This is a genomic window from Acidovorax sp. DMC1, from assembly GCF_056314325.1.
This window is the reverse complement of the sequence record NZ_JBQUYO010000004.1, coordinates 1-57,169: the sequence shown is the minus strand read 5'-3', so window position 1 is coordinate 57,169 and position 57,169 is coordinate 1. Positions and strand designations below refer to the sequence as shown.

The 57,169-nt window shown below is 65.7% G+C and carries 48 protein-coding genes and 1 pseudogene (1 of these 49 cut by a window edge); 32 read left to right on the top strand and 17 right to left on the bottom strand.

Features of this window, described 5'->3' with window-relative positions; genetic code table 11:
* The 5 genes and pseudogenes from nadA to ACT531_RS10315 form a co-directional block, all read left to right on the top strand.
* Window positions 1-332, top strand: partial view of a quinolinate synthase NadA gene (gene nadA / locus ACT531_RS10335; protein ID WP_060984398.1) — the 3' end only. The gene continues 799 nt to the left of window position 1, outside the view; 332 of the gene's 1,131 nt are visible here — the last part of the coding sequence; its start codon lies off the left edge, out of view; its stop codon occupies window positions 330-332.
* Window positions 333-407: 75 nt separating this feature from the next.
* Window positions 408-2,246, top strand: coding sequence for a chorismate-binding protein (locus ACT531_RS10330; protein ID WP_476017365.1), 1,839 nt, complete (start codon window positions 408-410; stop codon window positions 2,244-2,246).
* Window positions 2,247-2,620: 374 nt separating this feature from the next.
* On the top strand, window positions 2,621-2,821 hold the full coding sequence (locus ACT531_RS10325) for a hypothetical protein (protein ID WP_476017364.1): 201 nt from the start codon (window positions 2,621-2,623) through the stop codon (window positions 2,819-2,821).
* A 96-nt stretch (window positions 2,822-2,917) separates the two neighbouring features.
* Window positions 2,918-3,667: a hypothetical protein gene (locus ACT531_RS10320; protein ID WP_476017363.1), complete on the top strand. Its 750-nt coding sequence runs from the start codon at window positions 2,918-2,920 to the stop codon at window positions 3,665-3,667.
* A 199-nt stretch (window positions 3,668-3,866) separates the two neighbouring features.
* Window positions 3,867-4,153: pseudogene (locus ACT531_RS10315) on the top strand (SDR family oxidoreductase); the annotation flags it as partial.
* Window positions 4,154-4,174: 21 nt separating this feature from the next.
* Here ACT531_RS10315 and ACT531_RS10310 read toward each other — a convergent pair.
* The 10 genes from ACT531_RS10310 to ACT531_RS10265 all read right to left on the bottom strand — a co-directional run bounded on the left by ACT531_RS10310 (window position 4,175) and on the right by ACT531_RS10265 (window position 12,197).
* A complete protein-coding gene (locus ACT531_RS10310) occupies window positions 4,175-4,534 on the bottom strand; it encodes a 5-carboxymethyl-2-hydroxymuconate Delta-isomerase (protein WP_110960097.1) in 360 nt (119 codons plus the stop codon).
* A 76-nt stretch (window positions 4,535-4,610) separates the two neighbouring features.
* Window positions 4,611-5,831, bottom strand: a complete 1,221-nt coding sequence (gene bioF, locus ACT531_RS10305; protein ID WP_476017362.1) for an 8-amino-7-oxononanoate synthase — start codon at window positions 5,829-5,831, stop codon at window positions 4,611-4,613.
* A complete protein-coding gene (gene bioD / locus ACT531_RS10300) occupies window positions 5,828-6,499 on the bottom strand; it encodes a dethiobiotin synthase (RefSeq protein ID WP_476017361.1) in 672 nt (223 codons plus the stop codon). Before bioD ends, bioF begins: the two co-directional genes overlap by 4 nt.
* Entirely contained in the window at window positions 6,499-7,824 is a 1,326-nt protein-coding gene (gene bioA / locus ACT531_RS10295; protein ID WP_476017360.1) for an adenosylmethionine--8-amino-7-oxononanoate transaminase, read from the bottom strand. Before bioA ends, bioD begins: the two co-directional genes overlap by 1 nt.
* Before the next feature lie 2 nt (window positions 7,825-7,826).
* Entirely contained in the window at window positions 7,827-8,207 is a 381-nt protein-coding gene (panD, locus tag ACT531_RS10290; RefSeq protein ID WP_260668297.1) for an aspartate 1-decarboxylase, read from the bottom strand.
* A gap of 62 nt (window positions 8,208-8,269) precedes the next feature.
* Window positions 8,270-8,644, bottom strand: coding sequence for a 6-pyruvoyl trahydropterin synthase family protein (locus ACT531_RS10285; protein ID WP_015015449.1), 375 nt, complete (start codon window positions 8,642-8,644; stop codon window positions 8,270-8,272).
* Between the two features lie 133 nt (window positions 8,645-8,777).
* Window positions 8,778-9,413, bottom strand: a complete 636-nt coding sequence (gene queE, locus ACT531_RS10280; RefSeq protein ID WP_476017359.1) for a 7-carboxy-7-deazaguanine synthase — start codon at window positions 9,411-9,413, stop codon at window positions 8,778-8,780.
* The gene (gene nadB, locus ACT531_RS10275) at window positions 9,410-10,999 is read right to left on the bottom strand and encodes an L-aspartate oxidase (RefSeq protein WP_476017358.1); all 1,590 of its coding nucleotides are present in this window, start codon (window positions 10,997-10,999) and stop codon (window positions 9,410-9,412) included. Before nadB ends, queE begins: the two co-directional genes overlap by 4 nt.
* Before the next feature lie 63 nt (window positions 11,000-11,062).
* Window positions 11,063-11,926, bottom strand: coding sequence for a segregation and condensation protein A (locus ACT531_RS10270; protein ID WP_476017357.1), 864 nt, complete (start codon window positions 11,924-11,926; stop codon window positions 11,063-11,065).
* A gap of 64 nt (window positions 11,927-11,990) precedes the next feature.
* Window positions 11,991-12,197 (bottom strand): DUF3460 family protein, encoded by a 207-nt coding sequence (locus ACT531_RS10265; protein WP_015015445.1) that lies wholly within the window; start codon window positions 12,195-12,197, stop codon window positions 11,991-11,993.
* A gap of 76 nt (window positions 12,198-12,273) precedes the next feature.
* Between ACT531_RS10265 and ACT531_RS10260 the strand changes: the two genes are divergently transcribed.
* The 3 genes from ACT531_RS10260 (at window position 12,274) to ACT531_RS10250 (ending at window position 16,177) form a co-directional block, all read left to right on the top strand.
* Window positions 12,274-12,786: an outer membrane protein assembly factor BamE gene (locus ACT531_RS10260; protein ID WP_476017356.1), complete on the top strand. Its 513-nt coding sequence runs from the start codon at window positions 12,274-12,276 to the stop codon at window positions 12,784-12,786.
* Between the two features lie 164 nt (window positions 12,787-12,950).
* Window positions 12,951-13,592, top strand: coding sequence for a YitT family protein (locus ACT531_RS10255; RefSeq protein WP_476017355.1), 642 nt, complete (start codon window positions 12,951-12,953; stop codon window positions 13,590-13,592).
* A 251-nt stretch (window positions 13,593-13,843) separates the two neighbouring features.
* On the top strand, window positions 13,844-16,177 hold the full coding sequence (locus ACT531_RS10250; RefSeq protein WP_476017354.1) for an FG-GAP repeat protein: 2,334 nt from the start codon (window positions 13,844-13,846) through the stop codon (window positions 16,175-16,177).
* Between the two features lie 114 nt (window positions 16,178-16,291).
* Here ACT531_RS10250 and metG read toward each other — a convergent pair whose 3' ends face one another.
* Complete coding sequence (gene metG / locus ACT531_RS10245; protein WP_476017353.1) at window positions 16,292-18,385, bottom strand: methionine--tRNA ligase; 2,094 nt, start codon at window positions 18,383-18,385, stop codon at window positions 16,292-16,294.
* 174 nt (window positions 18,386-18,559) lie between these two features.
* Between metG and ACT531_RS10240 the strand changes: the two genes are divergently transcribed.
* Window positions 18,560-19,699, top strand: a complete 1,140-nt coding sequence (locus tag ACT531_RS10240) for an SMP-30/gluconolactonase/LRE family protein (RefSeq protein ID WP_476017352.1) — start codon at window positions 18,560-18,562, stop codon at window positions 19,697-19,699.
* Between the two features lie 19 nt (window positions 19,700-19,718).
* Here ACT531_RS10240 and ACT531_RS10235 read toward each other — a convergent pair whose 3' ends face one another.
* On the bottom strand, window positions 19,719-20,990 hold the full coding sequence (locus tag ACT531_RS10235; RefSeq protein ID WP_476017351.1) for a patatin-like phospholipase family protein: 1,272 nt from the start codon (window positions 20,988-20,990) through the stop codon (window positions 19,719-19,721).
* Window positions 20,991-21,153: 163 nt separating this feature from the next.
* Here ACT531_RS10235 and ACT531_RS10230 point away from each other — a divergent pair, with 163 nt between their 5' ends.
* Window positions 21,154-22,128 (top strand): IS5 family transposase, encoded by a 975-nt coding sequence (locus ACT531_RS10230; RefSeq protein WP_476017570.1) that lies wholly within the window; start codon window positions 21,154-21,156, stop codon window positions 22,126-22,128.
* A 239-nt stretch (window positions 22,129-22,367) separates the two neighbouring features.
* Here ACT531_RS10230 and ACT531_RS10225 read toward each other — a convergent pair whose 3' ends face one another.
* Window positions 22,368-22,940 carry a restriction endonuclease gene (locus ACT531_RS10225; RefSeq protein WP_295937908.1) on the bottom strand — a complete coding sequence of 191 codons (573 nt, stop codon included), beginning with the start codon at window positions 22,938-22,940 and terminating at the stop codon, window positions 22,368-22,370.
* Between the two features lie 122 nt (window positions 22,941-23,062).
* Between ACT531_RS10225 and apbC the strand changes: the two genes are divergently transcribed.
* The 15 genes from apbC (at window position 23,063) to ACT531_RS10150 (ending at window position 41,115) form a co-directional block, all read left to right on the top strand.
* Window positions 23,063-24,154: an iron-sulfur cluster carrier protein ApbC gene (apbC, locus tag ACT531_RS10220; protein ID WP_015015437.1), complete on the top strand. Its 1,092-nt coding sequence runs from the start codon at window positions 23,063-23,065 to the stop codon at window positions 24,152-24,154.
* 34 nt (window positions 24,155-24,188) lie between these two features.
* Window positions 24,189-25,145: a LysR family transcriptional regulator gene (locus ACT531_RS10215; RefSeq protein ID WP_476017350.1), complete on the top strand. Its 957-nt coding sequence runs from the start codon at window positions 24,189-24,191 to the stop codon at window positions 25,143-25,145.
* A gap of 193 nt (window positions 25,146-25,338) precedes the next feature.
* On the top strand, window positions 25,339-27,237 hold the full coding sequence (locus ACT531_RS10210) for an NAD(P)H-dependent oxidoreductase subunit E (RefSeq protein WP_476017349.1): 1,899 nt from the start codon (window positions 25,339-25,341) through the stop codon (window positions 27,235-27,237).
* On the top strand, window positions 27,234-30,119 hold the full coding sequence (gene fdhF / locus ACT531_RS10205; protein WP_476017348.1) for a formate dehydrogenase subunit alpha: 2,886 nt from the start codon (window positions 27,234-27,236) through the stop codon (window positions 30,117-30,119). The genes ACT531_RS10210 and fdhF overlap by 4 nt, the downstream gene beginning before the upstream one ends.
* A 67-nt stretch (window positions 30,120-30,186) precedes the next feature.
* On the top strand, window positions 30,187-30,744 hold the full coding sequence (locus ACT531_RS10200; RefSeq protein ID WP_209818520.1) for a DUF3305 domain-containing protein: 558 nt from the start codon (window positions 30,187-30,189) through the stop codon (window positions 30,742-30,744).
* The gene (locus ACT531_RS10195) at window positions 30,737-31,495 is read left to right on the top strand and encodes a DUF3306 domain-containing protein (RefSeq protein WP_476017347.1); all 759 of its coding nucleotides are present in this window, start codon (window positions 30,737-30,739) and stop codon (window positions 31,493-31,495) included. The genes ACT531_RS10200 and ACT531_RS10195 overlap by 8 nt, the downstream gene beginning before the upstream one ends.
* On the top strand, window positions 31,455-33,524 hold the full coding sequence (locus tag ACT531_RS10190) for a 4Fe-4S binding protein (protein WP_476017569.1): 2,070 nt from the start codon (window positions 31,455-31,457) through the stop codon (window positions 33,522-33,524). Before ACT531_RS10195 ends, ACT531_RS10190 begins: the two co-directional genes overlap by 41 nt.
* On the top strand, window positions 33,521-34,153 hold the full coding sequence (locus ACT531_RS10185; protein ID WP_060986376.1) for a TorD/DmsD family molecular chaperone: 633 nt from the start codon (window positions 33,521-33,523) through the stop codon (window positions 34,151-34,153). The genes ACT531_RS10190 and ACT531_RS10185 overlap by 4 nt, the downstream gene beginning before the upstream one ends.
* A 148-nt stretch (window positions 34,154-34,301) precedes the next feature.
* The gene (locus ACT531_RS10180) at window positions 34,302-34,511 is read left to right on the top strand and encodes a hypothetical protein (protein ID WP_015015429.1); all 210 of its coding nucleotides are present in this window, start codon (window positions 34,302-34,304) and stop codon (window positions 34,509-34,511) included.
* A gap of 14 nt (window positions 34,512-34,525) precedes the next feature.
* Window positions 34,526-37,492 carry a formate dehydrogenase subunit alpha gene (locus ACT531_RS10175; RefSeq protein ID WP_476017346.1) on the top strand — a complete coding sequence of 989 codons (2,967 nt, stop codon included), beginning with the start codon at window positions 34,526-34,528 and terminating at the stop codon, window positions 37,490-37,492.
* A 23-nt stretch (window positions 37,493-37,515) separates the two neighbouring features.
* Window positions 37,516-38,133, top strand: coding sequence for a formate dehydrogenase FDH3 subunit beta (fdh3B, locus tag ACT531_RS10170; RefSeq protein WP_015015427.1), 618 nt, complete (start codon window positions 37,516-37,518; stop codon window positions 38,131-38,133).
* Window positions 38,130-38,372: a hypothetical protein gene (locus ACT531_RS10165; protein ID WP_015015426.1), complete on the top strand. Its 243-nt coding sequence runs from the start codon at window positions 38,130-38,132 to the stop codon at window positions 38,370-38,372. The genes fdh3B and ACT531_RS10165 overlap by 4 nt, the downstream gene beginning before the upstream one ends.
* Before the next feature lie 8 nt (window positions 38,373-38,380).
* Window positions 38,381-39,589 (top strand): formate dehydrogenase subunit gamma, encoded by a 1,209-nt coding sequence (locus ACT531_RS10160; protein ID WP_476017345.1) that lies wholly within the window; start codon window positions 38,381-38,383, stop codon window positions 39,587-39,589.
* 17 nt (window positions 39,590-39,606) lie between these two features.
* Window positions 39,607-39,996, top strand: coding sequence for a hypothetical protein (locus ACT531_RS10155; protein ID WP_015015424.1), 390 nt, complete (start codon window positions 39,607-39,609; stop codon window positions 39,994-39,996).
* A gap of 177 nt (window positions 39,997-40,173) precedes the next feature.
* Window positions 40,174-41,115: a formate dehydrogenase accessory sulfurtransferase FdhD gene (locus tag ACT531_RS10150; RefSeq protein ID WP_476017344.1), complete on the top strand. Its 942-nt coding sequence runs from the start codon at window positions 40,174-40,176 to the stop codon at window positions 41,113-41,115.
* A 94-nt stretch (window positions 41,116-41,209) separates the two neighbouring features.
* Here ACT531_RS10150 and ACT531_RS10145 read toward each other — a convergent pair whose 3' ends face one another.
* Both ACT531_RS10145 and ACT531_RS10140 read right to left on the bottom strand, forming a co-directional pair.
* On the bottom strand, window positions 41,210-41,560 hold the full coding sequence (locus ACT531_RS10145; RefSeq protein WP_476017343.1) for an RNA recognition motif domain-containing protein: 351 nt from the start codon (window positions 41,558-41,560) through the stop codon (window positions 41,210-41,212).
* A 137-nt stretch (window positions 41,561-41,697) separates the two neighbouring features.
* Window positions 41,698-41,937, bottom strand: coding sequence for a hypothetical protein (locus tag ACT531_RS10140; protein WP_210436255.1), 240 nt, complete (start codon window positions 41,935-41,937; stop codon window positions 41,698-41,700).
* 399 nt (window positions 41,938-42,336) lie between these two features.
* Here ACT531_RS10140 and ACT531_RS10135 point away from each other — a divergent pair, with 399 nt between their 5' ends.
* The 3 genes from ACT531_RS10135 (at window position 42,337) to ACT531_RS10125 (ending at window position 48,451) form a co-directional block, all read left to right on the top strand.
* Complete coding sequence (locus ACT531_RS10135; protein WP_476017342.1) at window positions 42,337-44,037, top strand: C13 family peptidase; 1,701 nt, start codon at window positions 42,337-42,339, stop codon at window positions 44,035-44,037.
* 70 nt (window positions 44,038-44,107) lie between these two features.
* Complete coding sequence (locus tag ACT531_RS10130; protein ID WP_476017341.1) at window positions 44,108-46,627, top strand: ABC transporter permease; 2,520 nt, start codon at window positions 44,108-44,110, stop codon at window positions 46,625-46,627.
* A gap of 351 nt (window positions 46,628-46,978) precedes the next feature.
* Window positions 46,979-48,451: a DEAD/DEAH box helicase gene (locus tag ACT531_RS10125; RefSeq protein ID WP_060986511.1), complete on the top strand. Its 1,473-nt coding sequence runs from the start codon at window positions 46,979-46,981 to the stop codon at window positions 48,449-48,451.
* Window positions 48,452-48,542: 91 nt separating this feature from the next.
* On the opposite strand, the gene ACT531_RS10120 is transcribed toward ACT531_RS10125, so the two are convergent.
* The gene (locus tag ACT531_RS10120) at window positions 48,543-49,385 is read right to left on the bottom strand and encodes a symmetrical bis(5'-nucleosyl)-tetraphosphatase (protein WP_476017340.1); all 843 of its coding nucleotides are present in this window, start codon (window positions 49,383-49,385) and stop codon (window positions 48,543-48,545) included.
* A gap of 521 nt (window positions 49,386-49,906) precedes the next feature.
* Here ACT531_RS10120 and ACT531_RS10115 point away from each other — a divergent pair.
* Window positions 49,907-50,209, top strand: a complete 303-nt coding sequence (locus ACT531_RS10115; protein ID WP_060986513.1) for an H-NS histone family protein — start codon at window positions 49,907-49,909, stop codon at window positions 50,207-50,209.
* A gap of 250 nt (window positions 50,210-50,459) precedes the next feature.
* Here the strand turns inward: ACT531_RS10115 and ACT531_RS10110 are convergent, their stop codons facing one another.
* Entirely contained in the window at window positions 50,460-51,335 is an 876-nt protein-coding gene (locus ACT531_RS10110) for a helix-turn-helix domain-containing protein (RefSeq protein WP_476017339.1), read from the bottom strand.
* A gap of 111 nt (window positions 51,336-51,446) precedes the next feature.
* Here ACT531_RS10110 and ACT531_RS10105 point away from each other — a divergent pair, with 111 nt between their 5' ends.
* The 3 genes from ACT531_RS10105 to ACT531_RS10095 form a co-directional block, all read left to right on the top strand.
* A complete protein-coding gene (locus ACT531_RS10105; RefSeq protein WP_476017338.1) occupies window positions 51,447-51,854 on the top strand; it encodes a hypothetical protein in 408 nt (135 codons plus the stop codon).
* Between the two features lie 201 nt (window positions 51,855-52,055).
* Entirely contained in the window at window positions 52,056-54,971 is a 2,916-nt protein-coding gene (locus ACT531_RS10100) for an aconitate hydratase (protein WP_476017337.1), read from the top strand.
* A gap of 162 nt (window positions 54,972-55,133) precedes the next feature.
* A partial coding sequence (locus ACT531_RS10095) for a PAS domain-containing protein (RefSeq protein ID WP_476017336.1) occupies window positions 55,134-57,169 on the top strand: 2,036 nt, incomplete at its 3' end.

Sequence of the window (57,169 nt, the reverse complement as noted above, 5' to 3'; positions counted from 1 at the left end):
CGCGCGAGATGGATGCCACCGAGTTCATCGTGGCCACCGACAACGGCATGATGCACAAGCTGCGCACGCTCAACCCCGGCAAGACGTTTTACGAAGCCCCCACGGCGGGCAACAGCGCCACCTGCAAGAGCTGCGCGCACTGCCCCTGGATGGCAATGAACGGTCTGGCCGATGTGGCCCGCGTGCTGGAGACGGGTGCGAATGCCGTGCATGTGGACCCCGCGCTCATCCCGCGTGCGCGCCAGCCGATTGACCGCATGCTGGCCTTCACGGCGGCGCTCAAGAACGGTCAACCCACCGGCGCACTGGTGCCCCACCTGGGCGCTGCCTGAAAGCGCACGAAGTGTTGATGTTTGCTCATTTTTTGATAGCTATAGGCGCATGATCCGCTAGCGCCTCCGCCTGCTTTGACCCATAGTTGCCGCATTGACTTCACCCAGCCGCTGACTGCGGGCGCCACGCGCCTGCGCCACCGGTTTGAGGCACCGCGCGAGGTGCTGGTGGCCCACGCACTGCACGAGGTACGCAGTGTGCTCGACGCCGTGTTCGCCGCCGCCCAGCAGGGTCGTTGGTGCGTGGGCCATGTGCGTTACGAGGCCGCGCCGGCCTTTGATGCCGCATTGCAGACCCACGCGGCCGACGGCCCGCTGGCCTGGTTTGCGTTGTACGACGCGCCCCAACCCGGGGCCGACGACGCGGCCGACGATGCGGCGGCCGCTGCCCCTGCGCAGGTGGTGTGGAACGACAGCCCCGAGCGCGAGGCGTTTGACGCCGCGCTGGCGCAAATCCAGCAGGCCATCGCAGCGGGTGAGCTGTACCAGGTCAACTACACCGCGCCCTTTCGCGGCACGCTGCAGGGCTCGCCGCAGGCGCTGTTTGCTGCGTTGCTGCGCGCTCAGCCTGGGGGCTATGCCGCCTACCTGCAGGCGGGTGACGAGCAGGTGCTGTCGGTGTCGCCCGAGCTGTTTTTTGACTGGCAGGACGCGCCGGAAGGCGGCACCCTGCTGGCCCGCCCCATGAAGGGAACGGCCCCGCGCGGCGCCACTCCAGAACAGGACGCGCAGCAGGCCGAGCACCTGCGCACGGCGCCCAAGGAGCGTGCCGAGAACGTGATGATCGTGGACCTGCTGCGCAACGACATGTCGCGCATTGCGCTGCCGCACAGTGTGCAGGTGCCTGCGCTGTTTGCCACGCAGGCCTTGCCCACGGTGTGGCAGATGACCTCGGACGTGACCGCACGCACGCGGCCCGGCACCACGCTGACGGATGTGTTTGCGGCGCTGTTCCCTTGTGGCTCCGTCACGGGGGCGCCCAAGGTGCGCGCCATGCAGATGATCCGCGCGCTGGAGCCCGCGCCGCGCGGCGTCTATTGCGGCGCGGTGGGCGTGGTGCGGCCGGGCGGCGCAGCGGGGCCGGACGGCCTGCACCCGGTGGCGGCTACCTTTAACGTGCCCATCCGCACCGTGGTGCTGCGCGGCGTGGGTACTGGTGCGGGCTCGGGTGCGGATGCCTCCCCCGTCGTGGCCGAGGCCACCTGCGGCATTGGCAGCGGCATCACCTCCGGTGCCGAGGCGGGCGCCGAATGGGCCGAGTGGCACCACAAGCGCGCCTTTGTCGAGCGGGCCAGCGCTCCGTTCGAGGTGCTCGAAACCCTGGGCTTGCACCACGGCAAGTTCGTGCACGCTGACCAGCATGTGCGCCGAATGGGCGAGGCGGCCGCGCATTTTGGCTTTGCATTCAACGCCCATGCGGTGCGCCAGGAGCTGCAGATTGCCGCCCTACAACACCGCGATGGCGACTGGCGGGTGCGCCTGCTGCTGGCGGCGGACGGCAGCTCGCGCGCCGAGGCCTTTGCGCTGCAGACCACGGCAGTGCCAGTGCGCCTGCAACTGGCGCCACGCCCCTTTGCGGCCGCACACAGCGAGTTTGTGCGCTACAAGACCACGCGCCGCGCGCACTACGCGGCGTTTGCGCCCACGACCCCCGGCGTGTTCGACACCGTGCTGTGGAACGAGGCGGGCGAGATCACCGAAGGCACCTTTGGCAACATCGCCGCGCTCATCGATGGGCGCTGGGTGACGCCGCCCTTGTCCTGCGGCCTGCTGCCCGGCGTGGGCCGCGCCGTCGCACTGCAGGACGGCCACGTGGTGGAGGCCGTGCTGCGCGTGGCCGACATTCCCCGCGTGCAAGGCTGGGCGTTCATCAACAGCCTGCGCGGCTGGCTGGACGCCACGCTCGACGCGTAGCGAGCCCTTTTCCCTCTATCTCCCTGTTGGCAAGCAGGTGCCCACGGCGCCTGGCGGCCGTGGCCTTGGCCGTTCCAACGCGCATCCGGTGCATCAGGATGTGACGCTGCTGTCCGTTCTGTGGGCGCTTGCCATGGCGCCCGCTCAGCTTGACAGCGTTCACCGCGCGAGGCCTGTTACTGCAGCCCGGCAAATACCTCCTTGCATCCCGCAACCTCCTGTGCGCTTGCTTACACCGCATGGCGCCCAGCCCACAGACCTATAGGACACGGCCTACAAAAAGCGCTGCGGGGCCCCACGAACATGAACCCACACAAGACGCGTTTCAACGCTTTGTGTGCAACCTTTGTTCAACCACTTCGACAGGAGCCACCATGTCTCAAAACAACCCGCAGAACCAGCCCAACACCCCTTCGTCTCAGCGCCAGTCGCCCGCCGGGCAGCAGCAGGCCGAGCATAGCACGGGCGGCAACACCCACCGCCAGCAAGGTGCCCGCAACGACGCCGACACACACGCGCAGGGCCGCGACCAGAAGCAGCAAGGCAGCCGCGATTCGCACAAGAGCCAGCCTTGAGACCGGGCGGGCCACAACAGCATGTGGCCAGCCGCACCCTTCCATTCCTATTCACTCTCAACTTTTGATATTCCCATTGACCGCAAGGAGAACACCATGGGCTACAGAGACAGCGACGACAGCAACTTTTCCCGCCATGGCATGGGCCGCGATGCCGACGACATGCGCTTTACCGAGCGCGGTGACCACCAGGGCTACGGCAGCGAAGACCATCGCGGCAGCAGCCCTGGCGGTTACCGCCAGGAGTTCGAGAACCGCAATGACCGCAGCGACCGCTATGAGCAAGAACGCAATGGCCTCGAACGTTATGGCCAGTACGGCCTGAACCGCAGCCGTGGCGAATCGCAGGGCTACCCGCGCTCGGGGCGCGAAGGTTTTGGCGCGTATGGGCCTCAGGGCCGTTCAGGCTACGACAACGGCCCCGGCCGTCAGCACCAGGCCTGGGGAGCCCCGTACGAGAGCCAGGGCTTTCGCGAAGACGAAGGGCGCTTTGCCTCGCCCTATCGCGATGATGAACGAGGCCAGGGTGGCTATGGCAACGCCTATGGTTTCACCCGCAATGCACCGCCCGCCCAGCAGAGCCGGGGCCACCGCGATCCCGACTACCAGCAGTGGCGCGACGAGCAACTGCGCATGCTGGATGACGACTACGACAGCTGGCGCAAGGAGCGCTACCAGAAGTTCTCGGATGACTTCAGCCAGTGGCGCTCCACACGCACCAGCGGCAGTTCGGGCCAGCAGCAGCCTGTCCAGCAGAACCAGAAAGGCGCGGGCTCCCAGAGCGCATCCAGCACTGCGTCTGGCGGCAACCAGGGCAATACCGGCAAGTCCAAGGATGCCGGCTGACCGTTGCAGTTACTGACGCGGCCGGGTCGGGGCAGTGTGTGCTGCTCCGGCCCGGTCCGGTCGTTGAACTCGCCGCCCGTACCGCCGTGGGCGCACTGGCCTGGAAGCCCAGGCGCCCTTTTTTTGGCTCCGGTTGACCTGGAGCCCCTGTCGGCAGAAAGACATTCCGCCGTGACCGCCTCCGTCCCCTTCGCTCCCGGCCACCAAGGGTGCGATCCATGCCTTTACCCAGGTGCTGGCGCACAACTGGCCGACCGGGGAATCCGCGTGAAAGCGGTGGCGCCGGGGCCGGTGTGGGCACCGCGGATCCCGGCGGAGCGCCCGGCCAAAGAGTTGGAAAAGGTTGGCGTTACCACGCGTCTGGACCGCCCGGCGCAACCCGAGGAGATTTCGCCCGCCTACGTGTTCCTGACGGCCCCGTGTTGTTCCAGCTACAACACGGGCATCGTGCAGCCGATCACCGGCAACGCAGGCGACGGGGCCTGAGGCGGGGGCAGGAGCGCAGCGTCAGAGCCGCTCTTTGGCGTACGAGCCCCGATCCATATCGACGATCTCCACGCTCAATTGCACCATCACGCCCTGGGGCTTGGGGGTGCGCTCGCGCAGCACCGCGGCAATGAGGTCGGACAGCTCCTTCTTGGCCTCGGGCGTGCGGCCTGACAGCAGGCGCAGCTGTGCGTGCACAAAGGCGCGGTTGGCGGGTGCGATGCCGATCTCGAAGCTGTCGGCCACGATGAAGCGCGTCTTCAGATCTGCCTCGTCCTGCACCTGGGGATGTGCGCACAGGGCGGCGTTCAGGGCCGTCAAGGTTTCGGCTTCGGGGTAGTGGGGTAGGTTGGCCGAGTATTCGATGGTCAGGTGGGGCATGGAATCGTCTCGCTGGAAGGATAGGTGAGGGCCTGCACTGGCAGGGCGCCTGGGCTGTGCATGGTACTGCGGCTTGTCAACGACTCACCAACGGTGTCGCCAGCGCATGCAGCGCGGCCAGCAGTTGCGCCACATCGTCGGTGGTGTGCGCGGCGGACAGCGCAATGCGCAGCCGCGCCGTGCCCGCTGGCACGGTGGGCGGGCGGATGGCAGGCACCCACAGTCCTTTGGCGCGCAGGCCTTCCATCACCGCCAGCGCCGCTTCGTTGCTGCCGATGATCAGGGCCTGCACGGGGGTGTGCGACGGCAGCAGGTGCCAGCCCAGCGATGCAGGCAATGTGGACAGTCCTTGGCGCAGTTGCGCGATGAGTCCGTCCAGGTGCGCGCGCCGGTCGTCGGCTTCCTCCATGAGCTGCAGGCTTTGGCGCAGTGCGCTCGCCAGCAGCGGTGGCGCGGCGGTGGCAAAGATGTAGGTGCGCGTTTTTTGCAGCAGCCATTCGATGAGGGCTGCATCGCCGGCCACAAAAGCGCCCGCCACGCCCGCTGCCTTGCCCAGCGTGGCCATGTACAGCACGCGGCGCGAGGCGTGGGGGCCCGTCAGCCCCGCCTGTGCCAGGCTGCCGCGCCCCTGGGGGCCCAGCACGCCAAAGCCGTGGGCATCGTCCAGCAACAACAGCGCGTCGTAGCGCTCACACAGCGCGAGCAGGGCTGGGATGTCGATGCGATCGCCGTCCATGCTGAACACCGCATCGCTGATCACCAGCTTGCGCCTTGCGGGACTGACGGCAAGCTGCGCTTCCAGCGCTGCCAGGTCGGCGTGGGGATAGCGGTGGATGGTGGCGCGCGACAGGCGGGCACCGTCGATCAGGCAGGCGTGGTTGAGTGCATCGGAGAACAGCGCATCGCCGTCGCCCACCAGCGCAGGGATGATGCCGGTGTTGGTGGCATAGCCCGCATAAAAGTACAGCGCGCGGGGCAGCTGCACGTAGGCGGCCAGGTCGTGCTCCAGGGCATCGTTGGCGGCGCTGTGGCCGCTGACCAGGGGCGATCCGCCAGAGCCCACGCCAAAACGCGCAGTGGCCTCGCACGCGGCCTGGGCCAGTGCGGGGTGGCTGGCCAGGCCCAGGTAGTCATTGCTGCAAAAGGCCAGCATGGGCTGGCCGTCCACCCGCAGGCGGGCGCCGCCTGCGGGCTCCACCACACGACGGCGGCGCAGCAGGTGGGCGCGTTCGATGTCGGCCAGCCGCGCAGGGATCTCGTCGAGCCAGGACGCTTGCGGCGCCGTGGGGCTCGTCATTGCCAGTCCTTGGGCAGGTCAAACACCAGGCTGCCGGGTTCGGGCAGTTCCTGGTATGGCACATCGGCCAGCAGTGGTGCATTCAGCCGTGCACGCAGGTAGGCGATGTTGTCTTCCACCGCCTCCATGTCGGGGTCCACGCGGTTGGCCACCCAGCCCGCCAGCGTGAGGCCGCGTGCGCCGATCGCCTCGGCCGTGAGCAGGGCGTGGTTCAGGCAGCCCAGGCGCAGGCCCACCACCAGCACAACCGGCAGCGCCAGGGCTTGGGCGAGGTCGGCGCCGGTCAATGTTTCGGTGAGGGGCACGTGAAAGCCACCTGCACCCTCCACCACCACGGCGTCGGCCTGGGCGGCGAGTGCCTGGTAGCTGCGCACGATGGCAGCGATGTCGATCTGCACACCCGCCCGCGCCGCGGCGATGTGGGGCGAGAGCGGGTCGGGCAGCAGCACGGGGTTGTCCAGCGCTGGCGGCACGGCCAGGGTAGAGGCCGAGCGCAGCGCAATCGCGTCTTCACTGGCCCAGTCGTCCCCCCAGGGCACCAGGCCAGCCGCTACGGGCTTCATGCCCACCACGCGGCGGTGGTGGCGCGCCAGAGCGTGTAGCAGCCCGGCGGACACCAGCGTCTTGCCGACACCGGTGTCGGTGCCGGTCACAAAACATCCCATCATCAACTTTCCTCCTGCAGGGTGGCGTTCAGCGCATCAAGCGCGCCGCTGGCGAGGCACTGGACGGCCTCGTCGTCGAGCGCATAGGGCGGCATGGCGTACAGCGTTTTGTCAATGGGTCGCAGTACCAATCCGCGTGCCATGGCTTGCTGGTGGTAACGGCGCGCAAAGTCGGGCAGGGTAGTGTCTACATCCCAGGCCCAGATCATTCCAAGATGGCGTGCATGCTGCACACGCGGGTGCAGCGTGAGGGGTGCACAGGCCACATCGATGCGCTGCGCCAGCGTCTGGTTGGTTTTCAGTGCATCCAGTTGCTCAAACAATTCGAGCGTGGCCAGCGCTGCGCGGCAGGCCAGCGGGTTGCCGGTGTACGAGTGCGAGTGCAGAAAGCCCCGCGCCACGTCGTCGTCGTAGAACGCGGCGTACACCGCATCGGTGGTGAGCACGGCCGACAGCGGCAGTGTGCCGCCCGTGAGGCCTTTGGACAGGCAAATGAAATCCGGCCGGATTCCGGCCTGCTGGTGGGCGAACATGGTGCCCGTGCGGCCAAAGCCCACGGCGATTTCGTCTACCACCAGGTGCACCTCGTAGCGGCTGCACAGCGCACGTGCCAGGCGCAGGTATTCGGGGTCGTGCATCGCCATGCCGGCCGCGCATTGCACCAGGGGCTCGACGATGAAGGCGGCGGTGGTTGTGTGGTGCTCCTGCAGCCATGCTTCCAGCGCGGCAGCTGCGCGTCGGGCCACGTCCTGTGCGGTCTCCACCGGTGCCGCATCGCGTGCGTCAGGGCTGGGCACGGTGTCGGCCAGGCGCACCAGCGGGGCATAGGCTTCGCGAAAGATCGCAATGTCGGTCACGGCCAGCGCGCCCACGGTTTCGCCGTGGTAGCCACCGGCCAGACCCACAAAGCGGCTCTTGGCGGGGCGACCGGTGTTGCGCCAGTAGTGCGCGCTCATCTTCAGAGCGATCTCGGTGGCGGCTGCGCCGTCGCTGCCATAGAACGCATGGCCCAGGCCGGTGAGGGCGGCCAGGCGCTCGGAGAGTTCCACCACGGGCGCGTGGGTGAAGCCCGCCAGCATCACATGGTCCAGCTGGCCCAGCTGGTCCACCAGCGCGGCCTGGATGTGTGGGTGGCTGTGGCCGAACAGGTTGACCCACCAGGAGCTGATGCCGTCCAGGTAGCGCTTCCCATCGGTGCCATAGAGCCACGGGCCCTGCGCGCGGGCAATCGCCACGGGGGGCTGGGCCTCGTGCCGCTTCATCTGGGTGCACGGGTGCCAGACGGCAGCCAGGCTGCGGGCCGCCAGAGCGTCATGGGTCGGCGCCATCGTTACAGGGCCTGCGTGGGCACTGCGTGGCGCAGTTCCGTCTGGCGGTTGTGGTCGTCCACAAACACCAGTTGCGGCTGATGCGTGGCCACCTGGTCTTCGTGCACCTGGGCAAAGGCCGCAATGATGATGAGATCGCCCACTGCAGCCCGGCGTGCGGCCGAGCCGTTCACCGAGATCATGCCGCTGCCGCGCTGGCCCTTGATGGCATAGGTGACAAAGCGCTCGCCGTTGTTGATGTTCCAGATGTGGATTTGCTCGTTCTCTGCGATGTTGGCGGCGTCCAGCAGGTCTTCGTCGATGGCGCAGGAGCCTTCGTAGTGCAGCTCGCACTGGGTCACGGCCACGCGGTGGATCTTGGATTTGAGCAGAGTGCGGAACATCGGCTTCCTTGAATGAAGTCTGTGGATGGGGGAGTGCCTGCCGGAGGCAGGGCCGTGGCCGGTCAGGGCTGCGTAAAGTCCAGCGCGCAGCTGTCGCCCAGTGCCTCGCGCCACACGCGCACGCGGCTCACGCTGGCGCGCAAGTCGGTGGGCAGTGCCTGGGCGATGAACAGGCACAGGTTTTCCAGCGTCGGCGTGCCCAGGCCGGGCACCTCGTCGAGCATGTGGTGGTCCAGCTGCTCGCGCACCACGGCCAGGCCCTGGCGCAGCAGGCCCAGGTCCAGCACCATGCCGGTGGCGGGGTCGCGCGGGCCGGTCAGGAACACTTCGGCATGGTAGGTGTGGCCGTGCACGCGGCGGCTGCCTTCGGCCTCGATCTCGCGGCGCAGGGTGTGGGCGGCGTCGAAGAAGAAGCTCTGGGAGATGGTGAACAACATACGGTGATTTAGAAGGACTTGGAGAGGCTAACAAAGCTCAGCGAAGCGGCCCTGGCTAGGCGTTCCGCCGCAGGCAGTACGAGTAGTACGACAAGGCGGGACAACGACGCCAGGGGAGTTTTGTTGGCCTCTCTCACCTGATGCCGGTGAGCTTGTGGGTTTGCAGGCTCAACCGCCATGCAGGGTGGGCCAGGCAGGCGTCAATGCAAGCGGCGGTGTTCTGCCGCTGCAGCAGTCCATCCATGGGCTGCAGAAAGCGGTGGGTGAACTGCGTGTCCTGCTCCAGCGCCTGTAGGTCAAAGCCGGGCTGGGGCCAGACGAGTTTCAGCTCCTGCCCGCTGCGCTGCACCCACGGCGCGCCGGCCTTGGGGCTGATGCACAGCCAGTCGATGCCTTCGGGTGCGGCGACAGTGCCGTTGCTTTCGACCGCGATGCGGAATTGCTGCGCGTGCAGCGCGTCGATGAGTTCGCGATCCACCTGCAGCAGGGGCTCGCCACCCGTCAGCACCACCAGGCGGTGGCCTGCGCCCGCAGGCCATTGGGCGGCGATCAATTCGGCCAGTGCGGTGGCCGTCTCGAACTTGCCGCCCAGCGTGCCATCGGTGCCTACAAAGTCGGTGTCGCAGAACTGGCAGCTGGCCTGGGTGCGGTCTTGCTCGCGGCCCGTCCAGAGGTTGCAGCCCGCAAAGCGGCAGAACACCGCGGGCGTGCCCGCCTGGCAGCCTTCGCCTTGCAAGGTGTAGAAAATTTCTTTGACGCTGTAGGTCATCGGGGCACCGGGGGGACGAGGATGGTGGGCGCTGCTGGGGCGGCGACTTCGGGGTAGTCGCGGCTGAAATGCAGGCCCCGGCTTTCGCGGCGCAGCTGGGCGCTTTTCACGATCAGGTCGGCCACCTGCACCAGGTTGCGCAACTCCAGCAAATCGCGCGTGACGTGGAAGTGCGCGTAGAACTCCTGGATCTCGCCCTGCAGCATCGCAATGCGGTGCGCGGCGCGCTCCAGGCGCTTGTTGGTGCGTACGATGCCCACGTAGTCCCACATGAAGCGGCGCAGCTCGTCCCAGTTGTGGGAGATGACGACGGACTCGTCGGCATCGGTCACGCGGCTGTCGTCCCAGGCGGGCACTGTGGGCAGTTCGGTGGCCGGGGCGGCTGCAATCGCCTGCGCGGCGGCGCGTGCGAACACCATGCATTCCAGCAGAGAGTTGCTGGCTAGGCGGTTGGCGCCGTGCAGGCCGGTGCAGGCCACCTCGCCCACGGCATACAGGCCGGGCAGGTCGGTGCGGCCCGCCAGGTCGGTCAGCACGCCGCCGCAGGTGAAGTGGGCCGTGGGCACCACGGGGATGGGCTCTTTGGTGATGTCGATGCCCAGCGATGCGCAGTGCGCGAGGATGTTGGGGAAGTGCTCCTGCAGAAACGCCGGGCTCTGGTGCGAGATGTCGAGGTGCACGCAGTCCAGCCCATGCTTCTTCATCTCGAAGTCGATGGCGCGGGCCACCACGTCGCGGGGAGCCAGCTCGGCACGTGGGTCGTGGTCGAGCATGAAGCGGGTGCCGCCTGCCAAGGGGGGCAGCTTGAGTTGCCCGCCTTCGCCACGCACCGCCTCGCTGATGAGGAAAGACTTTTCGTGCGGGTGGTACAGCCCTGTGGGGTGGAACTGGATGAACTCCATGTTCGCCACGCGGCAGCCCGTGCGCCAGGCGGCGGCAATGCCGTCGCCCGTGGCGGTGTCGGGGTTGGTGGTGTACAGGTACACCTTGCCCGCGCCGCCGGTGGCCAGAATGGTTTGGGGGGCGCGGAAGGTGACGACCTCATCGGTGTCGCTGTCCAGCGCATACAGGCCCAGGCAGCGGTTGCCGCTCAATCCCAGCTTGCGCGTAGTGATCAGGTCCACCAGCGTGTGCTGCTCAAACAGCGTGATGCCGGGCGTGCTGCGCACCACGTCGATCAGCGTGCGCTGCACGGCGGCGCCGGTGGCATCGGTCACGTGTGCAATGCGGCGGGCGCTGTGGCCGCCTTCGCGCGTCAGGTGCAGCTGGTCGCCTTCGAGCGTGAAGGGCACGCCCAGGCCGCGCAGCCAGGCGATGGACTCGGGCGCGTTCTCCACCACAAAGCGGGTGGTGGCCAGGTCGCACAGGCCTGTGCCTGCGACCAGCGTGTCTTCGATGTGCGCGGCAAAGCTGTCGTCGTCGGCCAGCACGGCGGCAATGCCGCCCTGGGCCCAGCCGCTGGAGCCATCCTGCAGCGTGCGCTTGGTGATCACGGCCACGCGGTGGGTGGGCGCCAGGTGCAGCGCGGCGGAGAGGCCTGCGAGGCCGCTGCCTACGATGAGAACGTCGAAGTCGTGGGATGCCATGGCTTGCGGGTATGGAGTAATGCCACGGCCACCGGCCAGGGCGGTGAACAGTGGGAAGCGGCGCTAGGCCGGCGTGTAGGCCAGGCGCACGTAGATGGGCGCAAAAGCTTCGGCCTGCGTGATCTCGATCAGCGTCTCTTTGGCCAGCTCCAGCAGCGCGATGAAGGTCACCACCAGCACGGTGCTGCCTTTTTCGGGCTCGAAGAGTTCTTCAAACTCCACAAAGCGGCGGCCCTGCAGGGTCTTGAGCACCATGCTCATGTACTCGCGCACGCTCAGTTCTTCGCGCGTGATCTTGTGGTGCTGTACAAGCTTGGCGCGCTTGAGGATGTCGCGCCACGCCTCCTGCAGCTCCACCACATGCACATCGGGAAAGCGTGGCTGCAGGCTTTGTTCGATGTAGACCTGCGCCTTCAAAAAGTCGCGGCCGTACTGCGGCAGGTTGGCCAGGCGCATGGCGGCCATCTTCATCTGCTCGTATTCGAGCAGGCGGCGCACCAGCTCGGCACGCGGGTCTTCGGGTTCCTCGCCGCCTTCCTGCTTCTTGGGCGGCAGCAGCATGCGCGACTTGATCTCGATAAGCATGGCAGCCATCAGCAAATACTCGGCCGCCAGCTCCAGGTTGCGGCTGCGGATTTCGTCCACATACGCCAGGTACTGCTTGGTCACCCCCACCATGGGGATGTCGAGGATGTTGAAGTTCTGCTTGCGGATCAGGTACAGCAGCAAGTCCAGCGGGCCTTCAAAGGCTTCGAGGAAGACTTCGAGCGCGTCGGGCGGGATGTACAGGTCCTGCGGCAGCGCAAACAGCGGCTCGCCATACAGGCGCGCCAGGGCCACCTGATCGACCACATCGGGCATGCCGGCCCCATCCAGCGAGGGCGTGCCGGGCGAGTCTGCCGCTTCGGCTGCGTTCGCGGTGGTCATGATCTGCTATTGAATCAGTAGCTGCCAGCGCAATAAACACCTGCGCTTGTGGCTAAAAACATGCTCAATCGGCGTTGGTCTGGTACACGTAGGGCTTCTGGGGCACCTGGGCGTCGCGGTACTCGCCCCAGATCTTGCGGTCCACTTGCTTGTCCCACAGCAGGGCACGGCCGGCTTGCTGCTGCTGGTCCAGCTCGGGACGGCTTGCCTTGAGCTGGTTGATGAACTGGGTGGCGTCGGATTGGTAGTCGGGGCGGCGGAAAATAGACATGGACTGTGAACTCTTTCTTGGAACGCGTCAGGCACAGTGATGCACCGAAGGTCCAAGATTTTACCGGGACGAATTTATGCGCTTGATATATCGCTCGGCCGCCCTGGCGGCTGCCACCTTTTCCCTGCTGGTGCTTGCCGCCTGCGACCCGCAACGCATCAGCGAGCTCAAAGAGGGCGTCTCGACCGAAGCCGACGTGCGCGACCGCTTCGGCGCCCCCGAGAACGTGTGGAACGAGCCCGGTGGTGCACGTACCTTCGAATACAACCGCCAGCCTGCCGGCCAGGTCAACTACATGATCACCATCGGCCCCGACGGCCGCATGACCGCGCTGCGCCAGGTGCTCACACCCGAAACCTTTGCCCGCGTGTCGCCCGGCATGCGCATGGACGAGGTGCGCCGCCTGCTGGGCAAGCCCGCCAAGGTCACGCCCTACGAGTTGAAGAAGGAGACCTGGGCCGACTGGCGCTTCCTGGAGGCACCCAACCAGTCCAAGGTCTTCACGGTGGTCTATGGACCCGACCAGTTTGTGTTGCGCACGCAGACGGGCGCGGACACTGAGGCACCGGAGTTCAAGGGCGGGAAGTAGCGGCATGTTCGCGCACTGGCCCGCTCTGGTTCGCACTGGCGCGTTGCTTGCTTCTCATCTTGCAGACTGACCGCTGGATGCGCGCCGGGCTGCCCCCAAGTGCCCAGCACTCCACCGGCGGAAAGCCTCCGCGCCTTTGCCACGCCCCCCATCGCCGAACGCCCATGTCCGATACCCCGCCCACCGCCAATGACACTGCCCCGCCGCTGTCCGCCCTGCGCCATGGCGCCTTTGAAGATGCCCAGGCCCTGTTCGCAGGCACCTTGTTTGTGGCCATGGCGCTCATGCTGTTCAACCAGGCGGGGTTGCTGGTGGGCGGCACGGCGGGCGTGGCGTTCTTGCTGCATTACGTCAACAGCATTTCGTTTGGCAAGCTGTTCTTTGTGGTCAACCTGCCGTTCTATTGGTTTGCCTGGACGCGCATGGGGCGCGAGTTCACGATCAAGACATTTGTCTGCGTGGGCCTGCTGTCGCTGCTGACCGAGCTGTTCCCGCACGTGATGCATGTGGACTATCTCAACCCGCTGTTCGCATCGCTGCTGGGCGGGCTGTTGCTGGGCACGGGCTGTCTCTTTCTGGCACGCCACCGCTCCAGCCTGGGCGGGGCCACGGTGGTGTCGCTGTACTTGCAAGGCCGCTACGGCATGCGTGCGGGCAAGGTGCAGATGATGATTGACGGCACAGTGGTGCTGCTCGCGCTGTTCGTGGTGCCGGTGGAGCGGGTGGCGTATTCGGTGCTGGCAGTGCTGGTGATGAGCGGGTTCCTGTGGATCAGCCACCGGCCGGGCCGCTACGTGGGCCATTGAGAAAGAGAGCCACCCGCACGGTGGCTGAGCGCCTCGTCCGCTGAACAAGACCCTGGGGTTCTGGGCCCCGCTCAACGCCTTCGGGCCATTCCATTCCCTGCGTCAACCCTGCTTCAGTGGGGTGCGCTTGCGCGTCCTCCCGCCATAGAGTTCCAGGCACCCCGCCTGCATCCGCACGGGGGAGCCGGACCCGTCTGTGCCTCCCGAGGGGTGAAGCGTCCACCCCCCGTTCACAGACCCGGAGACCCCTGATGTATCGAAATTTTTCCGCCACGGCCGAGGCCCTGCGTGCGAGGCTTGCCGGTGCGGCCCGGACGTTGTCCCTGGTCGTGGCTGGCGCCCTGGCAGCTTGTGGCGGTGGCGGAGACTCTGCCGGGCCACCGCCTCCACCCCCACCACCTTCCGTTGTGCAGCATCCGGTAGGGGGCACGGTGACGGGGCTGACGGGCACGCTGGTGCTCGCCAACGGAACCGGTGCGGAAGTGACCATCACGGCCAGCGGCAGTTATGTCACCAACGTTGCGCAGGGGCAGACTTACAACATCGTTGTGCGCACCCAGCCAGTGGGCCAGACCTGCGCGGTGGAAAACGGCACGGGCGTGGTGACGGGCCCTGTCTCCAACATCCGGGTGACCTGCACCACCAACACCTATGCCGTGGGTGGGACCGTCACGGGCCTGGCGGGCGCATTGAGGCTGCGGCTGAACGGCGCTGCAGATCTGCTGCTGACAGAGAACGGCGCTTTCCGGTTTGAATCTCTGGTCTCTCACGGTAGCGCCTACGCGGTCACGGTGGTTGCGCAGCCTGGGGATCAGGCCTGCTCGGTCGAAGCTGGCACCGGAGTCGCCGTGGCGCCGGTCACCCAGGTGAGGGTGCTCTGCAGCACGATCTATACCCCGCCTCCGCCACCGCCCCCACCGCCGCCAGCCCCCCCGGCACCGGGTGGCCTGGGCATTGGCTACGGAACGAAGGCGCTGGTTTTCTCGTGGACTTCGGCACCGGGTGCAACCAGCTATACGGTGTACGAGGACCCGGATGGCGCCGGTCCATTGACACCCGTGCAGATCGGATCCACCACCACCACGGGGCTGACCTATGCCGTACCGGTGCTGCTGCACCTGCGGCTGAATGCCACCTACACCGTGCAGGCCTGCAATGCGGGGGGCTGCAGTGCCCCGTCAACTTCTGTGGCGGCCGACATGGTGCGCGCCGTGGGGTACTTCAAGGCATCGGCGACCACGGTGGAGGGCCGGTTTGGCAACCGTGTGGCCTTGTCCAGCAAAGGCACCACCCTGGCTGTGGGGGCGTATGGAGAGGGGGGTAACACCGGCGCGGTGTATGTCTTCACGAAGAGCGGCGCCACATGGTCGCAGCAGGCACGCATTGCGGCCCCCAACGGCGAGGCCAACGACTATTTTGGCAATGCCGTGGCGCTGTCGGCCGACGGCAACACGCTGGCCATTGGCGCGGATGGCGAGAGCGGCGACCAGAAGGGCACGTTTGCGACCATGCCCGCCACCAACAACCTGGCCAGCAGCTCAGGCGCAGTCTATGTGTATTCGCGCGCTGGTGCGGTCTGGTCGCAGCAGGCATTCATCAAGGCGAACAACGCGGATGCCGACGATCTTTTCGGCTCGTTCGTAGCCCTCTCGAACGACGGCAACACCCTGGCAGTCGGGGCATACAACGAGGATGGCGACCTGACCGGAACACACGGCAATGCCGCCTATGCTGCGTCCGGTGCGGCCTACGTCTTCACCCGCACCGGCACCAACTGGGCGCAGCAAAGCTACCTCAAGGCATCCAATGCGGGTGCGGGAGATTTCTTCGGCATCTACCTCAGCCTGTCTGGCGCGGGAGACACCTTGGCGGTGGGCGCGTTCTTCGAGCGCAGCGCGCTGGCGAGTGATCCGGCGGACGACACCCTGGCCAACGCCGGTGCGGCCTACGTGTTCCAGCGCAATGCAGGGGCGTGGTCGCAGCAGGCCTACCTGAAGGCCCCCAACCCCCAGGCACAGGACCGCTTCGGTGTGTCGGTCATCCTGTCGGGCGACGGCAACACGCTGGCGGTTGGCATGGATGGAGACAGCAGCAACTACACCGGCACCTTCGTCGTGCCGCCGCCCAGCAACACCCTGGCACTCAACTCTGGCGCGGTGTTTGTGTTTATTCGCGTAGGTGGCGTCTGGCAGTCACAGGCGTATTTGAAAGCCTCCAACACCCGTACGCCGCATCGTTTCGGCAACAACCTGGCCATGTCCAGCGACGGAAACACGCTGGTGGTGCCGTCATACCGCGACGACAGCAATGCGCGCGGATTCAATGGGGACCAGGCCAACACCGCGGCCGCAGATGCTGGCGCTGTGCTGGTGTTCCGCCGCAGCGCGGGCAATTGGACGCAACAGGCCTACCTAAAGGCGCCCAACACTGGCACCGGTGACCGGTTTGGTGGCCGTGTGGCGATATCGGGGGACGGCACTACGTTGGCCGTGGGGGCATCTACCGAAGACAGTGGATCGACTGGCATTGGGGGCAACCAGGCGGACGAAAGCAGCACCAACGCGGGCGCGGTGTATCTGTACTGAGCGCTTGCTGAAGGGCAGTCTTCACCGGGCTGCCCCGTTCTCAGTCGGCGCACGGGGGGGCTCAGCGCCTCCCGGTAACCTTGACCGTCGCTGTATTTGCCGGCCCTGCGTGCCTTACCGCACCCTCATGCCCGGCGTGGCGCCCGGCCAGGGGTTGAGCACGTAGATGCCAGGGTTGGCCTTTTCATCGCCATGACTGGCGGCCAGCACCATGCCTTCGCTCACGCCAAACTTCATCTTGCGTGGGGCCAGGTTGGCCACCATCACGGTGTGTTTGCCCACCAGGTCTTCGGGCTTGTAGGCGCTGGCAATGCCGGAGAAGACATTGCGCATGCGGCCTTCGCCCACGTCCAGCGTCAGGCGCAGCAGCTTGGTGGAACCTTCCACCGGCTCGCAGTTCACGATCAGCGCGATGCGCAGGTCGATCTTGGTGAAGTCGTCGATGGTGATCGTGGGGGCGAGTTCTTCACCACCAGGGGTTGCTACGGTTTCAGTAGCTGCTGGCGCTTGCTCTGTTTGCGCTGGGGGCTCAAACAGTGCTTCAAGCTGCTCGGGCGTCACGCGCTGCATCAGGTGCTGGTAGGGAGCTATTTCCGTGGGCAATGGCGATGCATCGCTCCACTCAAATGAGCGGTTCAGCTTGAAAAGTTCTCTAGCAACACGCTCCGAGAGTGCGGGCAGTACAGGGGCAAGAAGCACCGACAGAAGCTTGAATCCATGCAGAACGCGAGAGCAGATGTCTTGAAGCTCTTCGCGCTTTGTCTCGTCCTTAGCCAGGATCCAAGGCTTTGCTGCATCGAATGATGCATTCAAGCTGTCCGCGACGGTCATGATCTCTCTGAGAGCTTTGCTGTACTCACGGCTCTCGTATGCTTCTTTGACCAAAAATGCCGAGCCTTCGGCGCCCTGGGTCAGGGACGACGTATCACCGGTGAACTTCAATTGACCATCAAAATGCTTCGAAATGAAGTTGGCGGCACGTGATGCAATGTTCACGTACTTGCCGATCAGGTCGCTGTTCACCCGCAGCATGAAGTCTTCGGCGTTGAAGTCGATGTCTTCGTTGCGCGCGCTCAGCTTGGCGGCCAGGTAGTAGCGCAGCCACTCGGCGTTCATGCCCAGGCTCAGGTACTTGAGCGGGTCCAGGCCGGTGCCCCGGCTCTTGCTCATCTTCTCGCCGTTGTTCACCGTCAAAAAGCCGTGCACGAACACGTTGTTGGGCGTCTTGCGGCCGCTGAAGTGCAGCATGGCGGGCCAGAACAGGGTGTGGAAGGTGACGATGTCCTTGCCGATGAAGTGGTACTGCTCCATCGCCGGGTCGGCCATGTAGGCGTCGTAGCTCTCGCCGCGCTTTTCCAGCAGGTTCTTCAGCGATGCCAGATAGCCCACGGGCGCGTCCAGCCACACATAGAAGTATTTGCCGGGTGCGTCGGGGATCTCGATGCCGAAGTAGGGCGCGTCGCGGCTGATGTCCCAGTCGCCCAGGCCTTCGCTGGTGGTGCCATCGGGGTTGGTGCGGACGGTGAACCATTCTTTGATCTTGTTGGCCACCTCGGGCTGCAGCTTGCCGTCCTGCGTCCAGTTCTCCAGAAACTCCACGCAGCGCGGGTCTGAGAGCTTGAAGAAGAAATGCTCGGAGTGCTTAAGCTCGGGCTTGGCGCCGGAGAGGGCCGAGAAGGGGTTGATCAGGTCGGTGGGGGCGTACACGGTGCCGCACACCTCGCAGTTGTCGCCGTACTGGTCCTTGGCGTGACACTTGGGGCATTCGCCCTTGATGTAGCGGTCGGGCAGGAACATGTTCTTCTCGGGGTCGAAGAACTGCTCGATGGTGCGCACCTCAATCAGGCTGCCGTCAGCACGGTCGCGCAGGTCGCGGTAGATCTGGCGGGCCAGGTCGTGGTTTTCGGGCGCGTCGGTGCTGTGCCAGTTGTCAAAGCTGATATGAAAGCCGTCCAGGTACTGCTTGCGGCCCGCTGCGATATCGGCCACGAACTGCTGGGGCGTCTTGCCCGCCTTTTCGGCGGCAATCATGATGGGCGCGCCGTGGGTGTCGTCTGCGCCTACAAAATTCACCGCGTTGCCCTGCATGCGCTGAAACCGCACCCAGATGTCGGCCTGGATGTATTCCATGATGTGGCCGATGTGGAAGTTGCCATTGGCGTACGGCAGGGCGGTGGTAACGAAGAGTTTGCGGGCGGAGGTCGTCATGAAAAGCAGCTTTCTCAGGCGGAACCCGCGATTTTAGGCGGTCGGCAGCACGTTGGGCGGCTGCGGGTTCTGATCCGCCAAGGCCGGGTCGCGCAGGTGCCAATCAGGGCGTGCGTTCAGCCCGCCGACAGGGCCACAATGCCCCGCATTCCAACAATCAACAGGAGACAACACATGGCCGGCACATGGGCAAAGCGAGTAGGGTGGGGCGTGGGGGGCGCCGTGGTGGCGGTGGCAGCCTATCTGGCGGCATGGCCCGTGCCCATACAGCCGGTGGCATGGACCGCGCCTGTGGCCCCCGGCTACCAGGGCGTGCATGCGCCCAACCAGCGCCTGGCGCGGCTGAACATCATCGACCTGAAGGGGGAGGTGGGCCCGGAGCACATTGCGTTCGGCAAGGACGGTAAGCTCTACACCACGGTGCTCAGCGGCAACATCCTGCGCATGAACCCCGACGGCTCGGGCCAGGAAGTGTTTGCCAATACCGGCGGGCGGGTGCTGGGGTTTGACTTTGATGCGGCGGGCAATCTGATCGCAGCCGATGCGGTCAAGGGCCTGCTGTCCATCGCACCGGACGGCAAGCTCACCGTGCTGGCCGACAAGGTGGGTAACGACCCCATCCGCTATGCCGACGCGGTGGTGGTGGCCCAGAACGGCAAGATGTACCTGAGCGATGCCTCCACCCGCTTTGCCCCCAAGGACTGGGGCGGTACGTTTGAGGCCAGCGTGCTCGACATCCTGGAGCAGGCCAGCACGGGCCGGGTGATCGAATACGACCCCGCCACGCGCAGCACACGCGTGGTGGCGCGCGGCATCAGCTTTGCCAACGGCGTGGCGCTGAGCCAGGACGAAAAGCACCTGTTCGTCAACGAAACCGGCAAATACCGGGTGTGGAAGATTGCGGTGGATGCGAATGATCTGGACATCGGCCAGGTCAATGGCCGCACCGGCAGCCAGCCCAGCTCCCAGGCCCGCGTGCTGCTCGACAACCTGCCCGGCTACCCCGACAACCTGATGCGCGGGCAGGGCGGCAAGGTGTGGCTGGGTTTTGCCAAGCCACGCGGTGCGGTCATCGACAACATGGCGGGCAAGCCCTGGCTGCGCAGCCTCACCCTGCGCCTGCCGCGTGCGCTGTGGCCCATCCCCCAGCCCTACGGCCATGTGATTGCTTTCACCGACGACGGTAAGGTGGTGGCCGACCTGCAGGACCCGAGCGGCGCCTACCCGGAGACCACGGCCATCACCGAGACGGCCGACCGGCTATATGTGCAGAGCCTGCACGCGCGTGGGCTGGGGTGGCTGCCGAAGCCTTGAGGCCCTCGCACTGCCTGCTTCAGGCGGGTTCCCCATGGTGCCGGGTCTTGACCTCGGCACCGGTATCCGTCCACCCAAAAAACCGGCACACCTCGGCCCGCATGGCCAGAGTGTCGGCCCGGCCCAGGGCCATCAGTTCCTGCGTGTAGCCGGACTCGAACAGCAGGTAGCTGGCCAGCGCCGCGCCACGCACATCGGCCATGTTGGAGGTGACTCCAAGCGCGCCCAGCATGGTGCGAACAGGGCCGGGCAGGTCGCCTACATGGCGCGCCGCCACTGCGTCCAGGCGCTGGGAGGGGGCGATCACCAGCAGCTCAATAGGGCGCAGCGCGCTGTGCAGGCGCTTTTCTTCGGGGATGAGGGACAGGGTCTGGTTGATGCGCTGCACGCGCTCCACGTCCACCGCCAGCGCGTCCAGAAAGATGTTGGACAGCGCATGCCCCGCGATCTGTGCCAGGGTAGGGTAGTTGGGTGTGGGGTTGGCGGCAGCGTCGCCCTTGGGCTCGTGCATGCGGCCTGCGCCGATCACCAGGATTCGCTCGGCCCCCAGGTGGATGGCCGGGGCGATGGGCGCCGACTGGCGCATCGAGCCATCGCCAAAGTATTCGATGTGGTCATCCACCTCGATGCCCTTGGCCGGAAAGATGAAGGGAATGGCCGAGGACGCGAGCAGATGTTCGTGCGTGATGCGGTCGCTGGCGGCCTTGCGCTGCGAACGCACCCAGGGCTTGACGGGCGTGGTCGCTTCAAAAAAGGTGACGTGCTCGCCCGAGCTGTAGCTCGACGCCGTCACGGCCAGCGCGGTGAGATGCCCCTTGCGGATCAGCCGGGGCAGGCGCACCAGCGGCACCATCTTGACCAGCAGCTTCTCTAGCGGCGTGTTGTCCAGCAGCGATTTGGGGCGCATACGCCGCCAGCGCGCCAGCGCCCAGCCCAGCGACACCAGCGTGAGCCAGCGCGCACCGCTGCGCATCACGCTCAGCGAGTCGGCGCCATACACCTGGCTGGCATGGAACTGGCGCCACACGCGGGCAATGCGGCGCACGGCGCGGTCAAAGTGGTCCGCCCCGCAGGCGAGCGCGGCCGCGTTGATGGCCCCCGCCGAGGTGCCGGTGATGATGGGAAAGGGGTTGGGCCCGTGCGCTTCGCCACAGGCCTGGCGCAGGTCGGCAATCGCCTCCAGCACCCCCACCTGGTAGGCGGCACGGGCACCGCCGCCGGTCAGCAGCAGGCCCGTGGCGGGTGCAGAGGGCTCGGTACCAGGGGCTGCGGTGGAGGGTGTGGGGGGCATGGACGCTCGGAGGGTGTGAGGCCTCCAGTGTGGAGGGGCACCCCGGCGCCGTTCATGTGGGAAAACCCGCATGTGCGGGCCACCCCACAGGGGGTTGGGGGCGGCTTAGGGCAATGCTGAAAAAGTCTCCGCTGCTGCTCCAGCCTGGGTAAATTACTGGGCCCTGAAGCAGCAGACCCTTGCTATGGCAGCCGACGCGCAGTTGGGCTTTGAACAACACCGTAAGCCTACGCGGCGCGACGAATTCCTCAAGACTATGGATTCGCTGGTGCCCTGGGCGGCGCTGTGCGAAGAAATCGCACCGCACTACCCCAAGGCCGGCAATGGGCGTCCTCCCATTGGACTGCAGCGCATGCTGCGCATCCACTTCATCCAGCATTGGTTCAATCTCGCCGACCTGGCGTGTGAGGAAGCCCTCTACGACAGTGCCAGTCTGCGTCGCTTCGTCGGCATTGACTTGGGCTGTGAACCCGTGCCCGACGCGACCACGATGCTCAGGTTCCGTCGGCTGCTCAATGCAAACAAGTTGGGCGAAGCTCTGTTCGCACGAGTGGGCAAGGAACTGCAGGCGCGCGGCATCAAGGTCAACACCGGCACCATCGTGGATGCCACCATCATCGGTGCGCCCAGCTCCACCAAGAACATAGACAAGGCCAGAGACCCCGAGATGCACCAGACCCGCAAGGGCCAGCAGTGGTATTTCGGCATGAAGCTGCACATCGGTGTGGACAGCCAAACCGGGCTGGCCCACAGAGCGGTGGTCACGGCGGCCAACGTGTACGACAAACATCCACTGCCTGATTTGCTGCACGGCAACGAGCAGCGCGTTTATGGCGACTCAGCCTATGCCAGCCAGAAGGCACTGATAGCGGGCAAGGCACCCAAGGCCAAGGACTTCACCAACCAGCGCACGCGCCGTGCGGCAGAGGTCGATGAGGTGCAGCGGGCCAAGAACCGCAACAAGTCGCGGGTGCGTGCTCGGCTCGAACATGTCTTTGCCGTGGTCAAGCGGCTATGGGGGTTCACCAAGGTGCGCTATCGCGGGCTGCAGAAGAACGCCACGCGCGCATTCACGGCCCTGGCGCTGGCCAACATTTACCTGTGCCGCAGTCATGTGTTGGGACAGGTGCGCCCGTAAGGGCGGGAATCGGGCCTGAAGGCCCGCGAACTGCCCAAATGGGCGGTGCGAGAGGCCAAAACATCCGAAAAACTGCGTCGTTCAGTGCCGCATGGAAAGTTACGACAGCTTGTTCAGCGTTGCCTTAGAGCGGCTAACAAAACTCAGCGAAGCGGTTCTGGCTAGGCGCTGTGTCGCAGGCAGTACGAGCAGTACGACAAGACACAGCAACGACGCCAGAAGAGTTTTGTTAGCCGCTCTTAACGCTGCTTGAGCAGCAACTGCGCCACCGCGTCACCTTGCAGCACCACGATGCCGTGCTCGCGGGCAAATGCCTGGGCGTTCTCGCTGACCTGGCCCAGGGCGGCCACGTACACGCCCGCTGAAGCATCGGCTGCGGTCATGGCCGTGTGCAGCTCCCGCAGCGGCTCCACCCCGTGGGTGGCCGCTTTCCAGCGTTTGGCGCTGACCAGCGTGGTCTTGCCGCCCTGGCTCAGGCGCATGTCGGCCCCGGAGGCGTTGTTGCCGGTCAGGCGCTCCACGCTGTAGCCCGCGCGCTCCCAGGCGGTGGCCAGGGTGTCGGCAAAGCTGCGCCAGGGCATGCTGCCCACGGCCTCCAGCATTTCCATGACTTTGGCGGGGTTGGGCGCGCGCAGCTGCCGCCAGGCGGCCATGCAGCCCACCACAAAGATGGGGAAGCCCGCCAGCGCGCCCACCACAAAGTACTCCTTGGGCAGCAACGCCCCGGCCGCCAGCGTGATGAGGCCCACCACCACAAAGCTGATCCACCACGGCGAGCGCAGCAGGACGGCAAACAGGGAGTTTTCGGACATCTTGAATTTCACGGGAGGCCTTTTGGGGAAGAGTGCGACGGTGCAATGCGGTGCGCATTGTCCTTCAGCGGCAGGGGGCGGGAGCTTGGGAATAGACTACCGGCCCCACAGGAGTTATTTGAATGTCAGTCACCGAACAGGGCCTTTTGGCCGCACTTTCCAGCGTGCTGGACCCCCACACGGGCAAGGATTTTGTCAGCACCCGCGCCCTGCGCAACCTGCAGATCACCGGTGGCGACGTGGCGTTTGACGTGGAACTGGGCTACCCCGCCAAGAGCCTGGTGCCCGAGCTGCGCCGCCAGCTGGTGGCCGCCGCCAAGGGCGTGGCCGGGGTGGACAACGTGTCGGTCAACATCACCACAAAGGTCATCGCCCACGCCGTGCAGCGCGGCGTGCAGCTCTTGCCCCAGGTCAAGAACATCATCGCCGTGGCGTCGGGCAAGGGTGGCGTGGGCAAGAGCACCACGGCCGCCAACCTGGCTCTGGCCCTGGCCGCCGAGGGCGCCAGCGTGGGTGTGCTGGACGCCGACATCTACGGCCCCAGCCAGCCCATGATGCTGGGCATCAACCGCCGCCCCGAAAGCGACGACGGCAAGACCATGGAGCCGTTGGAGAACTACGGCGTGCAGGTCATGTCCATCGGTTTTCTGGTGGACCAGGACGAAGCCATGATCTGGCGCGGCCCCATGGCCACCCAGGCGCTGGAGCAGCTGCTGCGCCAGACCAACTGGAAAGACCTCGACTACCTCATTATCGACATGCCGCCCGGCACCGGCGACATCCAGCTCACGCTGAGCCAGCGCGTGCCCATGACCGGCGCCGTGATCGTCACGACCCCGCAGGACATCGCCCTGCTCGACGCGAAGAAGGGCATCAAGATGTTCGAAAAGGTGGGCGTGCCCATCCTGGGCATCGTCGAGAACATGGCCGCCCACGTCTGCAGCAACTGTGGCCATGTGGAGCACATCTTTGGCGCTGATGGCGGCAAGAAGATGGCCGCTGACTACGGCATGGACTACCTGGGCGCGCTGCCGTTGAACATGAGCATCCGTCTGCAGGCCGACAGCGGCAAGCCCACCGTGGTGGCCGACCCCGACGGCGAAGTCGCGGCCATCTACAAGAAGGTGGCGCGCGATGTGGCGGTGAAGATCGCGCAGCAGGCCAAGGACTTCTCCAGCAAGTTCCCGACCATTTCGATCAGCAAGAACACCTGATCCTCCCGAGCCGCCTGAGCCGCCCCCACGCGCCATGAACCTGCTCGCGTCCCTGCGCTACCTGGTGGCGCTGCACGAGCACCGGCACTTTGGCCGGGCGGCGCAGGCCTGCCATATCACGCAGCCGGCCCTGTCCAACGCGCTGCGCGCGCTGGAAAAGGAGTTTGGCGTGGTGGTGGTGCGCCGGGGCCGCAGTTTCGAGGGCTTCACGCCCGAGGGCGAGCGCGTGCTGGCCACCGCCCAGCGCATGCTGCACGAGCACCAGGTGCTGCAGCAGGACCTGAGCAGCGACGCCGCCCACCCGCGCGGCACGCTGCGCCTGGGCGCCGTGCCCACTGCCATGCCCATCCTCGCGCGGTTTGCGGCGCAATTGCAGGCGCGGCACCCGGGCATCGTGCCGGTGGCGCTGTCGATGAGCTCGCAGGCCCTGGAGGCGGGGCTGGAAAACATTTCGCTAGACCTGGCGCTGGGCTACACCGAACGCATGCCCGCACGCGGCGGCCCGCTGCGGGCCTGGCCGCAGTATGTGGAGCATTACTTTCTGCTGCGCCGCGCGCCGCAGCCGCCAAAGGGGCCGCCGCGCGGGTTGCAGATTGGCCCGCCCATGGCCTGGGCCGATGCGGCGGCGCTGCCGCTGTGCCTGCTCACCCCCGAGATGCACAACCGCAGCCTGGTCGATGGCGCCTTCCGCGCTGCAGGCGCCATGGTCATGCCCGCCATGGAAACCGATTCGGTGCTGACCCTGGCGCTGAGCGTGGTGGCGGGCAACGTGTGCAGCGTGCTGCCCGGTGCGCTGGTTGATGCCGTGCGCGGCCATGACGGGCTGGAGGCGCTGCCTTTGACCGCTCCAGTGCTTACCACGCCCATCGGATTCATGTCGCACCGGCAGGTGCAGCCCACGCGCGCCCTCGATGCCGCGCTGGCACTGGCGCAGGACGCGGATTGGCTGCAGCACGCCGCAGCGCACAGTGGACTTCTGGTCGCTGATTGATCGCTGACCGCAAGGGTCGCGGTGGCTGATTCACAGGCCGTTGTTAACGCGGCTGTTTCATTTGTTTTTGTGATCGCCCAATGTGCATCGGCAATTTGACGCCGCCAGCACCCCTGGCCCACACTGCGGCGGCCCGGGCACCCTATGCAGGTGCCTGCATACAACCCGATCAATGCCCCCACGCCCCCGGTCCATGCATCTTGCCCCCGAAGCCCCCACCGTCGCCGCCGTGTCCGTCAACGACATGCGCGAACGCATCCGCCGCAAAAGCCGCCTCAAGGGCCGCCAGCCCGAAGACGCGGCCATGGCCGAGGTGGCGCAACTGCTGGGCCCGCGCCCGGCCACCGGCTTTCGGCGTGACCTGCTCATCGAATACCTGCACCGCCTGAACGACCACTTTGGCGTGCTGCACGACCGGCACCTGGTGGCTCTCGCCAAGCAGATGAACCTGCCGATGGCGGAGGTGTACGAGGTGGCGAGCTTCTATCACCACTTTGAGATCGTGCGCGGGCACGATTCCCAGGCCCCACGCCTGGTGCTGCGCGTGTGCGACAGCCTGAGCTGCAGCCTGGCGGGCGCGCGTGAGCTGCTGGCCGCATTGCCCGAGCGCCTGCGTGCCGCCGGGCAGGGTGATGTGCAAGTTCAAGCTGTGCCCTGCGTGGGCCGGTGTGAGCAGGCACCCGTGGCGGTGGTGCACCAGTGCCCGGTGCCCAACGCCACCGTCGATGCCGTGCTGGATACCGCCCGTTTGAAGCCAAATCGGGTGCTAGCCCAGCATCCAAAAGCGCGAGCAGCTATCAATTTTGATATTGCACAGTGGGCGCAAGCCGGTGTTCCTGCGCAGCCCGGTGAAATCAGCCCTGCCCACACCGACCTGGCTACCTACCGCGTCCACGGCGGCTACCAGACGGCTGCCGCGTTGGTCAACAGCGAGATGGATGCCGAGACGGTGCTGGCCGCCATGGAAAATTCAGGCCTGCGCGGCCTGGGCGGCGCGGGCTTCCCGGCGGGGCGCAAGTGGCGCATCGTGCGGGACCAGCCTGCGCCACGACTGATGGCCGTCAACATTGATGAAGGCGAGCCCGGCACCTTCAAGGACCGCACCTACCTCGAACGCGACCCGCACCGCTTTCTGGAAGGCGTGCTCATCGCCGCCCAGGTGGTGGGCACCGAGGCCATCTATATCTACCTGCGCGACGAGTACCACGGCTGCCGCGCATTGCTGCAGCGCGCCCTGGACGATCTGCGTGCCGAGCCGCCGTGCCCGCTGCCCCATATCGAGCTGCGCCGGGGCGCAGGCGCCTACATCTGCGGCGAAGAGTCCGCGATGATCGAGAGCATCGAAGGCAAACGCGGCGAGCCCCGCATGCGCCCGCCCTACATTGCGCAGGTGGGGCTGTTTGAGCGGCCTACGCTAGAGCACAACTTCGAGACGTTGTACTGGGTGCGCGACATCATCGAGCGCGGCCCGCAGTGGTTTGCCAGCTTTGGCCGCAATGGCCGCAAGGGGCTGCGCAGTTTCAGCGTGAGCGGCCGGGTGAAGCACCCGGGCGTCAAGCTCGCGCCTGCGGGCATCACGGTGCAGGAACTCATCGACGAATACTGCGGCGGCATGCTGGACGGCCACGAGTTGTATGCCTACCTGCCCGGCGGCGCGTCGGGCGGCATCCTGCCCGCGAGCCTCAACCAGATTCCGCTGGACTTCGACACGTTGCAGCCCTACGGCTGCTTCATCGGCTCGGCCGCCGTCATCGTGCTCAGCCAGCACGACCGCGCGCGCGATGCCGCGCTGAATGTGATGCGCTTTTTTGAACATGAAAGCTGCGGCCAGTGCACGCCCTGCCGCGTGGGCACGGCCAAGGCAGCCACGCTGATGCAAGCGCCGCAGTGGGACGAAGAGCTGCTGGACGACCTGGCGCAGGTGATGGGCGATGCGTCCATCTGCGGCCTGGGGCAGGCAGCGCCCAACCCCATCCGCTGCATCCACAAATACTTTGCGCATGAGGTGGGCGAGGGGCCCTGGCCGGGCGACCTGCCCAAGCCGCGCAACAGCCCGCTGGCGGAGCAACTGCCCCAAGGAGGCCAGCCATGAGCGCCTTGCACGACACCGGCGGAGTGGCCTTTGAGCTGGACGGCCAGCCCGTTACCGCTCAGCCTGGCGAAACCATTTTGAAAGCCGCGCAGCGCCACGGCGTGGAGATTCCGCACCTGTGCTACACCGATGGCCTGCGCCCCGACGGCAACTGCCGCGCCTGCGTGGTCGAGATCGCGGGCGAGCGCACGCTGGCCCCCAGCTGCTGCCGCGCGCCCACCGAAGGCATGAAAGTGCAGGCGGCCAGCCCCCGCGCCCGCAAAAGCCAGCAGATGGTGGTGGAGATGCTGCTGTCCGACATGCCGGACGTGGGCTATCAATGGAATGATGACCAGTCAGATACTCCTGAATTGATAGCTGGAAGCGCATGTGTATCTAGCGCTACAGGTGAATTGGACTCAAAAGCTGCCCCAGCGGTAGGGCAGCACGGTGAACTGAGCGCCTGGGCTGATCGCTTGGGCGTGACCGTGCGCCCCGCGCTCCAGGCCCTGCGCCGCGAGCAACCCGCTCCTGACCTCAGCCACCCCGCCATGGCCGTGAACCTGGACGCCTGCATCCAGTGCAACCGCTGCGTGCGCGCCTGCCGCGAAGAGCAGGTCAACGACGTGATTGGCTACGCGCTGCGTGGGGCGGACAGCAAGATCGTTTTCGACCTGGACGACCCTATGGCCGAGAGCACCTGTGTGGCCTGTGGCGAATGCGTACAGGCCTGCCCCACGGGCGCACTCAGCCCCAAGACGCACATCGGCCCGCAGGCGGTGGACCGCAAGGTCGATTCGGTCTGCCCGTTCTGCGGCGTGGGCTGCCTTATCACCTACAACGTGCGCGATGAAAAAATCATCAGCGTGGAAGGCCGCGACGGCCCGGCCAACCATGGCCGCCTGTGCGTGAAGGGGCGCTTTGGTTTCGACTACGCCCACCACCCCGACCGCTTGACGGTGCCGCTGATCCGCAAGCCCGGCGTGCCCAAGGAGGTGCGCCCCTACGGTGCCGACTGGCGCGATACCTTCCGCGAAGCGACCTGGGACGAGGCGCTGGACCTTGCCGCTGGCACGCTCAAAAACCTGCGCGACACCCACGGCCCCAAGGCGTTGGCGGGCTTTGGCTCGGCCAAGGGCAGCAACGAAGAGGCCTATCTGTTCCAGAAGCTGGTGCGCACCGGCTTTGGCAGCAACAACGTGGACCACTGCACGCGGCTGTGCCATGCCTCCAGCGTGGCTGCGCTACTCGAAGGCGTGGGCTCGGGCGCAGTGAGCAACCCGGTGAACGACGTGGAACATGCCGAGCTGATCTTTGTGATCGGCTCCAACCCCACGGCCAACCACCCCGTGGCCGCGACCTGGCTGAAGAACGCCGCCCAGCGCGGGGCCAGAATCGTGCTGGCCGACCCGCGCGTGACGGACATCGGCCGCCACGCGTGGCGCACGCTGCAGTTCAAGGCCGACACCGACGTGGCCATGCTCAACGCATTGATCCACACGGTGATCGATGAGGGCCTGGTGGACGAAGCTTTCATCAAGGACCGCGCCAACAACTTCGAGGCGCTCAAGGCCAACGTGATGGGCTGCAGCCCCGAGGCCATGGCGCCCGTGTGCGGCATCCCGGCCGAGACGCTGCGCGAGGTGGCGCGGGCGTTTGCTACGGCGAAGGCATCGATGATCCTCTGGGGCATGGGCGTGAGCCAGCACGTGCACGGCACCGACAATGCGCGCTGCCTGATCGCGCTGTGCGCCGTCACGGGCCAGATCGGCAAGCCCGGCTCGGGCCTGCACCCGCTGCGCGGTCAGAACAACGTGCAGGGCGCAAGCGACGCGGGCCTGATCCCCATGATGTTCCCCAACTACCAGCGCGTGGACAACGCCGGGGCGCATGCGTGGTTTGAAAACTTCTGGGGCACCAAGCTCGATGAAGCGCCGGGCTACACGGTGGTCGAGATCATGCACAAGGCCCTGGCGCCGGACAGCGACCCGCACAAGGTGCGCGGCATGTACATCATGGGCGAGAACCCGGCCATGAGCGACCCGGACCTGAACCATGCGCGCCACGCGCTGGGGAGCCTCTCGCACCTGGTGGTGCAGGACATCTTCCTGACCGAAACCGCGTGGCTGGCCGACGTGGTGTTGCCCGCCAGCGCCTGGCCCGAAAAGACCGGCACCGCCAGCAACACCGACCGCATGGTGCAGATGGGCCGCCGCGCGCTGAACCCGCCGGGTGACGCGCGCCCGGACCTGTGGATCATTCAGCAGATCGCGCAGCGCATGGGACTGGGCTGGAACTACGCGGGTGAAGAGTCCGGCGTGGCCGCCGTGTACGACGAAATGCGCCAGGCCATGCACGCGAGCATCGAGGGCATCACCTGGGACCGGCTGGAACGCGAGTCCAGCGTGACCTACCCCTGCCTCACGCCTGACGACCCCGGCCAGCCCATCGTCTTCATCGACAAATTCCCCACGCCCACGGGTCGCCTGCAACTGGTGCCCGCCAGCGTGATCCCGGCGGCCGAAAAGCCCGACGCCGACTTTCCGCTCGTGCTCATCACCGGCCGCCAACTGGAGCATTGGCACACCGGCAGCATGACGCGGCGCAGCACCGTGCTCGACGCCATCGAGCCCATGGCCACAGCGTCGCTGCATGGCGACGAGCTGGCGCGGCTGGGGGTGGAGCCCGGGTCGCTGGTGGGTATTCGTTCCCGGCGCGGTAGGGTGCAGGTGCGTGTGCGCCGTGACGACGGCATGCCGCGTGGCACGGTGTTCATGCCGTTTGCGTACGTGGAGGCAGCGGCCAATCTGCTGACCAATGCGGCGCTGGACCCGTTTGGCAAGATTCCGGAGTTCAAGTACTGCGCGGTGGCCGTGGAGCGGCTGGAAGTCGCTGCAAGCTGACGGTGCGCAAGGGGGCTTTACGGGCATTGCCGCCGATGGCGCGGCTCCGGGGGTACAGTCAGCGCCCATGACAGAGCGCCCCTACACCGACGTTGCCGTGATCATGCGGTGCGAGCACATCGACAACCGCTGGCAGCCGTGGCGGTGGTCGCTGGCCGAGGTGGTGGTCCACGAGCCCACCTTCGGCAGCGAACCCCGGCCGCTGATCCAGGACGAGCGCGAGCAGCGCTGGTTGTTCCCCGGCTTTCGTGTGGAGCTATTCCGCGACGATGCCGAGGGCTACCACCTCAACCTCACTTCCCCGGCTCCCTGCTGGTTTGTGATGTGGCGGCGCGATGAAGACACGGGCACCGGCGCTATCCCCCTGGCCCGTCCCGTGGCGGTGAGCCTGAGCTATCACGACGCAGGCCGCTGGCTGGACGCTCAGGAAACGGTCGAGCAGGTGCCTGCCGACCCCGAGGTGGTGGAGGCGCTGCGTGCCTTTGTGGCCGAGCATTACCAGCCCGAGCCCAAGCGCCGCAAGCGTCCGGACAGCTTCCGCACCTTGCAGGACCGCTTTGGCAACCCGGCCTCGGTGTCCACCGAGAAGCTCCGTGGCGGGGGCGGAGGAGGCGGCCATGGCTGATGGATTCCTCGGGCGCTGGTCGCGCCGCAAGCAGGATGTGCAGGCGGGCAAGCCTGTGCAGGACCCTCCGCCGCCTGCACGCACCCCTGCACCGCAGATAGCGCCTCCAAGCCCGTCGCCAGCGCCAGCGCCAGTGGCTGCGGCTGCGGCTGCACCAGCTCCCCCCGTCACCCCGGCACCCGATTCGCCACCACCGCCCACGCTGGCGGATGCCGAGGCGCTCACCCCCGCATCGGACTTCAAGCCCTTCGTGTCCCGCGCGGTGTCGCCCGAGGTGCGCAACCTGGCCATGAAGAAGCTGTTTGCCGACCCGCACTTCAATGTGATGGACGGTCTGGACATCTACGTCGGCGACTACACCCAGCCCGACCCGCTGCCCGCAGGCATGCTGCGCAAGATGGCCAGCGCACATGCGCTCGGCTTCTTTGACCACGAGAAAAAGGCATCGGCCGCTGCACCCGGTCTGCCGGGCTATCAGGCGCCGGATGCGGCTGCTGCGGCCCCAATATCCCCGCCGGCCAGTCAGCCTCGGGATGATGCGGAGGCGCAAGGCCCCGCAGACGTGGCACAGTCCCGGGTATGCAACGCTGTTCCTAGCGTTCCTTCCAGCGAGCCTGAGGTGGCCCCGCGCCCTGCCCAGGATGCGGTGGTCACGCCAGCCAGCCATACCCACAATGACCACGACGCTCATTTGCGACTGCAACCAGACGATGCCCCTCAACGCCAAGGCGTTGGGCGAGGCACTGCATGAAGACCTGACCCTTCACTCCACCCTGTGCCGGCGCGACGCAGGGGCGTTCCAAAAGGCCATCCAGTCCGGGCAGGACGTGGTGGTGGCCTGCACCCAGGAGCAGCGCCTGTTTGGCGACCTGGGCCAGCAGACCGAAGGGGCGGTGTCGCCCATCCGGTTTGTGAGCATCCGCGAAACCGGGGGCTGGAGCCGCGATGCCGCCAAGGCCAGCCCCAAGATCGCCGCCCTGCTGGCAGCCGCGCGTCTGCCCGACCCGCCACCCGTGCCTACGGTCACCTACAAGAGCACGGGCCGCTTGCTCATCATCGGCCCGCTGGACCAGGCCGAGCAGGCCGCTGCCCTGGTGTCGGATGTGCTCGATGTGACGCTGTTCACCCAAGGCCCCGGCAATGCCGGCGGCGCCCAGGCGCGGCGCTATCCGGTGCTGGGTGGTCGCATCACGGGCCTCACGGGCTGGTTGGGCGCGTTCGAGCTGCAGTGGTCGGCCGACAACCCCATCGACCTGGACCTGTGCACCCGCTGCAACGCCTGCGTGGCGGCTTGTCCTGAAAATGCCATCGGCCTCGACTACCAGATCGACCTGGCCGCCTGCCAGTCTCACCGCGCCTGCGTGAAGGTGTGTCAGGTCGCTGGGGCTATCGACTTCACTCGCGATGCCACGGCGCAGACCGAGCGTTTTGACCTGGTGCTGGACCTGCGTGCGCCCACCGCCACGCCCACCTTTTTGCAGCATGCGCTGCCGCAGGGTTACCTGCGCTGGGACGGGCGGGACCTGGGCACGCTGCTCAAGCTGCGCGAGCTGGTGGGTGAGTTCGAGAAGCCCAAGTTTTTTGCCTACAAACAAAAGCTATGCGCCCACAGCCGCAACGAAACCGTGGGCTGCAATGCGTGCGTGGACATCTGCTCGGCCGAGGCCATCGCCAGCGACAAGAGCCGTCAGCAAATCAAGGTGAACCCCAACCTGTGTGTGGGCTGCGGTGCCTGCACCACCGTGTGCCCCACGGGCGCGCTGACCTATGCCTACCCCAGCGCAACGGATCAGGGCACCAAGCTCAAGACGCTGCTGTCCACCTACGCGGCTGCCGGTGGCAAGGATGCGGTGGTGCTGCTGCACAGCCAGGAGCGCGGCCAGTCGCTGGTCGAAGAACTCGGCCGTGCCGCCCAACTGAAGCTGGCGCACGGAGTGCCTGCCAATGTGATCCCGGTGGCGCTGTGGCACACAGCCAGCACCGGCGTGGACCTGTGGCTGAGTGCCATCGCCTACGGCGCCTCGCAAGTGGTGGTGCTGAGCACCGACGAAGAAGCCCCGCAGTACCTCGATGGCCTGCAGGCGCAAATGGATGTGGCGCAGGCCATCCTGCGGGGCCTGGGCTACACCGGCACCCATGTGCAGTTGCTGCGCGCCAACCACCCCACCGCGCTGGACGCGGCACTGCAGGCTTTGGGCCAGACGCGCCAGAAGACCCCGGCCGTGGCGGCCCGCTTTGCGGTGGCGCAAGAGAAACGCAGCACGCTGGAGATGGCGCTCGACCATCTGACGGAGCAAGCCCCCATGCCCGTGGCCGAGCGGCCTGTGGCTATTGCGCTGCCCGCGGTGGGCTCCCCTCTGGGCACCATCGAGGTCAACAAGGACCGCTGCACCCTGTGCCTGAGCTGTGTGAGCGCCTGCCCGGCCAGTGCGCTGCAGGACAACCCGCAGCTGCCGCAATTGCGCTTCATCGAAAAGAACTGCGTGCAGTGTGGCCTGTGCGCCACCACCTGCCCGGAAGACGCCATCACCCTGCAACCGCGCCTGCTGCTCACGCCCGAGCGCGCGCAACTGCGGGTGCTCAACGAGGCCAAGCCCTGGGCCTGTGTGCGTTGCAGCAAACCCTTTGGCACGGTGAAAGCCATCGAGGCCATGCTCGGCAAGCTCTCGGGCCACCCCATGTTCCAGGGCGAGGCGCTGGAGCGCTTGAAGATGTGCAGCGACTGCCGTGTGATCGACCTGTATTCCGCAGAAAACGAGACGAAAGTGACCGACCTGTGAGCGCCTCATCCACCTTGACTCCCCTGGGCGGCAGCTCTGCGCTCGATGAGGAAACCGCCCGCGCCGAGCTGTACGGTTTGTTATCGCAGCTGTATTACGCGGCGCCCAGCCCGGAGCTGTTGTCCGCCTTGCGCGTGGCCGTGACCGAGGCGCCCGCCAGCGGGGGCTTTTTGCAGGAGCCCTGGCAGCAACTCGTGGCAGCGTCGCGTGCGCTCAGCGACGCTGAGATTGCGCAGGAGTTTGATCGGCTGTTTGGCGGCGTGGGCAAGCCTGAAGTGTTTCTGTACGGCTCGCACTACCTCAGCGGGTTTCTCAATGAAAAGCCGCTGGCGCGCCTGCGCACCGATCTGCAGCAACTGGGCCTGGCGCGGGATGAGGTCATGCCCGAGACCGAGGACCATGTGGCCTACCTGCTGGAGGTGATGCGCTACTTGATCGCGGGAGATGATGTAGCTGTCTGCAACCTGACATCCCAGCGTGAATTTTTTTCAACGCATCTGCAGCCCTGGGTTTTGCAACTCTGCGATGCCTTGGCTGCACAGCCACAAGCACGGTTTTATGCGGCTGTGGCGCACTTCACGCGGGCCTTTGTGTCGGTGGAGACCCAAGGCTTCGACATGTTGGATTGATCCCTGGGAGTGCTCGTAAACCCTAGTTCGACCGCTACAAAAGATGAGTGTGTTACTGGGAGTTGTAAAGCCCGATGGCGGGTTTTTACACACTGACATAGACTGTATGAATTCCGTTTCATAGCTGCCAGCCTTTCTGGAGACAAGCATGCAGAACAGCCAGCCAAATTCCTCCCGCCGGAGCTTCTTCTCCGGTGCTGCCACCGTAGGCGCTGCCGCAGCAGCCGTGGTGGCCCTTCCCCAAGTGGCTCCGTCCGATGCCGTGGTGTCCGAACCCGCGCGCGTCGCACCCGAAAAGGGCGGTGGTTATCACCTGTCTGCCCGCGTGAAGCAGTACTACAAGACCACCCAACTCTGACATCGGGGCACGCCATGTTGCTAACCAAGAAGTCTTCCCATTCCGTGCAGGGCAACAGCTCTGCGTCGCCTTTTGTGCACAGCCTGCGCCGTGGCCTGTCGCAGGCCCTGCCCACCATGGACCGCCGCTCGTTCCTGCGTCGCTCCGGTCTGGGGGTGGGCGTGGGCATCGCCGCGTCCCAGCTCACGCTGGTCAAGAAATCCAACGCCGCTGAAGGTGCCAAGGTTGGCATCGGCGACAGCAAGATCGAAGTGCGCCGCACCGTGTGCACCCACTGCTCGGTGGGTTGCGCCGTGGATGCGGTGGTTGAGAACGGTGTGTGGGTGCGCCAGGAGGCGGTGTTCGACTCGCCCATCAACCTTGGCGCACACTGCGCCAAGGGCGCGGCGTTGCGTGAGCACGGCCACGGCGAGTACCGCCTGCGTTACCCCATGAAGCTCGTCAACGGCAAGTACGAGCGCATCAGCTGGGATACGGCACTGAACGAGATCACCGCCAAGATGCAGGAGCTGCGCAAGGCCAGCGGCCCTGACAGCGTGTACTTCGTGGGCTCGTCCAAGCACAACAACGAACAGGCCTACCTGCTGCGCAAGTTCGTGAGCTTCTGGGGCACCAACAACTGCGACCACCAGGCGCGCATTTGCCACTCGACCACGGTGGCAGGTGTGGCGAACACCTGGGGCTATGGCGCCATGACCAATTCGTACAACGACATGCAGAACAGCAAGGTCGCTCTGTACATCGGCTCCAATGCGGCCGAGGCCCATCCGGTGTCCATGCTGCACATGCTGCACGCCAAGGAAACCGGCTGCAAGATGATCGTGGTAGATCCGCGCTTCACCCGTACAGCGGCCAAGGCCGACGAGTACGTGCGCATCCGCTCGGGCACCGATATTCCGTTCCTGTTCGGTCTGCTGTACCACATCTTCAAGAACGGCTGGGAAGACAAGAAGTACATCAACGACCGTGTCTATGGCATGGACAAGGTGCGCGACGAAGTGCTGGCCAAGTGGACCCCGGACAAGGTGGAAGAGGCCTGCGGCGTCAAGGAAGACCAGATGTTCAAGGTCGCCAAGATGCTGCACGACAACAACCCCGGCACCATCGTCTGGTGCATGGGGCAGACCCAGCACACCATCGGCAACGCCATGGTGCGTGCATCGTGCATCCTGCAACTGGCCCTGGGCAACGTTGGCAAGAGCGGCGGCGGCACCAACATTTTCCGTGGCCACGACAACGTGCAGGGCGCGACCGACGTCGGCCCCAACCCCGACTCGCTGCCCGGCTACTACGGCCTGGCCGAGGGTTCGTGGAAGCACTTCGCCAACGTGTGGGGTGTGGACTTCGAGTGGATCAAGAAGCAGTACGCATCGCCCGCGATGATGACCAAGAACGGCATCACCGTGTCGCGCTGGATCGATGGCGTGCTGGAGAACAACGAGCTGATCGATCAGGATTCCAACCTGCGCGGCGTGTTCTTCTGGGGCCATGCGCCCAACTCGCAGACCCGCGGTCTCGAAATGAAGCGCGCCATGGACAAGCTGGACCTGCTGGTGGTGGTGGACCCTTATCCATCGGCCACCGCCGCCATGGCCGCCATGCCCGGCAAGGCCGAGGACCTGAACCCCAACCGCGCGGTGTACCTGCTGCCAGCGGCCACGCAGTTCGAGACCAGCGGATCGTGTACGGCCTCCAACCGTTCCATCCAGTGGCGCGAGAAGGTGATCGAGCCGCTGTGGGAGAGCCGCTCTGACCACATGATCATGTACCAGTTCGCGCAAAAGCTCGGCTTTGCCGATGAGCTGTGCAAGAACTACAAGATGCAGAAGGTCAAGGGCATGGACGAGCCCGTGCCCGAGGACATCCTGCGCGAAATCAACAAGTCGGTCTGGACCATTGGCTACACCGGCCAAAGCCCTGAGCGCCTGAAGGCCCACATGAAGAACATGCACTTGTTCGACGTGAAGACCCTCAAGGCCAAGGGCGGTAAGGACAAGGAAACCGGCTACGACTTTGGCGGCGACTACTTTGGCCTGCCCTGGCCCTGCTATGGCACGCCCGAGCTCAAGCACCCCGGCTCGCCTAACCTGTACGACACCTCCAAGCACGTGATGGATGGTGGTGGCAACTTCCGCGCGAACTTCGGGGTGGAAAAAGACGGCGTCAACCTGCTGGCCGAAGACGGCTCGCATTCGCTGGGCTGCGAGATCACCACGGGCTACCCTGAGTTCGACCATGTGCTGCTGAAAAAGCTGGGCTGGTGGGACGACCTGAGCGATGCCGAGAAGGCCAAGGCCGAAGGCAAGAACTGGAAGACCGACCCCACCGGCGCGATCATCCGTGTGGCCCTGAAGCATGGTTGCCATCCTTTTGGCAACGCCAAGGCGCGCGCCGTGGTGTGGAACTTCCCTGATGCCATTCCGCAGCACCGCGAGCCCCTGTATGGAACGCGACCGGACCTCATGGCCAAGTACCCGACCCACGACGACAAGAAGGCCTTCTGGCGCCTGCCCACGCTCTACAAGACCGTGCAGGAAAAGAACATTGCTGACAAGGTGAGCGAGAAGTTCCCGCTCATCATGAGCTCGGGCCGTCTGGTCGAGTACGAAGGCGGCGGCGAGGAAACCCGCTCCAACCCCTGGCTGGCAGAGTTGCAGCAGGAATCGTTTGTCGAGATCAACCCCAAGACCGCTGCGGACCGGGGCATTCGCAACGGCGAGCGCGTGTGGCTCAGTTCGCCCACGGGCGCCCGCATCAACGTGCAGGCGCTGGTCACCGAGCGTGTGGCTCCCGACACGGTGTGGATGCCGTTTCACTTCTCGGGCCGCTGGCAAGGGACGGACATGTTGGCGTATTACCCCAAGGGCGCAGCGCCCGTGGTGCGCGGTGAAGCCGTGAACACCGCCACCACCTATGGCTACGACAGCGTGACCATGATGCAAGAAACCAAGACCACGATCTGCAACGTGGAACGCGCCTGATCGCGCCACGCAAGGAGACACACATGGCACGAATGAAATTCATCTGCGACGCAGAGCGCTGCATCGAGTGCAACGGCTGCGTGACCGCCTGCAAGAATGAACATGAAGTACCCTGGGGCGTGAACCGCCGCCGCGTGGTCACACTGAACGACGGTGTGCCGGGCGAGAAGTCCATCTCGGTGGCCTGCATGCATTGCAGCGATGCACCCTGCATGGCGGTTTGCCCCGTCAATTGCTTCTACCGCACCGAAGAGGGTGTGGTGCTGCACGACAAGGACGTGTGCATCGGCTGCGGCTACTGCAGCTATGCCTGCCCCTTTGGCGCACCGCAGTTCCCTGCATCCGGCACTTTTGGTGTGCGCGGCAAGATGGACAAGTGCACCTTCTGCGCCGGTGGCCCTGAGACCCACGGCAGCCAGGCCGAGTTTGAAAAATACGGCCGCAACCGACTGGCCGAGGGCAAACTGCCCGCCTGCGCCGAAATGTGCTCGACCAAGGCCCTGTTGGCCGGTGATGGCGATGTGGTGGCGGACATCTTCCGCAACCGCGTGGTGCAGCGCGGCAAGGGTGCCGAGGTGTGGGGCTGGGGCACGGCCTACGGCTCTCAACAGGCAGGCCAGCCTGCAGGAGGCAAGTCATGATGCAGCGCACCGTACACCTGACCCTGGCCGCTGCGGTGGCCGCCCTGGCACTCACAGCCTGCGGCGAGAAACCGCAGACCGGCATGGGCATCCGCAGCGATGCTCCGCCTTACGCGGGCACTGGCAGCAACTTCACGCAGCCTGGCTGGAAAGCCGGTGACAAATCCAGCTGGGAAGCGCAGTTGAAAGCGCGCCAGCAGTACGGCCAGAACGAATACACCCGCACCCAGGCGAAGTGAGGTCCACCATGAAATACATCGTGTGGTCCATGGCCCTGGCGGCTAGTCTGGCCTGTGGGCTGGCTGGCGCACAGGCGCAGCCAGCTGCGCCAGACGCAGAGGCAGCGGCCCCCTCGGCGCCCGCTACCGTCACCGCGCCCGCTGCCGTGGGCGGCGTGCAAAGCCAGAACATCTTTCAGGTCAAACCCGACGCCAGCGCTGACCCCAAATACGCGGAACAGAGCAACGGCGAACGCATGAAGGTGCAGCCCGGTAACAACGCGCCCATGTGGCGCCAGGTCGGGCAGGGCGTGACGGGCTACAGCAGCCTGCCGGTGACCCAGGCGCCCGAGGCGGGCAACCTGATCCAGCGCTTTGTGCAGTACCCCGGCTCGCGGGTGACCAACGCGGGCGAAGCCTGGCGGCAGGTGCGCAACAACTGGATCATTCCGTACGGTGGGTCGTTGCTGCTGATCGTGGCGGGTGCGATTGCGCTGTTTTACTGGCGCAAGGGCATGATCATGTTGCACGGCGCCGAGACGGGCCGCAAGATCGAGCGCTTCACGCCCTTCGAGCGGTCGGCACACTGGGCGAATGCCATTGCTTTCGTGGCCCTGGCGTTGTCTGGCCTGGTGATGGCGTTTGGCAAGTTCTTCCTGCTGCCGGTGATGGGCAGCACGCTGTTTGGCTGGCTGACCTACGCGCTCAAGAACGTGCACAACTTTGCGGGTCCCTTGTTCGCGGTCTCTCTGATCATCGTGTTCTTCACGTTTGTGAAAGACAACCTGCCCACCAAGGAAGACATCACCTGGATCGTGAAAGGCGGTGGTCTGCTGTCGGGTCACGAGGTTCCTTCGCATCGCTTCAACGCGGGCGAAAAGGTGGTCTTCTGGGCTGGCGTGCTGGGGCTGGGCTTCATCGTGGTCGCCTCGGGGTTGGTGCTCGACAAGCTGATCCCCGGCCTGATCTATGAGCGCGGCACCATGCAGATCGCACACATGGTGCATGCCGTGGCGACGGTGGTGATGATGGTGATGTTCATGGGCCACATCTACATGGGCACCGTGGGCATGCAGGGCGCCTACAAGGCCATGCGCACGGGTTACGTTGATGAGACCTGGGCCAAGGAGCACCACGAGCTGTGGTACGACGATATCCAGGCTGGCAAGATCCCCAAACAGCGCAGCGCGACCACCCCCGCCGGGGAAGCCGCTGCAGACAAGCCCGTTCAGGCATGAGGCGCTCCATGACAACAATGCAATTCCTCACCCCCAAAACCGTGGTGGCCCTGTGTGCCGCCGGCTTGTGCACGCTGGCGTCCGCCAAGCTGCCGGCTCCATCCCCCGAGGCCGCTGCCAAGGCCGCCGAAGCTGCCGCCAAGGCCGCATGGGCCGGCAAGGTGGACAACTACAAGCTGTGCCTCTCGCAAGACAAGGTGGCTGCGCACTACCGCAAGACCACGCCCTCGGCCAAACCAGCGGCTGCGGGTGGAGCTGCTTGCGCCGATCCCGGCCCCTTCGCCTACACACCGCCAGCCGCCAAACCGGCCGAGGCCGCAGGCGCCCATTCGCCACCAGGCACGGCCAGCAGCCCTCCGAGCACGCAGGTGCCCGCAGCAGCGGCTGCGCCAGCCTCCAAGTCCTGACGCACACTGTCGCTTCAGGCCACGGGCCGCGTTCCCTTGTGGGGCGCGGCTTTTTTGTGGGCGGTGGTGCGAAGGGTGCCTGGCGGGGCCCACATGCCGGGGCACTGTGGCGCAACCACTTCGCAACCTATTCCCTTTCGCCCACCGCTGGCGTGTCGCACTGCGTATATTTGCCCCATGAGTTCTTCATCTGCCCCTTCCGGCTCGTCCATGCCCGCGCTGCCGCGCTTGACGCGGGCCCATGCACCGCTCACCCACGCGGTGGAGATCGTGAATGAGCTGGGCGAGCGCGAGCAGGTGCAGATCCCGGCCGAGCGTCCGTTGACGATTTATGTGGACAAGCGCGAGCTCGTCACGCTGATGACATTGGGTGCGCAACCGGAGTTGCTGGTGCTGGGCTACTTGCGCAACCAGCGGCTCGTCGAGTCGGTGTACGACATCGAATCCATCACGGTCGACTGGGAGGTGCATGCGGCCGCCGTGCGCACGCGCCACGGTATTGCGCGCATTGAAGAGCGCACGGCTAGCAAGGTCGTCACCACGGGCTGCGGGCAAGGCAGCGTGTTTGGCGGGCTGATGGACGAAGTGGACCGCATTCAGTTGCCCGACGCCCGCCTGACCCAGGGCCAGCTTTACGGCATCGTCAATGCGATTCGCCTCAAGGAGACCACCTACAAGTCGTCCGGCTCGGTCCACGGCTGCGCGTTGTTCCAGGGCGAAGAGTTGCTCACCTTTGTGGAGGATGTCGGACGCCACAACGCCATCGACACCATCGCCGGCTGGATGTGGATGAACCCTGAAAAGCCTGCGTCAGGCGGCGCCGCTGAAGGCTCCACGCCCGTTCCTATGTCGGGGGCAGACAAGGTGTTCTACACCACGGGCCGCCTCACCAGCGAGATGGTCATCAAGTCCGCGCAGATGGGGGTGCCCGTCGTGGTGTCCCGCAGCGGCATGACACAGATGGGTCATGCGGTGGCCCAGCAGTTGGGCCTGTGCGCCATCGGGCGCGCGACCAATCGCCGCTTTGTCTGCTACAGCGGTGCGCACCGCCTGGTTCTGCAGCCGGAGCTGGCGCAGGCACCCGTTGTGCCACCCGTGCAGAGTGCTGGCCCACGCTGAGGCCCAGAGGCGCTGGGCGTGCACCGCCGGATGGGGGCAGGACGAAAAAAAGCCGGCGTCTGAGCGCCGGCTTTTCGTTGTGGATCGTCAGGGCTTAGTAGCGACCGCCGCCAAAGCCGCCGTTGCCATAGCCAACGTCCGAGCGCTTGTTGGTGTTGTAACCCGAGGCGCTGTAGCCGCCGGCACCGCCGGTGGTTTCACGGGGGCGGGCGAGGTTGACCACGATCGAGCGTCCATCCACGGACATGCCGTGCAGTGCGCTGATGGCGGCCTGGGCCACTTCGGCATTGGCCATTTCCACGAATCCAAAGCCTTTGGAGCGTCCGGTTTCGCGGTCCATCATGACCTTGGCGGAAGACACGCCGCCGAACTCGGCGAAGTTGCTTTCGAGGGTGGCGTCGGTCACGGAGTAGGGCAGGTTGCCCACGTAGATTTTGCTGCTCATGGAAGAGCCTTTCTGAGATGCGGTGCGCACGAAAAGCGTACCGTGGGGAGACAGCTGCGCGCGCCGGCTGGCCTGGCAACTGAAGGGGTGGAATGGGGTGACTGGTGAAAACGATCTGGCGTTGGCAGATCAATCCATCAGCACACAGGCGGGTGCGCCATGCAGGTCTGGAGCCAGCCCTGGGTGACTGCAAAGAGCCGCGCCGCCTCGCGCGAGGCAAAGGCTTTGTCAAAACGGAATACGCGGCAGTAGCTGCCGTTGCCTGCGGCGCGCTGGACCGAGAAGGAGGCGCGAAAGCCGCCGCAGTCGGTTGGGTGTGTCGCGGGCGAAACGACGTACTGGCCCATGGAAATGGCGTTATTTGAAATCTGGTGCATTCGGGAACGCAGACCTGCACAGGCTTGCGTGAGCATCGAGGGACTCGGTGGGCTGCAGCTCTTCAGACCCACTGGGCGACAAGCGTCGCCGAAAGCGGCCTACCTGGGGCGTTGAAATCGCGTGGAGGCAGGGGTTGCGATGACGGCTCGCGTTGTGAGCGGTAACTGCAACAAGTCGAATTATGCTCCATAAGTTATTTAATATCAAATCAATATTATTTCTAGTTTTATTTTGCCGTTGGGAAGGCCCTTGCCAGCGGTACCAGCGCCGGGGCAATGGCGCCATGGACCAGGCTATGGATTGCTCAGCTCAGGGGCTCGCGGAGTGGCGCGCAGCCTCCGTGTTTCGACTGCGGTCATGCGCATCAAGACGTCAACCTGCGATGGCATGATGCGCGCATGAAAGACCTGAACGCCAGCAGCAGCACCTGGGCCGACACGTTACCCAGCCAGTGGGGCCCCGAGTTGGCCCACACGGAAATTGAAGTTCCTTTGGGCCGATCGCCGCAAGACCCGCCGCCATCGCTGGTAGGCAGGGCGGCTCTTGCGCCGGAACGCCTTTCGCTGTGGGGCTGGATGCGCGAGGGATTGCGCGCGGCCTTGTTCCTTGCGCCGCGCACGGGGGCCGCAGCGCCTACGCCCTGGCAATTGCTGGTGCTGTCGCTGATCAGCGCGGCGCTGCTGGTGGGGGCCGCACGGTGGCAGGTGGTGGGCCCTGCGCAGTTCAGCCTGCGGGGTTGGCTTGCACCCATGTGGAGCGGCCTGGTGCTGCTGTGGCTGGCATGGTGGGCCATGGCGCCCGCACAGCGAGCGCTGGCCCTGGCGGGCGAGCCTGGGTCCCTCGGCCTTTCCGGCGGATTGGCGGCCTGGTATGTGCTCTCGGCGTGGGCCCCTCTGGGCCCCTTGCTGGTGCTGTATGTGTTGATGGGGATGGCGGTTCACCAGCCGGAGTGGTGGAGCGGCGCGGTGGCCAGCATCGTTTTCTGGGTCGCCTATGGTGTGCTCACTGTGTGGGTGCTGGCCGCCCTGGTGGTTGTGAGCGCACGCTTCATCCGCTCCCGTGTGCGAACCGCGGTGTTTGGGCTGGTGATGGCCGCAGTGGTGGGCGTGGGCATGTGGCAGTTTCAGGACCAGCCCTGGGAGGAGGACGCCCAGGCGCTGGCGGATGCCTCTGCGCAGTCTGCCGACGGTGCTCCGCCTCCGGACCCTGCACACCTGACGCTGTCACAGGGCCTGTTTGAAGACCAGCAGCTGCTGTGGCAACAGCAGGTGGAGGCCTTGGCGCCAGAGCGCCCTGGGGTGACGGATGTGTACGGGCTGGTGTTTGCCCCCTATGCAGATGAAAACGTGTTCCGCCGCGAAAGCAGCATGGTCAGCACGCTGCTGCAGGAGCGGTTTGACGCCCAGGGGCGGGTGCTGCACCTGCTCAACCATGCGGACACTGCGAAGACCCACCCGTGGGCAACGCCCGAGAACCTGCAGCGCGCCATTGGGGCCCTGGCCGCACGCATGGATCGTGAGCACGATGTGCTGGTGATCTACATGACCTCGCACGGCGCGCGCAACCATGAGCTGGCGGCGTCGCATTGGCCGCTGGAGGTGCCGCCGGTGACACCCGAGATGCTGCGTGCAGCGCTCGATGAGGCGGGCATCCGCAACCGAGTGATCGCGGTGTCCGCATGCTTCTCCGGAGGCTGGATCGACCCGCTGGCCACGGACAGCACCCTGATCATGACGGCGGCCGATGCCACCCACACCTCGTATGGCTGCGGCAGGTTGTCGGAGCTGACCTTTTTTGGCCGCGCGGTGTTTCACGAGCAACTGCGCCAGACCCATTCTTTTACCGAGGCATTTGCCAAAGCGGTTCCGCTGATCCAGCAGCGCGAGGTCGAGGCCGGAAAAGTCGATGGCTTCTCGAACCCGCAGATCCGCGTGGGCCCGAAGATCACCCCGGTGTTGCAGGCACTGGAGCAACGGCTGCAGGCGCTGGCGACCAACGCCACCAACGAAATCCCCTCCTTGGCAGCGGACACGGCAGAACCGGCGCTGTCGACGGCTGCGGCGACCGCGCCCGCTGCCACCCCCGCCGCGCGGCCGTGAAGGTTGGCCTTGATCCGGGACTAACACCCCACACACCGCCAGCCCGTTTGCTTTGCGCTAAGGTCCGCCCATGAACCTGTCTTTCTTGCGCCTTGGCTGGCGCACCCTGGCCCGGGACCTGCGTGCGGGCGAGTTGCGCCTGCTGATCGTGGCCGTCACCCTGGCCGTGGCCGCGCTCACGTCAGTGGGGTTTTTTGCGGACCGCCTGCAAGGGGGCCTGCAGCGCGATGCCCTGCAACTGCTGGGGGGTGATGCAGTGGTGGCCAGCGACAACCCGACGCCAGCCGCTTTTGTGGAGCGCGCCAAGGCGCTCGGGCTCCAGTCGGTGACCACGCTGGGCTTTCCGACCATGGGCCGCGCGAGCGATGCGCAGGGTGGTGCCAGCAAGCTGGTGGCACTCAAGAGCGTGCAGCCGGGCTACCCGCTACGCGGCAGCCTCACGGTGGCGGATGCTCCTGGCGCGCTGGAGCAGCCGACGCGCGACATCCCGGCGCCCGGCGAGGTGTGGGTGGATGCGCCGCTGCTCGAATCGCTGAACCTTGCCATGGGCGACAAGCTGTTGCTGGGTGATGCACAGCTGCGCATTGCGCGCATCATCGTCATTGAGCCGGACCGGGGCGCGGGCTTCATGAGCTTTGCGCCGCGGGTCATGGTCAACGAAGGTGACCTGCCCGTCACGGGCCTAGTGCAGCCGGCCAGCCGCCTGACGTATCGCTTTGCCGTCATCGGCCCGGCGCCTGCCATCCAGGCGTTCAACGAGTGGGCAGTGGCCGAAGCCAAAAAACCCGAAGTGCATGGCGTGCGCGTGGAGTCGCTGGAAAGCGGCCGCCCCGAAATGCGCCAGACGCTGGACCGCGCCCAGAAATTCCTGAGCCTGGTGGCGCTGCTGGCTGCGTTGCTCTCGGCCGTGGCCGTGGCGCTGGCCGCGCGCGGGTTTGCGGCCGAGCACCTCGACGCCTCGGCCATGTTGCGCGTGCTGGGGCAGAGCCAGCGCACCATTGCGGGGGCCTACACCACCGAGTTCGCGCTCATTGGCCTGTTTGCCAGCTCGCTGGGTGTTGCGCTGGGCTACGTGGTGCATTACGCCTTCGTGCTGCTGTTGGCGGGCCTGGTGGAGTCGGCCCTGCCGCCGCCCAGCCTGTGGCCGGTGGTGTTTGGCCTGGGCATGGGGCTCACGCTGTTGTTGGCGTTTGGCCTGCCGCCGGTGCTGCAACTGGCGCAGGTGCCGCCGCTGCGGGTGATCCGGCGCGATGTGGGCGGGCTCAAGCCTGCCTCGCTGGCGGTGCTGGGAGTCGGCATAGCGGGCTTTGCGGCGCTGTTGCTGGCAGTGAGCAGCGACATCAAGCTGGGGCTGATTGCTGTCGGCGGCTTCGCGGGGGCGGTGGCGCTGTTTGCGGGGTTGTCTTGGGTGGCAGTCAAGCTGTTGCGCAAGAGTGTGATCGAGGCCACGGCCCCGCGCTGGCTGGTGCTGGCCACGCGGCAGATCTCTGCACGCCCGGCCTATGCCGTGGTGCAGGTCAGCAGCCTGGCCGTGGGCTTGCTGGCCCTGGTGCTGCTGGTGCTGCTGCGCACCGACCTCATCAGCAGCTGGCGCAAGGCGACGCCGCCCGACGCGCCCAATCGCTTTGTCATCAACGTGATGCCAGACCAGTCCGAGGCGTTTCAGCAGACGCTCAAGGACAGCGGCGTGGCGCGCTACGACTGGTACCCCATGATCCGGGGTCGCCTGGTGGCCGTGAACGGCAAGCCGGTGGGCCCCGACAACTACACCGACGACCGCGCCAAGAGGCTGGTGGACCGTGAATTCAACCTCTCCAACGCCCTGGAGGCACCGCCCCACAACCAGGTGGTGGCCGGACGCTGGACGCCGGGTGAGGAGGGCGCCATCAGTGTGGAAGAAGGTATTGCCCAAACTTTGGGCCTGCAGTTGGGGGACCGCTTGCAGTTCGATATGGGCGGTGTACAGGACGAGGCCCGCATCACCAGCCTGCGCAAGGTGGACTGGGGCTCCATGCGCGCCAACTTCTTTGTGATGTACCCGGTGGCAGAGGTCAAGGACGTTCCGGTCACCTACCTGGCCGCCTACCGCGCCCCCGAGACCCACGGTTTTGACAATGCGCTGGTGCGCCAGTTTCCCAACATCACCAATGTGGACATGGGCGCCACCATTGCCCAGGTGCAGCGGGTGCTGGAACAGGTGATCCGGGCGGTGGAGTTTCTGTTTGCCTTCACGCTCGCGGCCGGGCTGGTGGTGTTGTTTGCCGCCGTGACCGCCACCCGCGAAGAGCGTGCACGGGAGTACGCCATCATGCGGGCCGTGGGTGCCCGGGCCAGCCTGCTGCGCCAGGTGCAGCGGGCCGAACTGGTGGGCGTGGGTCTGCTGGCGGGCTTTCTGGCCAGTGCCGTGGCCGTGGGCGTGGGCTGGGCACTGGCCCGCTACGTTTTTGACTTCACCTGGACGGCTGCTCCCTGGGTGCCGCTGGCGGGGGCACTGGCAGGCGCAGTGCTGGCGCTGGCTGCGGGCTGGTGGGGCCTGCGTGAGGTGCTGCTGCGCCCCGTGGTGGATACGCTGAGGCGCGCCGCTGAATAACGCGCTGGCACACAGGTCCAGTGCACTGCCTGGACAGGCGGTGGGTCTCATGGGGCGGCTTTTGCCGCCCTCGGTGGCAGAGCACGTTCTTTGGATGTTTAGCCGGCCCGCCGTCCAGACAATGCCTGGCCGACCACACAACGCCCGCACGCGGAGCAAGGGGTTGCGGAACGTTGCCCCCTAGGGCTGATATTTGCGCAAAACGGGCAATAGCGCCGGTTGAATATACACTGTTAGCTATCAAATAAATAGCGAATGCGTGCCAATGCGCTGACTGCGTTTACCGCATTTTTGCCGCTCCGGGCCTAAAAAATCGCTTTTTGGGCCACCGGTGCGACAATAGAGGGCTAAATGACAAGTTCCTTTTCCAATCTATCGCTGGCTGAGCCGCTGGCGCGCGCCGTAGCCGAAATGGGCTACGAGTCCATGACGCCCATCCAGGCGCAGGCCATCCCGGTGGTGCTCACCGGCCAAGACGTGATGGGCGCCGCCCAGACCGGCACCGGCAAAACGGCTGCCTTCTCGCTGCCCCTGCTGCAGCGTCTGCTCAAGCACGAGAACAGCTCTACATCCCCTGCGCGCCATCCCGTGCGCGCCCTGGTGCTGCTGCCCACCCGCGAGCTGGCGGACCAGGTGGCCCAGCAGATCGCCCTGTACGCCAAGCACACCAAGCTGCGCAGCACCGTGGTGTTTGGCGGCATGGACATGAAGCCCCAGACCATCGAACTGAAAAAGGGCGTCGAGGTGCTGGTGGCCACCCCCGGCCGCCTGCTAGACCATATTGAAGCCAAGAACGCGGTGCTCAACCAGGTCGAGTACGTGGTGCTCGACGAGGCGGATCGCATGCTGGACATCGGCTTCCTGCCGGATCTGCAGCGTATCCTGAGCTATCTGCCCAAGCAGCGCACCACACTGCTGTTCAGCGCCACTTTCTCGCCCGAGATCAAGCGCCTGGCCAGCAGCTACCTGCAAAACCCCATCACCATCGAGGTGGCCCGCCCGAACGAAACGGCCTCCACCGTGGAACAGCGCTTCTACAGCGCTAACGACGATGACAAGCGCCGCGCCATTCACCAAGTGCTCAAGACCCGTGGCATCAAGCAGGCGTTCATCTTCGTGAACAGCAAGCTCGGTTGCGCCCGTTTGGCGCGCAGCCTGGAGCGCGAGGGCCTCAAGACCGCCGCGCTGCACGGCGACAAGAGCCAGGACGAGCGTCTGAAGGCGCTGGAAGCCTTCAAAAAGGGCGAAGTCGATCTGCTGGTCTGTACCGATGTGGCCGCGCGCGGCCTCGACATCAAGGACGTGCCTGCGGTGTTCAACTTCGACGTGCCGTTCAACGCCGAAGACTATGTGCACCGCATCGGCCGCACGGGCCGTGCGGGCGCGTCGGGTTTGGCCGTCACGCTGGTGTCGGGCAGCGATGCCCGCCTGGTGGCTGACATCGAGAAGCTGATCAAGAAGAAGATCGATCTCGAAGCCATCGAGTACGAAGAAGACCGCCCTCGCGGCCGCATCAATGACGGCCGCCGCGCATGGCGCGAATCGGGCGAGGCCGGAGACCCGCGCGATGTGATTCCCGCCGCCGTGCGCGAACGCAACGAGCGCCGCGAGCCGCGTGAACACCACCGAGGCTTCCGCCCAGCGGTCGCATCGCGTGACCCCTTCTTCGAAAAGCCTTACGAACCCAGCAATGCGGATACCGCCCCCGCCTGGGAGGCCGCAGCCAAGTCGCCCGCGCGCAGCAGCATTTCGGCCAACATCAAACCCAAGCGCAAAGTGGCCGCCTTGTTCAAGGCTGTGCAGCCAGAAACCTCCACGCAATAAGCGCAAGCGCTCTCTTTGCGCTGACTGCCGTCTTGCCTGTCCCGGGCTTGTTGTCTGCCCGGGCCTCTCATCTCCCTAGCGCCTGCTCTCTCTAGCCCGGCTGCTGCGCCTGTTCGCAGTGCACCTGCAGCAGCTCGCGGTCAGCCAGCGTCTTGCCAAAACGCACGGCGCTCAGGCAGCCTCCCCACACACAGCCGGTGTCCAGGCCCAGCAGGTCGCTGCGGTTGAGCCACCCCAGCGTGGACCAGTGGCCAAAGGCCATCAAGGTGCCAGCGGTGCGCCGACCCGGCACGTCAAACCAGGGCATCAGGCCCTCCGGGGCGGCGCTGGCGCTCTCGGTGCTCTCAAAATCCATCACCCCACCCGATGAGCAAAAGCGCATGCGTGTCAATGCGTTGACGATCACACGAAGCCGGTCTGTGCCCGTGAGGTCGTCATCCCAGTGATCGGGCGTGTTGCCGTACATGGCGTGCAGAAAGGCGGGCAAATCCGGGCTGCGCAGCACATCCTGCACCTCCTGCGCGCGCACCAGCGTGTCTGCGGTGCTCCAGGCAGGGACCACGCCCGCATGCACCATCAGCAGGGTCTGACCGGAATGCTCGTGGGACCGCGCCAAGGGTTGATGACGCAGCCATTCGAGCAAAGCGCTGCGGTCCGGGGCGTCGAGCACCGAGGCCAAGGTATCGCGGCGCGACGGCTTGCGCGCGCCATGTGCGGCAGCGAGCAAGTGCAGGTCGTGGTTGCCCAGCAGGCAGCGGATGGCATCCCCCTGCTGCATGCAGCGGCGCAACGCGGCGGCGGAGTCGGGGCCGCGGTTGACGAGGTCCCCGAGCAGGTACACCGTGTCCCGGCTGGCAGAAAAGCCGATGGTGTCCAGCAGGCGCCCCAGAGCGCCGTCGCAGCCCTGGACGTCGCCGATACAGTAAATAGCCATGATGGTTTGGGGTCGTAAAGGGTGTGGAGTGAAGCCTTGATTTTCTGCTGAGGCGCAATGGGCTTCACGCGAGGCTTTTCACGTGGAGCACTGCCCCTCACTGCGCAGTGGGTGTTGGGGAGCGTGGGTTGCCTGGATGGGCGCAGGCGTGTCTGCTAACCCAGGGTGTGCCAGCATATTCAGCCCCTTGCCCGAGGGAGATAGCGCACGCCATTACATCGCAGCCGCATTTTGATGGCAGAAGCTGCGCGTTTATCTGCCGTAGACGAAAAGAGGATGTGTATGGGCTGGATATTTCAAGCGCTGGGGGTGTAGGCCAGCGCATTGACCTGTATGGGTGCAGATCCGAAGTGCTCTTTGAAGTTTTTACGGGGCTTTGCGCCAGGAGATAGCTTTCTGATAAATATGCAGGCCACATTTCTGTGGTTTCTTAATGCAGAATTTTTACCGCGGCATGTGGCATGCCTCCTGTTATTCATATAATCGCCAAGTCTCCAACCCTAATTCCTTATTCAGACACCATGACCAGCTACAAAGAACTTTTGAAGCAGCGTGAAGCCCTTGAGCAACAAATCAGCGAAGCCCGTCGCCGGGAATTGGCGGATGCTGTGTCCCAAGTTCGCTCTCTGGTGGCCGAATATGGTTTGACCGCCCAGGACGTGTTTCCAGCCGTCAAGGCCGCTGGCAAGACCGGCCGCAGCTCCACGGCGGGCACCAAGGTGGCTCCCAAGTACCGCGACCCAGCCACCGGCCAGACATGGACGGGCCGTGGTAAAGCGCCCAAGTGGATTCAGAACGAAAACCGCGAAAAGTTCGCCATCTGAGAATCAGCACCCCTGTGCCCAAAAATAACCCGCTACTGCGGGCTATTTTTTTGGGCGTGGCATGGTTGGAGGTTTTGGGGCATGGCTATCGCGTCCCTTCCAGCATCTGGAGTACCGGTACATCCCATCGCCGCTAAAATCCGCATGCTGCTCTTATTGGGGGTTATCGCGATGCAGGCTGCGCAGGCCTCAAGCCGACCATCGTGCCAAACAAGTGTCGGCTTGTTGTCGGCACTCGGGCCCTGGGTGGTCAATCCGCAGCATATTGCTGCGCCATCTCCCGCAGTACTTGCGCGGTAAATGCATCGGCCGGGAAAAACGATTCCACGGCCAGTTCCTGCAAGGTCACATCCACCGGGGTGCCGAATATGGTCGTGGTGCTGATGAGGGACAACATGCCATGCACGCTTTCAAAAAAAAACGGCATCACGACTCCCAACATTTCTCCGGCCATGACGAGCGGGGGCGATTCCTCGGGTGCGGGATATTCGAGCAGTTCTGCCTGTAGGGCCAGCAAGGCGGGGTCGGCCGTGGCATGAATCTGCTGGCGCAGGCGCTCGAAGAGGTGGTGGCGCCATTGCGCCAGATTGGCGATGCGTGAGGCCAATCCGTCCGGGTGCAGGCTCAGGCGAAATACGTTGACTGGGGGCGCGAGCAGTTCGGGGCTGACATGTGCAGCCAGCAGGGCTTGTGCAGCGCGGTTAGCGGCCACCACGTTCCAGCAGCGGTCAAGTGCGATGGCGGGGCAGGGTTCGTGGCCCTTGAGGACCAATTCCACCGCCTGGCGCGCGGCGGCCAGTGCCGGGTCGTCCAGCGCGCGCTCGCGGTACATGGGGGCGTAGCCAGCCGCCACCAGCAGTGTGTTGCGCTCGCGCAGCGGGATGGCCAAGCGCTCGCACAGGCGCAGCACCATGTCGCGACTGGGGTTGGTGCGGCCGGTCTCCATGAAGCTCACGTGCCGCGTGGAGATGTCCGCCTCGTCGGCCAGCTCCAGCTGGCTCAGGTGCCGCTGCTGGCGCCAGGTGCGCAGGTGGTCCCCAAAACTGGCGGGCCCAGGTGTTACAGCGCGGTGCGGCAGCGGATGGCGCGGGGTGCGGCGGGAGGGCGTGGAAGGTGTGGACGTCATGCCCAGCATCCTAGGCCCAAGCTGCGCAGCGGCCATTACCTGGCACGTTATCGACGCCATGCGCCTCGGCGGCAACCATGCAGGCTTCTTCAACCCTCCAAGGAGCTTGTCATGTTCAACCTGCTGTCTTCCCCCGCCTTCTTGCGTGCCCTGGTCTGGTTCGATGCGTCCACCGGGCTGCTGCTGGGCGCTTTGCATTTGCTGCTGACGGCGTCATTGGCCGAATGGCTGGGGCTGCCGTCCGGCCTGCTGGTGGTGTCGGGCGTCTTGCTGCTGGGCTACGCAGCGCTGGCCACCCGCATTGCCCGTGCGCACACTTTGCCGCGTGGCAGCCTGTGGGTGCTGATCGTTGCCAATTTCGGGTGGGCGCTGGCCAGCCTGGCGCTGCTGCTGGGCAATGCCGTCGCACCCACATTCCTGGGCCAGGCCTATCTGGTGGTGCATGTGGTTTCGGTGGCAGTCATTGCCGAGCTGCAGTGGATGGGGGTGCGCCGCATGCCTGCATGGGCTGCAGCCTAGTGGGCAATTGCTATAAATTTAATAGCTATCAGGGCATGTTCATGTAGCGCTTGGGCGACTTTTTCCTTGAAAAGGTGGGTAACGCGTCGCCTGAGCCCCTCCGATGGGCCTGTGGGCACGGGGGCACATACCCCCAGCGATTGCACCGTCATGGGGGACTGCCAGAATAGGCGCTGTCGCCTTTTCATCAAGGAGTTCGCCATGGCCTCATCGCCCAAGCCGCCAGCCACCCCATCGTCCCGGCCCGCACGCCACGCGTTTGCCAACACGCTCAAGGGCTTCAAGACCGCATCGGGCAAGGAGGGCAAGTTCTACTCCCTGCCCGCGCTGGCCCAGCAGTTCCCGCAGATCCAGCGCCTGCCGGTGTCGATCCGTATCGTGCTCGAATCGGTGCTGCGCAACTGCGATGGCCGCAAGGTGACGCCAGAGCATGTGGAGCAACTGGCCCGCTGGGCGCCCAATGCCGAGCGCAAGGACGAGATCCCCTTCGTTGTCTCGCGTGTGGTGCTGCAGGACTTCACCGGCGTGCCGCTGCTGGCCGACCTGGCCGCCATGCGCAGCGTGGCCGCCAAGCTGGGCAAGAACCCCAAGAAGATCGAACCCCTGGTGCCCGTGGACCTGGTGGTGGACCACTCCATCATGGTGGACCACTACGGCAAGAAGAATTCGCTCGACCTGAACATGAAGCTCGAATTCCAGCGCAACCGCGAGCGCTACGAGTTCATGAAATGGGGCATGCAGGCCTTTAACACCTTTGGCGTGGTGCCACCGGGCTTCGGCATCGTGCACCAGGTCAACCTCGAATACCTGGCGCGCGGCGTGCACAAGCGCAAAGATGGCGTCTACTACCCCGACACCCTGGTGGGCACCGACAGCCACACCACCATGATCAACGGCATTGGCGTGGTCGGCTGGGGCGTGGGTGGCATCGAGGCCGAGGCCGCCATGCTGGGCCAGCCCGTGTATTTCCTCACCCCCGATGTGGTGGGCTTTGAGATGACGGGCCAGCTGCGCGAGGGCGTGACCGCCACCGACCTGGTGCTCACGGTGACCGAGCTGCTGCGCCAGCACAAGGTGGTGGGCAAGTTCGTCGAATTTTTCGGTGAAGGCACGCGCACCCTGGCGTTGCCCGACCGCGCCACCATCGGCAACATGGCGCCCGAATACGGCGCCACCATGGGCTTCTTCCCGGTCGATGAAAAGACCATCGACTACTTCAAGGGCACCGGCCGCACCAAGGGCGAAATCGAAGCCTTCGAGGCCTACTTCAAGGCCCAGGGCCTGTTTGGCGTGCCCCTGGCCGGCGAGGTGGACTACTCGCAGGTCGTGACGCTGGACCTGGGTAGCGTGACGCCCAGCCTCGCAGGCCCCAAGCGTCCGCAAGACCGCATCGAACTGGGCAAGGTCAGCAGCCAGTTTGCCGACCTGTTCAGCAAGCCCAATGCACAAAACGGCTTCAACCGCCCGGCGGAGCTGTTGCACACGCGGTTCCACATCCACCGCGCTGCAGAGGTGGTGACTGATGTGACCCCCGACGGCAAGCCCACACCCGCCGGGGCGCCGCGTTCGGTGGTGGAGATGGAGGCCAACAAACCCGCGCTGGCCACGGCCCGCGACCACGCCCAAGCCACCACGCTGCCCAGCAAGGGGGCCGACCCCACGGTGGGCAACGGCGATGTGCTGATTGCCGCTATCACCAGCTGCACCAACACCAGCAACCCCAGCGTGCTGCTGGCCGCAGGCCTCTTGGCCAAGAAGGCGGTGGAGGCGGGGCTCAAGGTGCAGCCGCACATCAAGACCTCGCTGGCCCCCGGCTCGCGCATCGTCACCGAATACCTCACGCAGACCGGGCTGCTGCCGTACCTGGAAAAGCTGGGCTTCGCGCTGGCGGGTTATGGCTGCACCACCTGCATCGGCAACGCGGGCGACCTCACGCCCGAGCTGAACGAGGTCATTACCAGCAACGACCTGGTGTGCGCAGCCGTGCTGTCGGGCAACCGCAACTTCGAGGCGCGCATCCACCCCAACCTCAAGGCCAACTTCCTGGCCAGCCCGCCGCTGGTGGTGGCCTACGCCATTGCCGGGACCGTGCTCAAGGACCTGATGACCGAGCCGGTGGGCCAAGGCAAAGGGGGCAAGGACATCTACCTGGGAGATATCTGGCCCAGCAGCGACGAGGTCCATGCACTGCTCAAGTACGCCATGAACGGCAAGGCCTTCCGCGAGAACTATTCCAAGGTGGCCTCCGACCCCGGCAAGCTGTGGGAGAAGATCAAGGGCGTGAGCGGCACGGCCTACACCTGGCCCGCCAGCACCTACATTGCCGAGCCGCCGTTTTTTGCGCAGTTTGCGCTCGACCAGGGCGCGGCGGCCGTGTCGGCCGTGCACGGCGCGCGCATCATGGCGCTGTTTGGCGACTCCATCACCACCGACCACATCTCGCCTGCGGGTTCCATCAAGGAGAGTTCGCCCGCCGGCCAGTGGCTGCTGCAGCACGGCGTGCAAAAGGCAGACTTCAACAGCTACGGTGCCCGCCGTGGCAACCATGACGTGATGGTGCGCGGCACCTTCGCCAATGTGCGCATCAAGAACCTGATGATCCCGCCCACCGCCGATGGCTCGCGCGAGGAGGGTGGCGTCACGGTGTTCCAGAACGAGGGCGCGCTGCAGGGCGAGAAGATGTTCATCTTCGACGCTGCCATGCAGTACATGGCGCAGGGCACGCCCACCGTGATTTTTGCGGGGGAAGAGTACGGCACTGGCTCCAGCCGCGACTGGGCCGCCAAGGGTACCCAGCTGCTCGGCATCAAGGCCGTGGTGGCGCGCAGCTTCGAGCGTATCCACCGCTCCAATCTGGTGGGCATGGGGGTGCTGCCGCTGCAGTTCAAGGCGGGCGATTCGTGGGAAGCGCTGGGCCTGACGGGCAACGAGGTGATCGACGTGGTGCCCGACGCTGCACTCACGCCGCAAAGCGATGCGCGCCTGGTCATCCACCGGGCCGATGGCACGCGGCAGGAGGTGACGGTGACCCTGCGCATCGACACCCCCATCGAGGTGGACTACTACCAGGCCGGGGGTATCCTGCCCTTTGTGCTGCGCCAGCTGCTGGAGGGGTGAAAGGGGGCCACCGCGCCCGGTGCTGATGCGTGCGCGCAACGCCGGGACGGGGCTTCGGCCCCGTTTTTCATGGGGCGAGCGCTCTGGTTATTTCCTTACGCGTAGATACACTTGTGACGTTGTGCGGCCATTTCGCCGGCACTGCCTTTCACCCCTTTGCCCATGCCCCCTCCCACCAGCTCTCCGACCGCGCGCATGCCCTGGTCGGATGCGCCCGCCATCACCGTGGTGTTGGTGGTGGCATTGCTGGCGCTGGTGGTGGTGCCACTGGCGCAGATGCTGGGCGATGGGGCAGGCGCGCAGCACGGGCTGGAGCCGCTGCTGGAGCTGGTGGCGGTGCTGCTGGGGTTGCTGGTGGTGTCCGTGTCGCTGCATGCCCTGCAGGCGCAGGAGCAGGCGCGCGCCAATGTGCTGGTGGCGGGCTTTGGCGTGGCGGCGGCCTGCAACTTTCTACACGGCGTGCTGGTGCATTCCGGCCCCGTGCACATGCCCCCGGGCAGCGCCGACATGTCGCTGTGGCTGAGCAGTTGGGCGCGTGTGGCCGAGGCGCTGACCCTGGGGCTTACCGCTACGCGCTTGTCGGCCCCCGGCCCGGCCCGTGCGTGGCTGGCGGCAGCGGGGGGCGTCACGCTGGTGCTTGCGGGGTCGGCGCTGGGGCCGCTGCCCCACTGGTTTGCCCATGCTGCAGACGGGGCCTTGCGCCAGGTGGTGGCTGTGGGGCTGGCCCTGGCACTGGCCGCCAGTGCGGTGTTGCTGTACCGCCGCAGCCACAGCGAAGAGGCGCCGCGCGAGCGCCTGTTTGCCTGGGCGGCCGGTGCCTTCGTGTGCGGCGAGGTGACCGTGGGCGCGCTGGGCGGGCATTCGACGCTGGGTGGGGTCTTGTCCCATGGCTTTCGGGTGGTGGCGTATGCGCTGCTGTACCAGGCGGTGTTTGACGCAAGCATTCGCCGCCCGTTTGCACGCATCCAGGAGGCCGAAAGCCGTTTGCGCGAGAGCGAGGGGCGTCTGTCACTGCTCGGGCGCAATCTGCCGCACAGCGTGTTGTTCCAGATCGTGCGCGAGCTCGATGGCCGGGTGCATTTTGTGCACATGGGAGACGCCATCGAGCGGCTGAACGGTGTGCGGGTCGAAGACGTGCTGCAGGACCCGCGCGTGCTGTACCGGCAGATCCTTCCGGAAGACATCGACCGCCTGCGCCAGGCGGAGCGCCAGTCCTACCTGTCCATGACCAGCTTGGAGGCGGTGTTTCGCGTGCGCCGCACCGACGGCCAGGTGCGCTGGATGCACCTGAGTTCGTCGCCGCGCCGGTTGCAGGATGGCCGGGTGCTGTGGGACGGCGTGCAGACCGACATCACCGCACACCATCAGGCTGAAGAGGCCGCGCACGCCCAGCAGGCGCTCATGGCCAACACGCTGCGCCATGTGCCGGGCGGTGTGTCGCGGATCGACCGGGACTTGCGCGTGCTGTACGTCAATGAGCAGCAGGCCCGCTGGCTCTACACCACGCCCCAGGAGCTGGAAGGACAGCTGCTGCAGGATGTGATCCCTCCCGAAGTGTTCGCGCGCATCCACCCGCACCTTGAAAAGGCCTTTGCGGGCGAGACGGCGGTGTTTGAGAACCGCATTGATGGCCCCGACGGCACCCAGTTCCGCCACACCACCATCGCCCCCGAGAGCGTGACGGCGCAAGGGGTGGCCGCCGTGGTGCTGTTTGCCTACGACTTGACGGCGCTCAAGCGTATCGAACAGGAGCTGGCCCAGCAGAAGGCGCACCTGGCTAGCGTGGTCAACGCCATGCCGGACATGGTGTTCATGAAGGACACCAACGGGGTGTACCTGGCGGTCAACCCGGTGTTTGAGCGTTTTGCCGGCCGGCCGGAGAGTCAGGTCGTGGGCTGCAGCGACTTTGACCTGGTGGCGCCCGCCGACGCCGAGCGCTTTCGCAAATACGACCAGCGCGCCATGCAGGCCTGGCAGCCGCTGGTGTACGAGGAGACGCTCACCTTCGCGGAAGACGGCTACCAGGGCCAGTTCGAGACCATCAAGACCCCCATTCGCGACTTGCACGGCCGCGTGACGGGCATCCTGGGCGTGTGCCGCGACATCACCGACCGTAAACGTGCCGAGCAAGAAATCGAACGCCTGGCCTTCTACGACGCGCTCACGGGCCTGCCCAACCGCCGCCTGCTCCTGGACCG

What these genes read in the sequence shown, in the direction of transcription:
- metG (WP_476017353.1), bottom strand. Translation starts at nt 18,385, where the DNA reads ATGACGACCTCCGCCCGCAAACTCTTCGTTACCACCGCCCTGCCGTAC.
- fdhF (WP_476017348.1), top strand. Translation starts at nt 27,234, where the DNA reads ATGAGCGCCTTGCACGACACCGGCGGAGTGGCCTTTGAGCTGGACGGC.
- ACT531_RS10105 (WP_476017338.1), top strand. Translation starts at nt 51,447, where the DNA reads ATGTTCAACCTGCTGTCTTCCCCCGCCTTCTTGCGTGCCCTGGTCTGG.
- ACT531_RS10135 (WP_476017342.1), top strand. Translation starts at nt 42,337, where the DNA reads ATGAAAGACCTGAACGCCAGCAGCAGCACCTGGGCCGACACGTTACCC.
- ACT531_RS10210 (WP_476017349.1), top strand. Translation starts at nt 25,339, where the DNA reads ATGCATCTTGCCCCCGAAGCCCCCACCGTCGCCGCCGTGTCCGTCAAC.
- fdh3B (WP_015015427.1), top strand. Translation starts at nt 37,516, where the DNA reads ATGGCACGAATGAAATTCATCTGCGACGCAGAGCGCTGCATCGAGTGC.
- bioD (WP_476017361.1), bottom strand. Translation starts at nt 6,499, where the DNA reads ATGATGGGATGTTTTGTGACCGGCACCGACACCGGTGTCGGCAAGACG.
- ACT531_RS10215 (WP_476017350.1), top strand. Translation starts at nt 24,189, where the DNA reads ATGAACCTGCTCGCGTCCCTGCGCTACCTGGTGGCGCTGCACGAGCAC.
- ACT531_RS10110 (WP_476017339.1), bottom strand. Translation starts at nt 51,335, where the DNA reads ATGACGTCCACACCTTCCACGCCCTCCCGCCGCACCCCGCGCCATCCG.
- ACT531_RS10115 (WP_060986513.1), top strand. Translation starts at nt 49,907, where the DNA reads ATGACCAGCTACAAAGAACTTTTGAAGCAGCGTGAAGCCCTTGAGCAA.
- ACT531_RS10125 (WP_060986511.1), top strand. Translation starts at nt 46,979, where the DNA reads ATGACAAGTTCCTTTTCCAATCTATCGCTGGCTGAGCCGCTGGCGCGC.
- ACT531_RS10325 (WP_476017364.1), top strand. Translation starts at nt 2,621, where the DNA reads ATGTCTCAAAACAACCCGCAGAACCAGCCCAACACCCCTTCGTCTCAG.
- ACT531_RS10175 (WP_476017346.1), top strand. Translation starts at nt 34,526, where the DNA reads ATGTTGCTAACCAAGAAGTCTTCCCATTCCGTGCAGGGCAACAGCTCT.
- ACT531_RS10265 (WP_015015445.1), bottom strand. Translation starts at nt 12,197, where the DNA reads ATGTCTATTTTCCGCCGCCCCGACTACCAATCCGACGCCACCCAGTTC.
- ACT531_RS10235 (WP_476017351.1), bottom strand. Translation starts at nt 20,990, where the DNA reads ATGCCCCCCACACCCTCCACCGCAGCCCCTGGTACCGAGCCCTCTGCA.
- ACT531_RS10310 (WP_110960097.1), bottom strand. Translation starts at nt 4,534, where the DNA reads ATGCCCCACCTGACCATCGAATACTCGGCCAACCTACCCCACTACCCC.
- ACT531_RS10225 (WP_295937908.1), bottom strand. Translation starts at nt 22,940, where the DNA reads ATGTCCGAAAACTCCCTGTTTGCCGTCCTGCTGCGCTCGCCGTGGTGG.
- ACT531_RS10180 (WP_015015429.1), top strand. Translation starts at nt 34,302, where the DNA reads ATGCAGAACAGCCAGCCAAATTCCTCCCGCCGGAGCTTCTTCTCCGGT.
- ACT531_RS10255 (WP_476017355.1), top strand. Translation starts at nt 12,951, where the DNA reads ATGTCCGATACCCCGCCCACCGCCAATGACACTGCCCCGCCGCTGTCC.
- ACT531_RS10195 (WP_476017347.1), top strand. Translation starts at nt 30,737, where the DNA reads ATGGCTGATGGATTCCTCGGGCGCTGGTCGCGCCGCAAGCAGGATGTG.
- ACT531_RS10150 (WP_476017344.1), top strand. Translation starts at nt 40,174, where the DNA reads ATGAGTTCTTCATCTGCCCCTTCCGGCTCGTCCATGCCCGCGCTGCCG.
- ACT531_RS10120 (WP_476017340.1), bottom strand. Translation starts at nt 49,385, where the DNA reads ATGGCTATTTACTGTATCGGCGACGTCCAGGGCTGCGACGGCGCTCTG.
- ACT531_RS10160 (WP_476017345.1), top strand. Translation starts at nt 38,381, where the DNA reads ATGAAATACATCGTGTGGTCCATGGCCCTGGCGGCTAGTCTGGCCTGT.
- ACT531_RS10250 (WP_476017354.1), top strand. Translation starts at nt 13,844, where the DNA reads ATGTATCGAAATTTTTCCGCCACGGCCGAGGCCCTGCGTGCGAGGCTT.
- ACT531_RS10260 (WP_476017356.1), top strand. Translation starts at nt 12,274, where the DNA reads ATGCGCTTGATATATCGCTCGGCCGCCCTGGCGGCTGCCACCTTTTCC.
- ACT531_RS10140 (WP_210436255.1), bottom strand. Translation starts at nt 41,937, where the DNA reads ATGCACCAGATTTCAAATAACGCCATTTCCATGGGCCAGTACGTCGTT.
- ACT531_RS10155 (WP_015015424.1), top strand. Translation starts at nt 39,607, where the DNA reads ATGCAATTCCTCACCCCCAAAACCGTGGTGGCCCTGTGTGCCGCCGGC.
- panD (WP_260668297.1), bottom strand. Translation starts at nt 8,207, where the DNA reads ATGTTCCGCACTCTGCTCAAATCCAAGATCCACCGCGTGGCCGTGACC.
- bioF (WP_476017362.1), bottom strand. Translation starts at nt 5,831, where the DNA reads ATGACGAGCCCCACGGCGCCGCAAGCGTCCTGGCTCGACGAGATCCCT.
- ACT531_RS10100 (WP_476017337.1), top strand. Translation starts at nt 52,056, where the DNA reads ATGGCCTCATCGCCCAAGCCGCCAGCCACCCCATCGTCCCGGCCCGCA.
- ACT531_RS10270 (WP_476017357.1), bottom strand. Translation starts at nt 11,926, where the DNA reads ATGACCACCGCGAACGCAGCCGAAGCGGCAGACTCGCCCGGCACGCCC.
- ACT531_RS10190 (WP_476017569.1), top strand. Translation starts at nt 31,455, where the DNA reads ATGCCCCTCAACGCCAAGGCGTTGGGCGAGGCACTGCATGAAGACCTG.
- ACT531_RS10145 (WP_476017343.1), bottom strand. Translation starts at nt 41,560, where the DNA reads ATGAGCAGCAAAATCTACGTGGGCAACCTGCCCTACTCCGTGACCGAC.
- ACT531_RS10320 (WP_476017363.1), top strand. Translation starts at nt 2,918, where the DNA reads ATGGGCTACAGAGACAGCGACGACAGCAACTTTTCCCGCCATGGCATG.
- ACT531_RS10130 (WP_476017341.1), top strand. Translation starts at nt 44,108, where the DNA reads ATGAACCTGTCTTTCTTGCGCCTTGGCTGGCGCACCCTGGCCCGGGAC.
- ACT531_RS10240 (WP_476017352.1), top strand. Translation starts at nt 18,560, where the DNA reads ATGGCCGGCACATGGGCAAAGCGAGTAGGGTGGGGCGTGGGGGGCGCC.
- bioA (WP_476017360.1), bottom strand. Translation starts at nt 7,824, where the DNA reads ATGGCGCCGACCCATGACGCTCTGGCGGCCCGCAGCCTGGCTGCCGTC.
- ACT531_RS10165 (WP_015015426.1), top strand. Translation starts at nt 38,130, where the DNA reads ATGATGCAGCGCACCGTACACCTGACCCTGGCCGCTGCGGTGGCCGCC.
- nadB (WP_476017358.1), bottom strand. Translation starts at nt 10,999, where the DNA reads ATGGCATCCCACGACTTCGACGTTCTCATCGTAGGCAGCGGCCTCGCA.
- apbC (WP_015015437.1), top strand. Translation starts at nt 23,063, where the DNA reads ATGTCAGTCACCGAACAGGGCCTTTTGGCCGCACTTTCCAGCGTGCTG.
- queE (WP_476017359.1), bottom strand. Translation starts at nt 9,413, where the DNA reads ATGACCTACAGCGTCAAAGAAATTTTCTACACCTTGCAAGGCGAAGGC.
- ACT531_RS10285 (WP_015015449.1), bottom strand. Translation starts at nt 8,644, where the DNA reads ATGTTGTTCACCATCTCCCAGAGCTTCTTCTTCGACGCCGCCCACACC.
- ACT531_RS10200 (WP_209818520.1), top strand. Translation starts at nt 30,187, where the DNA reads ATGACAGAGCGCCCCTACACCGACGTTGCCGTGATCATGCGGTGCGAG.